Genomic DNA, 57,671 nt, shown 5'->3' on the forward strand with positions numbered 1-57,671 from the left:
ACGTGTCCAACAATTTTCAGGAACGATCGGTCTTGAAGGAAATCATCAAGCCGGTGCCCTATTAGAAAAGGTAATTTTAAACGCTTAAATTCAAGAAAAAAAGAGGTTTAACAAGAGGGGAGATGCACCTGGCAAAAACAGCTGCGGCATATTCTGTCCAATTGTTCGAAAGAAAGAGCTGCGACAAGACTTTTGTTACAGCTCCTTTTTTTTACCATCAGTGACGTTGAGTAATATAGGCAGCTATAGGTTTACTATATTTCTCAAAAAGTTTTTGCTTTTCAGAAGGGTTCTGACCTTGATTAAAATATTCAGCCAGTAAATAACCGATATAGGGACCTGTGGTTAATCCAGAAGACCCCAGTCCGCTGGCGACCACTAATCCTGGCTCACTGGGAAGCAGTCCAAAAAATGGCGCAAAGTCAGAAGTATAGGCCCGTGTTCCTACGCGAACTGTCATTGGCGCAGCAAACAATTTCTCGGGGGCTGCCAAAAATGAACCGATGCCAGTCAGCAATTGTTGCTTTGCTGCTTCAGTGGGAGTCAGATCCCAACCGCCATCATTTTCGTGAGTCGCTCCTAAAAGGATCTTCCCATTCGCAAAAGGAATCAAATCGCCTTCGCCCTCTAACATCGCCACTGGCCAATCTTTTGCTGACGCTGTCGTTTCGAAGGAGAGCAGCTGTCCTTTTTGGGGACGAACATCGACGTGGTAGTTCAAGTGTTCTAACAGTTGGCCTAATCCTGGTCCGGCGGTTAAACAAACATGATCCGCTGGGATTTCTGCGTATGTAGTAGAAACGACCCAATTTTTTTCTTTATAAAGTCTAGCCTTCCCTTGGACGAAAACGACCCCATTGGTACGGGCCCGTTCTTCTAGGAACGCTAGATAAGCAGCGCCATCTAGTCGACCTCCTCCGGAAATTTTCAAAGCCGGTAGTGGTTTGAGCAAAGGTAAAGCTTGCTGCGTTTCAGCAGGAGAAAGACAGGTGATTTGACCGATTTCCGGTGCCTCTTTGCGCCGTTCCTCCGCCAGTTCCGCTAATGCTGCCAACTGATTTTCTGGGCGAATGATCAATGTACCTGAGCGTTGATAAATATCTGTGGTCAGTGAGAAATCTTGTGCCAATTTTTCGAAAAAAGCAGCCCCATCTTTAGCTAATTGATACCATCGTTTGTTTCGCCGTTTCGAAAGCCAGGGGGAAATGATCCCGGCACTCGCTTTAGTAGCTTGTCCCGTAGGGTCGTCAACCACGGTCACTTGGTACTTCGTCGTATCTAGATAATTTGCTAAGGTCATCCCAATGATGCCGCCACCGATAATTACGATTTTTTCCATAAAACTGCAAACTCCTTTTTTGTTTCAATCATTGTTCCATATTCTTCTCAAAAAATCAAAGACTGAAAGTTTCTGTCGAAAGTGATTCCCAAACTGTTCCCATTTCAAATGACTGGATTTTCTCGTATAATGGACATGGAAAAGAGGATATTATGCAATCAATCAATCAAGTTTTAAGAGATAAATTCGGTTATACCAGCTTTCGGGAAGGTCAAGAATCAATCATCAATGCCATTCTTTCTCATCAAAATGTTTTAGGCATCATGCCGACTGGCGGAGGAAAATCTGTATGTTATCAGCTCCCAGCTTTATTGTTAGACGGTCTGACATTAGTTATTTCACCATTGATTTCATTGATGAAAGATCAAGTAGATGCATTGAATGACATGGGTATCCCGGCCGCTTATATCAATAGTACCTTATCAGCTCCGGAAATCAACCAACGGTTAAGGCAAGCATCGAAAGGAGAAATCAAACTCCTGTATGTTGCTCCAGAGCGTTTGGAATCAGATCATTTTCGCGAATTGCTGCGCTATGTTCCTATATCCCTACTCGCTGTTGATGAAGCCCACTGTATTTCACAATGGGGACATGATTTTCGTCCTAGCTATTTACGCTTAGCGGAAACGATCCATAGTTTTGATCAGCGGCCAACGGTGGTGGCATTGACAGCTACAGCAACGCCAAAAGTTGCCCAAGATATTGAACGACTGTTGCTGATTCCACCAGAGAACCAAGTGAAAACGGGTTTTGCTCGCGAAAATCTATCTTTTGAAGTTATCAAAGAGCAGAAAGATACTTATTTGCTGACCTATTTAAAGATGAACAAAGGACAATCAGGGATTATTTATGCCAGCACACGCAAAGAAGTCGAACGAATCTATCGTTTATTGAAACAACAATCTATCAATGCTGGACGCTATCATGGCGGATTAACTGAAGAAGAACGTACGCAAAACCAAGAAGATTTTCTTTTTGATCGTCTTCAAGTGATGGTAGCAACCAATGCTTTTGGTATGGGAATCAACAAAAGCAATGTGCGCTTTGTGATCCACGCCCAAATCCCCGGTAATTTAGAATCTTATTATCAAGAAGCCGGACGTGCCGGACGAGATGGTGAACCTAGCGAAGCCATTTTATTATACGCTCCGCAGGATTTGCAGATTCAGCAGTTTTTTATCGATCAATCTGAGTCCGATATTCAGTATCGTCAAAATGAATACCTCAAGTTGAGAGAAATGAGTCAATATGGGCATACACAAATGTGTCTTCAACGTTACATATTGCGGTATTTTGGGGAAGACGGTCCCGATTGTGGCCGCTGCAGCAATTGCTTAGATGAACGAGAACAGGTAGATATCACCGTTGAGACGCAAAAAGTGTTGTCCTGTGTGAAACGAATGGGTGAACGTTTTGGCAAAGCGTTAGTGGGGAAAGTGTTGACCGGATCAGCAGATCAGAAAGTCACCCAATGGGGATTTGAAAAATTGCCAACCTATGGTTTGTTGAAAGATTGGTCACAAAAAGAAGTCAATCAACTCATTGACTACTTAACCGCATCAGGCTATTTAGTCCCTTCGGAAGGACAATACCCCCTGCTCAGTGTGTCAGCTGCCGGTGTAGAGGTTCTTTTAGGCAAGGCAAAGGTTTACCGGAAACAAGCCAAAGTACGTCAATTGGTCGTCGATGACGAATTGTTTGACCAATTACGTTCCCTGCGATTGACGCTCGCACAAGAACAAAACTTGCCGCCGTATGTCGTCTTTTCGGACAAGACATTGCGGGAACTTGCGGAGCAGCAGCCTAAAACTCCTATCGAATTTCTACAGATCAAAGGTGTTGGTCAAAACAAGTTAGATAAATACGGTGATGCGTTTCTGGCTGTGTTGAAAGAATACCGAGAAACAACAGAAAAATAGTGCTGCTTTACGATTCAGGAAAAAACAAGGAGAAACCAAGATGCTGAAGATTCGTTATGCGCAAAAAAGGGATATGACATTCTGGTTAGAACTAGATAATCATTTGTCAAAAGCAGGATTAGCAAAAAAGTTCCAAGATCAACAGGCGTTGATCTTGACCGATGAGGAAGAACCTGTGGGGATTCTTCGCTACCAATTGTTTTGGGATACCATTCCCTTTTGTACCATGCTGGTGGTCAACGAATCCCAGCAGAGAAAAGGGAGAGGAAGGCACTTCCTCCGCCTTTGGGAAGCAGAAATGCGGAAACAAAGGTATGGGATGTGTATGGCCTCTACTCAGTCTGATGAGAGCAGTCAGCATTTCTATCGAAAATGTGGCTACAAAGATGCCGGTGGGTTGCTTATGGACGTACCAGGTTTTGAACAGCCGTTGGAATTGTTTTTTGTGAAGCCGTTGTCGATACAGCCTCAGTCTGTAGAATCAGAAGAATGAAAAAATAGGAGCGATAGGCATGTCTTTTTTTGGAAAAATAGATTTCAATGATTTATCAGAGACGGATCGAGCAATTTATCATTATATGTCCAGTCAAAGTGACAAGATTCCTTATATGCGGGTGAGAGAAATCGCCATCGAATCCCATACATCGGCCTCTTCTGTGATGCGCTTTATTCGTAAATTAGGCTATGAAAGTTTTACGGAGTTTCGGTCGCATGCTAAGATGCCTCAGGTTGAAAATGCTGATATACTTAGCGGAAGCACGTTATTAAGCGCTGATCATTTTCCTAAAAACATTGAGAGTAAATTGAGACGAGTGGCTGAGAAACTGATTGAGTGTGAGAATATTATTTTTTATGGTATTGGTGCTTCTGCATCAATGTGCGAGTATGCTGCGCGTCGATTTTCAACTTTAGGCTGTAATAGTTTTGCATTAGTCGATCATACATATCCGATTTTTGCAAAACTAAAAAATACATCTGATAATATGGTATTTGCGTTATCTATTACAGGAGGGACAACTGAAATCATAGAGTTGTTTAACGGATTTAAAAACAACCCGGACTTTACAACGGTCGTAATCACAAGCGATTCTGAAAGCACACTGGGTAGAATGAGCGATTTTGTATTAGATTATTCGGTTGATGTGAAGAGAATTAATAAGCACGAGGATTTAACAAGTCAAATTCCCTGTATGTTTTTGATTGAAGCCTTATCAGAGGCTGTGCGCCAACTCATTACATTTGATAGAGATTGAAATTATTCATGACCTTGGTACTTCGTGTACCAAGGTGCTTTTTTTTCTAATTTGCTTCTCGTGTACCGATTTATTAGTAAATGCACGATGAATATCGGACTTTTTGTATACTCAAGGAGAATAAAGAGAGGATGAAGAATCATGAATACATTTCCAGAAAATTTTTTATGGGGTGGAGCTGTTGCCGCACATCAGGTTGAAGTTGTGTGGAATGTTGAGGGTAAAGGTGTAAGTATTGCAGATGTGATGACCGCATGAGGAAATGGTATTTCCAGAGAAATTACAGATGGTGTTATAGAAAATAGGTATTATCCAAATCATGAAGCTATTGATTTTTATCATCTTTACAAAGAGGATATTCAATTGTTTAAGGAATTGGGTCTTAAAGTATTGCGCACATCTATCAATTGGACAAGAATTTTTCCAACTGGCGATGACAAAGAACCAAACGAAAAAGGGCTTAAATTCTAAGATGATCTATTTGATGAATTACTTGCAAATGGTATTGAGCCAGTCATCACCTTATCGCATTTCGAAATTTCCTTTCACCTATATAAAGCTTATGGTGGATTTAAGAATAAACAATTAATTCCTTTTTTTACTCGTTATGCGGAAAGTGTTATGACGAGATACAAAAACAAAGTCAAATATTGGATGACTTTCAATGAAATCAATAACCAAGCTGATGGATAACATAATTTACACACCTGGACTAATTCTGCTTTTTTATTTGATCAAAATAAGACCCAAGCGAATAAGGAAGAGATAATTTATCAAGGTGCTATAAATGAATTGATTGCGAGTGCACAAGTTGTTAAGTTAGGACACAAAATTAACCCCAAATTTCAAATTGGATGTATGGTGGCAAACGTTCCAGTGTATCCATATTCTAGTAAACCTGAAGATCAGATGTCGGCACAGAAAGAAATGAATAGACGTTTTTTTTATAGTGATGTCCATGCTAGAGGAGAGATACCCCAATATGTCCTAAAGAAATGGGATCGGAAAAACTATTCTATTGATATCTCAGATGAAGAAAAGAAGATATTAAAAGAAGGTAAAGTTGATTATATCGGCTTTAGTTATTATATGTCAGGCACTGCCACTACTCTGGATGAGAATGGCGAGTTGATCAATGATTTTTCAAAAGCCAAATGGTTAAGCAATCCACATGTGAAAGCAAGTGATTGGGGTTGGCAAATTGATCCTGTTGGGATGAGATACACTTTGAATATCCTTGACCAACGGTATCAGATACCTTTGTTTAGTGTTGAAAATGGGTTTGGGGCCTGTGATACAGTCGAAAATGATGAAATTCATGATCAATATCGTATTGATTATATCCATGCACATATAGCAGAAATGAAAAAAGCTGTCTTAGAGGATGGAGTTAATTTGTTAGGTTACACACCTTGGGGAATCATAGATATAGTGAGTTTTGGTTCAGGTGAAATGGAGAAGCGTTATGGCATGATTTATGTAGATAAAAACAATGACGGAAAAGGTACACTAAAGCGGTTAAAAAAAGATTCATTTAAATGGTACCAAAATTTATCGCATCAAATGGAGCAGACATCTGATGATTGGTACAAGGGGTTTCATTAAGGTACAGAAGCCATTAAGCTGGTACAGCAACCAACCTTGATGAAACACATTGAATGTGAAAACGTTTTTATTTATAGTTTGTTTATAATGTTGATAAAAAAAAAACGTTTTTATGTGGTGATGATAATGAATACACGAACAACAATCCGAGACGTTGCAAAAGAAGCAAATGTGTCAATCGCAACAGTTTCAAAAGCGTTAAATGGCGTTGATGTTGTTAAAGCATCGACGAAAGCAAAGGTCATAGCAGCTGCGAAGAACCTTCATTATGTGCCTAATCTTATGGGAAAGGAATTAAAGAAAAGTAGGACGAAAAGAATCGGATTTTATACCACAAGTATCACTGGTCCGTATTTTAGTGTTCTGATTGAATCCATAGCAAGAGAAGTTGAAAAACATGGTTACGCTTTAAATGTGTTTATTTCAATGGAAAAAGAAGTTGTCTTGACGAGTATTCTGGGAGGTGCTGTAGATGGATTTATTGGATTTGAAGATATGCTTGATGAAGAAGATCTTGAGATAATCAGAAATGAATCCGTCAATGCCGTTTTTATTGATCGTAATATTCAAGATCATACATTTGGTAGTATTGTTTTCAATTCCAATGAAAGCGCTGAATATGCAACATCTTATCTGATAGCGAAAGGCCATCGTAATATTGCATTCGTCAAAGGCTTTGATGGTGTTTATGATAGCGATGAACGATTCAAGGGATATCAGCAAGCACTAAGAAAAGCACACATTCCTCTAAAGCCGCATTATCTAATAGAAGGAAGATTTGAAGAAAATTTCGCATATCAATCGACAGAAAAATTTTTGCAAAAGCAAAAAGATTTACCGACAGCATTTCTAGCGGGAAATGATCTTAGTGTTGTTGGGTTTGATGGAATCGAGCTGTTGAAATATTTTCGACCGTTTTTAACAACAATTGTGAACCCAATCAAAGAACAAGGGGAGCTTGCAACGCAACATTTAGTAAAGCTGATCAATGGGGATGTTTCAGGAAAATCCTTTGTATTAAATGGAAGATTGGTTGAGGGCGAATCAGTATATCAGTTTAATAGAAATGAGTGATATAAATGTATTTGGGAATAGATATTGGTGGAACTACAATCAAATATGGATTTATTGATGATAAAGGACAAGTTTATTGTAAGCAGAGTATCAAAACGATCGATAATAGACATCAATTCTTGGTAAACCTACAAACAATTATTGAAGAGAGTCAGAGGCAAGAACCAATTGAAGGGATTGGAATCAGCGCACCAGGAATTATTGATCAACACGGCACAATGATTACAGCAGGAGCAATCAAGTCCATCTATGGTGTTCGTCTAAAGCAAGAATTACAGAAGATAACGAAAGTACCAATTGTTATCGAAAATGATGCCAATGCTGCTGCTATCGCAGAACAATGGATTGGCCATGCTCAAGGGATTCCCAATTACATATGTATGGTTCTAGGAACAGGCATAGGTGGCGGTATTATTTATCAAAATGAATTGATCAAAGGTGCCCATGGCATGGCAGGCGAATTTGGCTGGATGGTTATTAAGGAAATTAATGAAAGCGTTGACATAGAGGCGATGTCTTTGAATCAGCGTGCAGCAGTGATTGGTGGTTTATGTTCTCGTTATAATGAAATAATGTTAAAGAAAGATTCAAAGTTCGAACCAATTTGGGATGCAAAAGAAATTTTTGCTAAAGAAGAGGATGACGATATTGCCCACGACCTCATTCATAGTTTTTATGAAGATCTATCTGTCGGCATATTGAACTTGATCAGTTGTTTTGATCCCGAATTGGTATTGATTGGTGGTGGCATAAGTGCAAACACGTTATTTTTAGAGCGATTGAGCTCCACCATTTCAAAAATGACAGAAAGACATCAAAGTATTCATTATTTAGTGGGAAAAACGATCGCACCTATAAAAGCAGCTAAATTGATGAATGATGCTGGCATGGTTGGAGCAGTATATCAAGTAAAGAAACTGATTCTAAATGAGGCAACAATAAACTGAAAGTGAGGGGAACAGATGGAAACTTCCGTGCAAAATGCAAAACGCTCTACTAATAAGATAAAAAAGTGGTTCTCTGTTTTTTTTGAACAATGGGAATTGCAAAGTATGGTCTGGCCAGGAATTATCTTTATGATCATTTTTAACTTTATTCCTATCTATGGGCTGATCATTGCCTTCAAAAGATATACAGTCATCGACACACTTGAAACAGCACCTTGGGTCGGCTTTGAAAATTTTCAGATCATATTAAATGATAAATTTTTTTGGGGATCAGTTGTAAACACGCTTGGTATCAGCTTCTTGAAGCTACTGATAGGTTTTGTTTTACCGATTATCTTAGCAATCTTGATTTTTGAACTCAGACAAGGTGTATTTAAAAAATTGGTCCAAACAATCTCTTACATGCCTTATTTTCTATCATGGATTGTTCTAGGCGGTATGTTGATTAATTGGCTGTCAACAAATGGATTACTCAATACAATATTGAGTGGACTTGGTTTTTCAATCAAACATGAAAACTATCTTTTATCAACGAATAAATACTGGTGGATTGCGGTATTGTCAGATATATGGAAAAACACTGGTTGGGGTACGATTTTATACTTAGCTACGTTATCTAAAATTGATCCCTCATATTACGAAGCAGCAAAAATAGATGGGGCAACTAGGTTTCAACAAATTATGAAAATTACATTACCAATGCTAAAAGGAATCATTAGCTTAAATTTGATTCTGACTATAAGTGGATTACTGGGATCCAACTTAGATCAGACAATGGTTTTGATGAATAATCAAAATCAAGCGAAGGCGGAAGTGATTAATTCATATGTATTTAGAATGGGGATAGCGCAAGGCGATTTTTCTTATGCTACTGCAGTTGGATTAGGTGTGTCAATTGTATCAGTAATTTTATTGGTATGTTCAAATCAAATGACCAAACGACTAAATGACAATACGTCCGTATTGTAGAAAGGAGCGTTGTATGGAAAAAAAAGTGATGAAAAAGGATGTAGATAGTCGTTTATTCGACATTTTCAATATTTTGATCTTAACCATTTTCACCTTGATTATCGTTATTCCTTTATGGAATGTGGTGGTATCATCATTCGCCTCTGGAAGTGTTCTTGCTAAAGGTGACTTTGTATTCTGGCCTTCTGAACTGTCACTAGAGAATTATCGAGCAGTATTCAGAGATGGGAGTATGTTGCAAGCTTTCTTTATTTCAGTTTCTAAAACAATCTTTGGTGTTTTAACACATGTATTTTTCTGTGCCATGATGGCTTATGCTATGAGCAAAGCAAATCTGAAAGGCAGAAAATTATATTCTGCGATGGGTATCACTACGATGTTTTTTTCAGGTGGAATGATTCCTACGTACTTATTGTTTAGACAAATAGGTTTGTTAAATAGCTTCTGGGTTTATATTATACCAGCGCTGTTAAGTTATTATGACGTCATTATATTAATGAATTTTTTTAGAAATGGACCCGATTCATTAGAGGAATCGGCAATGATTGATGGTGCAGGTCATTGGCGCATTTTTTTGCAAATATTTTTACCTCTGTCCAAACCAGCTCTAGCAACAATTGCCTTGTTTAATGGGGTAAACCAATGGAATGACTTTATGACAGCTAGAATTTTTATTACTGATAAGGCTCTTTACCCATTACAAATGAAACTATATGAGATCATTGTTCAATCACAGACACAAGGGATGCAAAACATCGGAACGGCTGTGGCAGAAAGTACAACCAAAGGTGTCCAACTTGCTACAATCGTGGTCACAACGATTCCAATTCTGATTATTTATCCATTACTCCAAAAACATTTCATTGCTGGAATGATGGTCGGAGCTGTTAAAGAATAGAAAAGGGGAAAACAAAAAATGAAAAACTTGAGAAATTTAGTTTTGCTGTTTAGTTCGGTGTTGTTGCTAGGTGCATGTGGAGGGGGAGAAGATAACGCAAGTCAAGAAGCAAAGGATGTAGATATTAGTGAGCGTTATAATCTAGATAAAAATACGCCAGCATGGCAATTGGATAATAAGGAAGAAGTCACAGAACTGACATGGTATGTTAATGCTGATTGGTGGAATGATGAATGGGGAAATGATGTCGTTACAAAAAAAATGGAAGAAGATTTGAACATCAAAGTCAAATTTATCAAAGGTGATGATACTAACTTAAATACAATGTTTTCAAGCAATGATATGGCAGATATCGTCACAATTTTTGATTCAAACTCACAAGTTGCGCAAAAAGCTGATAGTTGGGCCTATTCATTAGATGAACTTGCAGATAAATATGATCCTTATTGGCAAACTGTAGCTGCAAAAGACACATTAAATTGGTTTCAATTAGATGATGGAAAAACGTATGGATATCCCAATTATTCTAATACAGCAGAAGATTATGATAGCGGTTTAATTCCTGCTAACACAAACTTTTTGATTCGAAAAGATGTATATAAGGCAATTGGTGAGAATAATTTTGAAACTGCGGATGATTTCATAGCGGGAATGAAATCTATCAAAGAGAAATATCCAGAACTTGTTCCCTTTGGTTTCAATGCGTTGGGTGATGGGGCTGGATCTTTAGGTGATGTTTTCCAAGACTATTTGGGTGTTGATCTAGAAACAAAAGAGGGTAATTTTTATAACCGTAATCTAGATCAAGAGTATTTAAACTGGTTAAAAGTGTTGCGTCAAATTCATGAGGATGGAAATTTGTCGGATGATAGTTTTTCTGATGATGGTACAGCTTTTGAAGAAAAAGTGAAATCCGGTCAATACGCCACAATTATGGCTAGTGGTACAGCACAAATGAGTGGTTTTTTACAAAGCTGGTTAGCTGAAAATCCTAATGGTGAGTACATTGCAATCAATGGACCACAAAATAGTGAAGGGAAAGAGCCTAAATTAAATCAAAGTGGTATTACTGGTTGGATGATCAATTATATTAGTAAAAGTGCTAAAGATCCAGCTAAGGCCATGCAAATCTTCACTTATTTACAAAGTGAATACGGCGGCATTCTAACTACTTTTGGTATTGAAGGAGAGACTTTCCAATATGACAATGATGGTAAAATTGAATTACTGCCAGAAGTGCAAGAGATGAAAGATAATGATTCAGATCGATTCAAAAAAGAGTATCGACTAAGTGAGTTTATTTTCTTTGGTCATGATAAATATCAATCAATGGCTAGTGAAAGTACTCAGACACCTGCCTTGATACAGCCAAGAGAATGGGGAGAAGGAAAATTATACCCTCATTTTATTCTAGAAAATATTGATCCTAGTTCAGGGACTCAAGAAGCACGTAATCTCTCTGCAATCAATACAAATTGGTATACAACATTAGTCTGTTTGATTCGCTCTTCTTCAGAAGAAGAATTTGATCAAGTAATCTCTTCATATTCAACATTTTTAGATCAAAATGGTTGGTCAGATATTGAGGCAATTAGAAACGAGAAAATTGCTGAGAATAAAGAGAAATTAGGCATCGAATAAAAAGGTGGTAGTCAGTAATGAAACAAATATTTAATATTGATGGTGAAGTATACAGTTTCCTACAAAAAATATATCAAATGATGCTATTAAATCTATTAATCATCTTTTCTAGTTTGCCAATCATCACAGTGCCTTGTGCATTGATTACTGGCTACCAGCTTTTAAAAGAATACAATCAGCAAGAAGTTACCCTAACAAAATACTTCATGCTGTTTAGAAAAAATCTGATTCTTTCATTCAGGTTAATCATCGCTTTCTGGGTGATCTTTTTCTTACTGTTTCTTTTACTAGCATTCACTAGAAGAACTATATTTCAATTTTTGATATTACTTTTTATTGCATTTTTTATTGTGTTTCTTTCGAATGTATTCATTGTTTGTACCAGCCAAATGTCCATTCGGTCCATAGTGGAGTTTTCATTAGGGATAACGTTAAAATACGTAGGTTGTAATATTATTGGCTTAGCGATAATGCTTAGTAGTTTTTTTTTACCTGTGTTTTTACCTAGATTAGCATTAGTATGGGCGTTATTTGGAATAAGTATTCCTATGGTTTTTCAAGTTATGATCCATAAGCAAATTATGAAGCATGTAACTACAAATCAAATAGAACAGGAGTGATCCATTGAGTTTTGAATATTACACGACAACAGATGAAATGAATATGTTTCAGCTTGAACAATCTCCGTTTACACAAAATAAAAATGAGTTTGAAATCAATGTCAATAGCCATCAAACTTTTCAGAAAATTGATGGATGGGGAACTTCTTTGACAGATTCTTCTGCATATTTAGTTGATAAATGCTTATCTGAAGAGCAACAAATCGCAGTCATGGAAGCGTTATTTGATTCAAAAAAAGGAATCGGTTTTTCAATTCTACGAAACCCAATGGGTGCATCTGACTATGCGAGGCATATTTATAGTTATGATGATATGGAAAAAGATCAAACAGATGAGAATCTGATTCATTTTTCTATCGCACAAGATGAAGAAAGTATCATTCCCCTAACAAAATATGCTAAGAAAATGAATCCTGAACTAAAATTATTTATGTCTCCTTGGAGTGCTCCTGGATGGATGAAAGATTCTCAACAAATGATTGGTGGAAAATTGTTGTTGAAGTATTATGATACATATGCTCATTACTTCAAAAAAGTGATTGACAGTTATCATATGCATGGATTAGATATATATGCGATTACACCACAAAATGAACCGTTGTTTGTGCCACCGAATTACCCAGGAATGGAGATGCTGGCGGATGAACAAGCAACTTTTGTTGCTAAATACTTAAAACCTTTGTTTAATGATAATAACATTCGGACAAAAATATTAGGCTATGATCATAACTGGGATAGAATTGATTATCCATTAGAAATTTTGGATAAGGCAGAAGCGGCCTTTGATGGCATAGCTTGGCACTGGTATGGTGGTAATGTAATTAATCAATCAAGAGTTGCTCTATTTTATCCAGATAAAGAAATCCATTTTACTGAGGGATCTGGAGGAGATTGGATACCAGCCTTTGAACCAGCTTTCAGTAATCTAATGAGAACAGGGATCAACATTTTTAGAAATGGTGCAAAATCTATGACGCTTTGGAATTTAGCGCTAGACGAAAATAATGGACCTACTGTTCCGGGATTTGGAAAAAGTACTTGTCGCGGCCTTGTAAAAGTGGATCAACAAACGAAAAACTATGAATTGACACTTGATTATTTTGGTCTGGCTCATTTCAGTAAATTTGTCCGCCCTGAATCTGTTCGAATTGAAAGCTCGAATGATCGGCATATCCAAAGTGTTGCCTTTCAGAATAATAATAAATCCATTGTTGTTATTTTGTTTAACGATAGTGAAAAGGATGCATCTGTTAAGATAACGATAGATACTTATTCAATGGATACAATCTATTTGTCAGCGAAAACTGCGATGACGATTAGAGAAATATCTAATAACGAGGAGTAGGCGGAAAATGATCTGTTTGAATCGTTATGTTTCTAAAAATCATGATGCGGAAAATGGGAAAATCGTCTTTGCTGGTTCTTCTTTAATGGAAGAATTTCCTTTGGAACAATTGTTTCTCGATAAAGAAATAATTGTTTATAACCGCGGAATTAGTGGAGCAACTTCTAAAGACTATCTTGAAATTTTTGATCGATTGATACTCTCTATACAACCTGTACATCTATTGATCAATATTGGGTCAAATGATCTAGCAGACGAGTGTTTTGAGGATAGTCACTTATTAGATAGCTACCGCCAAATTTTCAGTAAATTGAAGAAAAGTCTACCACAATGTGCAGTTACTTTTATTAAGTTTTATCCAGTAAATACCGGAATAATGCAAGACGTTTCAAAAAAACAAGGCGAGCAATGGCTACTGCAGGCTTCAAAGTATAGAATCAATAGCCGTGTGATTGAAGCAAGTGAGAAAATCAGCAAGCTTGCCGATTCAAATGGATATGAGACGATTGAAGTCAATAATTTGCTTATAGATGAAACTAAACAGCTTGATGCTTTGAATACCAAAGATGGCATACATTTAACAGAAGCTGCATATAGAAAAATTTTCCCTTTGATATATCAACATGTGGATTTAGTACGAAAGGTGAATAAAGAAGCATCGGATGGTAAGAAATGACCATTCGATGCTTCTTTTTATGAAACACGTTCCAATCTATGTAACAGGTTGATTTGAAAGCGATTTCTATAGGAATGTCCTTCAAACTTACCTATAATAAACCTACCGATAAAAAAGCAAAGGAGTATCATCAATGAAAGAAAAAATGATGGATGCGATGCAGAAGTTTTCAAAAGCCATGTTTGTACCGGTTCTGATTTTGCCAATTGCTGGGATCTTGATTGCCATTGGCAATGTTTTTACCAATGTTCGTTTGATCGAACGTTTTCCATTTTTGGATAACCCAATCACCACAGGTTTTGGCAGCATTCTCTCTGCCTCACTTTTACCGATCTTAACGAATCTCGGCATCATATTTTGTGTAGGGATCGCTCTTGGTCTGGCCAAAAAGAAAAAGGCGGAAGCGGCGTTTACTGCATTACTAGGCTATCTGGTGTTTTTATATGCCATGAACAAATTTATGGAACTTCGAGGGATGCTTGTAGCCGCCGATGCACTCCAAGGATCAGGACAAGCACTGGTTTTAGGGGTTCAAGTCTTAGATATGGGGGTATTTTTAGGGATCATCTTAGGGATCATCGTTGCATTGATCCACAACCGTTTCATCGACACTACCTTCAATAATGCTTTTCAAGTCTATGGCGGGGCTCGCTTTGTCTTCATTGTTTTGATTCCAGTTGTTGTATTGTTCGCCATCCTTTCTTCGATCGTATGGCCGGTGATTCAAACGGGGATTGATGGATTAGGCGGCATTATTCAAGAAACAGGAAACTTCGGTATCTTCTTATACGGGACGCTAGAAAGATTATTGATTCCAACTGGACTCCATCATTTGATCTATACACCATTTCTATATACTTCCCTTGGAGGCGTCGCTGAAGTTGGGGGCCAAGTCTTCGAAGGGGCTCGGAACATTTACTTTGCAGAAATTGCGGATCCGGCAGTAAAGGTTCTCTCGCAAAGTGTCATCTGGGATGCACGAGGAATTTCAAAAATGTTTGGCTTACTTGGTGCCTGTCTAGCTATGTATCAGACCGCAAAACCAGAGAATAGAGTCAAGGTCAAAGCTATTTTGATCCCAGAAGTGGTGACTTCCTTTATTGCTGGGGTAACGGAACCGATCGAATTTTCGTTTATGTTCGTTGCACCAGTTTTGTTCGTGATCCATTCCGCATTAAGTGGACTGAGTATGGTTGCATTGAATATTTTTGGCTCAAGAGCGATTGGTCCGAATGGCTTTATTGATTTCCTTTTGTATAACTTGCCGTTAGGGATTGAAAAGACTCGCTGGCCCATCTATATCGCCGTTGGCATAGTATTTTTCTTTCTCTATTATGCTCTTTTCCGCTTTTTGATTACCAAAATGAATTTGAAAACAGTCGGTCGGGAAGATGAAGGGAATGAAACAAAATTGTATTCAAAAAAAGAGTACAAAGAGAAACGGTTAGCAGGAGCTGGTGTTGGAGTGACGGCAGAAGTAATCCCTTCATCTGTACCAACGGACTCGATTTCAGCATTGATCACGAAAGGTTTAGGTGGAGACAGTAATATTAAAACGATTGACAACTGTTACACACGATTGCGTTTGAAACTAAAAAATCCAGAACTAGTGGATGAGACATTGCTAAAAGAAGAAACCCAAGCCAAAGGCGTTATCAAGAATGGTGAGAATGTCCATGTTGTTTATGGATTGACTGTACCAAAAGTACGAGAAGAATTAGAAAAGTTTCTTGGACGAGAAGGAGAGATTGAATGATGAAGAATTTTTCAGTAGTGATTGCCGGTGGAGGAAGTACCTTCACACCAGGGATCGTGATGATGCTGTTAGATAATCAAAACCGCTTCCCATTGAGAAAGCTGACACTTTATGATAATGATGAAGCGCGACAAAGAACTTTAGGTGAAGCATTGACGATCTTATTAAAAGAACAGGCACCACAGATCGAATTTTCTTATACGACGGATCCGCAAGCAGCTTTTACTGGTGCTGATTTTTGTATGGCTCATATTCGAGTAGGCAAATATGACATGCGGGAAAAAGACGAGAAGGTTCCTCTACGCCATGGTGTGTTCGGTCAAGAGACTTGCGGACCTGGCGGTATCGCTTATGGTATGCGCAGTATCACCGGAATGTTGGAAATCATTGATTATATGGAAACGTATTCGCCAGATTGCTGGATGTTAAATTATTCGAATCCGGCAGCGATTGTAGCAGAAGCCTGTCGTGTGTTGCGACCTGACGCAAAAGTGTTGAATATTTGCGATATGCCAGTGGGCACCTTGCGACGGATGTCGCAAATTATTGATAAAAATCCAGCAGACTTAGAAGTTCGTTATTTTGGCTTGAATCATTTTGGCTGGTGGACCAGCATCAAGGACAAAGAAGGCAACGAATACATCCAACAAATCAGGGAATATGTTGCACAGAATGGCTATCTCACTCAAGTTGAAGTGGACACCCAACATACAGATCCTAGTTGGCAAGAAACCCACAAAAAAGCCAAAGATCTTTTGGCTCTGACACCAGAGTATTTGCCAAATACGTATTTAAAATATTACTTATACCCAGATTACGTTTATGATCATATGAAAGAGCATCCCGAATATACGCGTTCGAATGAGGTCATGGAAGGGAGAGAAAAGCGAGTCTTCGACCATGCGAAAAAAATCATCGAACAAGGATCGGCAGAGGGTATCGCATTTGAAATCGATGCTCATGCAACCTTTATTGTGGATCTGGCACGAGCAATTGCGTTCAATACGCATGAACGAATGGTCATGATTGTTGAGAATAACGGGGCAATCGCTAACTTTCCTGATGATGCCATGGTGGAAGTTCCTTGTATTGTTGGCTCTGATGGACCAGAAGCTTTGGCACAAGGCAAGATACCATCTTTCCAACAAGCCTTGATGTTCCAACAAGTCACTGTGGAAAAATTAGTGGTGGAGGCATATGTGGAAAAGAGTTACCAAAAAATGTGGCAGGCGTTAACCCTTTCCAAAACCATTCCTAGCGCAAAAGTAGCCAAAGATCTCTTAGATGATCTGGTCTCAGAAAATGGTGATTATTGGCCGGGACTCCACTAAAATGTTTCACATGCTGAGAAACATTTCTGATCAAAAGATGTCACTTTGAAAAACCTTACAACAATTAGTGCTCATTAAAAAGTCTGAGGATGACAGAGGAGATAGAGGATCTGAATGATAAACGAGGGGAAGTGCATCTGTGGTGCAGTAGTTGATGGCTGCAAGCTGGATGTTTGCCAACCCTCTTGTCAATCATTCGGATTTTTTTGCTGGAATCACTGACATTCTAAATGTTTGTCAAGAATTCAAAGGGAGATGAGCAATGGTCTTTTTGTGGGGATCTTTTTTAAGTATGCTAAAATAGAAATGAATTAGCAGAGATAAGGGAGCGAGAGGAATGTTTTTAGGGATTGATATTGGAACGACGGCAATAAAAATCGGTTTGTTGGAAGAACGGAAAATCATTTATCAACGTTCTTTTCCTATTTATACCAAAACAGAAAAAGGTCGCACACAGTCTGCGTCAGAAATTATAGCTGTACTTTTGAAAGGGATCACGGCGATTCCCTCCTCTTTACGAGAGCAAATAACAGTGATTGGGTTCAGTACAGCGATGCATAGTCTAATGCCAGTGATAAATGAGAAATTTGAAGAAATCTATATTTGGTCAGATAATCAGGCTAGCCAAGTGATTGCAGAGTTTCGTCAATCCTCATTGTCAGAATCGTTTTATCGGCAGACTGGGACACCGATCCATGCGATGTCGCCATTTGCTAAGTTGCTTCACTTCAAATCCGCTGGCGGTTTTGATGGCAAGACGAAATGGTATGGGCTGAAAGAATTGGTGATGCTTTTATTTACCGGAGCTCCTTGGATTGACCGAAGTACTGCATCGGCAACAGGCCTCTACTCTCTTGAAGAAAAAAATTGGAGTCAAGAGATTCTTCACTATTTGGACCTTTCCATTGAACAGTTTGCGCCAATCTGTGACACGACCGATCGGTTTCCTATTGCTGCGTCCGCTGCCGCTCGCTATGGATTGAATGAAACAGTAGAGATCATGTGCGGCGCCAGTGATGGCTGTTTGGCGGCTTATGCAGGGTATGTATCGACTGGAATCAAAAATAGTTTGACGATCGGCACTAGTGCTGCTGTTCGAAAGGTGACGGATCAACCGGTGTTCGATCAGCGGCAAAATTTTTGTTATTACCTTAAAGAGGGTCAATATGTCATTGGTGCTCCGTCGAATAATGGGGGGTGCGTCCTTGCTTGGATCAAAGAAACATTGGCACAAGATCCTGACACTTTCTATGAGAGTCTCCCAAGAATCATTGAAGAAACCACAATCGGTAGCCATGGTCTGCGCTTTTTTCCGTTTATCAATGGGGAACGGGCTCCTTATTGGACATCTGATATCAAGGCGTCTTATCATGGTTTGACGATTCAACATACTCGGGCAGATATGATTCGTGGAGCAATTGAGGGGATGTTGTTGAATATTGGTGTTTTAAAAGAAATGGCAGCAATTACTGATGAAGTGACGATCAGCGGTGGCGTTTTCCAATCGAAAGCCATTGCACAATTAACAGCTGATATCTTGGGCGTGACATGTTATTTGTCACCGGCAAACGAACCAATTTTTGGTCTTTATGATCTTTATTTTGGTCATCGTTTGGCAGCAAGAGACCACTTGCAGACCATTACGCCGAATCAAAAAACGAGCGCAGCCTACGCGTCGCTCGCTGAACATTATTTTGACTAGCAGAAAAGGTTGCGGCTGAAGTATCAGCGAGATTGAACAACAAGATTGAACAACAAGATTGAACAACAAGATTGAACGACCTGAAAGCAACTGAATGGCTTCATTTATCGAGTAGATGCGAAGCGGGAAAGCCAGATAGCAGGGGTGATCCTAGAGTTTTTTGGCTATTCCATATGTTGAAGCCCTGGACTCTTTTAGTTGATTTCGGCAGTAAATGCCTCTACGAGGTACTCCATTAGCAGTAAAAGCTTTCCGTAAAAACTCGTATATTGGATGTTCTGCGTATCATATGGTCGTTCATCAGTGACACCAAAAGAAAAATTTGCTAGTTGATGGGCTCGGTGTTCACCATTGCCGCAAAAAAGGACAGTGGGGATTTGATGGTCATTCGCTAGTTGCATTTTTTCTAGCACTTTCTGTGTCTCCCCCGATTTAGAAATCGTAATCAGCATACTGATGTTGTCGATATTATTACTAATGATACCGCCGGAATCAGAAGCACTCACCAGTAAAGTTTTAATACCATTAACCAACATTTTTTTATGAAGGTATTCTGCTATGATACCAGAAAAGCCAGTGGCATAAATGGTAATGAATTTATCATTGTTTTGAGCATAAATTTCTTTGATCGCATCAATAGAGGCTGCAATGCCTTCTGTGTTGATCTGATAGTCAATGGCTGCTTCAGTGGTCATTTGACGATTCAGCCGATTTTTTAAGAAATAAAGTAATTCCAAATAGCCGGAAAAACCTAATTTTTGTGCTAATCGCACCAGTGTTGCTGGATAAGTATAAAGCTCTTGCGCGATTTTTCGCAAAGGGACGCCTTCGATTTTGTCCGTATGAGACACCAAATAAGTGAGGATGTGCTGCTCGCTTTCGGAAATTTTTTTTCCTTTGGTCAATACATTTAAGTCCATGCTATTGCTCCTTTTCGTGGTAATATCATCATACAATGAAGAGAAACAGAAAGTAAAACTTTTTTCTTTATCCTTTTTTTAAACAACCTTCTTATACCGTCTTCGCAAGAGAAGATGGATAAGTTTGGTTGTTTATTTCATTATAAGAGATTATAATTTCTTATATAGAAAAAACAAAGGTGGAATACAAATGACGAAACCCTATGGGACTGTTTTGATTAAAGCCGCGAAAATCATGGATTATCTTGCGGAAGAACCCAACAAATCGTTGCAAGAGATTGCAGCTGCTACAGACTTAACCAATTCAACCGCGTTAAAGATTCTCGAAACATTACAGCTGATCGGCTATGTTGCAAAGGACAAGCAAAAAGAATACCGCTTAGGATCTAAACTCGTCAAATATGCCAATAAAAATATTCAAGAACTTGACTTGGTAGAGATCAGTCTGCCATTTTTGGAAGAATTGCAGGAAAAAGCCGATGAGACCATCCATTTGGGGGTTTTGACAGCGAATGAAATCTTGTATGTCAATAAACTGGAACCTCAAAATCAAACTATTCGCATGTCGTCGAAGGTGGGAATTTCAAGACCTTTATATAGCTCAGCGATGGGGAAAGCTGTATTGGCAGAATTCGATGAGACAAGCTATGAAGCTTATTTAGATGAAACACCTTTACAACCTTATACTGAGAACACCATCACGAATGTTCTTAAATTAAATCAAGAGTTAAGAGAAGTGCGTCAGCTGAAGATCGCTTTTGATGATGAAGAAATGGAGAAAGAGATTTTTTGTATCGGCGCGGCTCTTTTGAAAGATGAGGAAATTGTCGGTGCTTTCTCAGTCAGTCTGCCAAAATACCGATTGACCGAGAGCTATAAACAAACATTGCTTCAAGAAATACGTGCCACAAAAGATAAAATCGAAGCAGCTATTTGAAATACTTTTGGAAACCCCTTGCAAAAGAAAAAAGACCAGGTATAATAAAGATAAGATTTCTTTATAATAAAACTTAATTTCCAAATAGGAAATTAAGAACGGAGGGGTTTATGAAAAAAGTAGAGCGATTATCAAAGTTAAAAGCCTGTGGAATCGTTGCAGTCGTTCGAGGCACTACAAGGCAAGAAGCGCTGGAAGCTAGTCGTGCCATCGTCCGAGGCGGTATTAAAGGAATTGAATTGACCTTCACGGTTCCGCAAGCTGCTGAAGTGATTGCAGAGTTAGTCAATGACTATCAAGAGGACCAAGAAGTGATCATAGGAGCTGGCACGGTACTTGACGCAGTGACTGCCCGCTTAGCGATTATGGCTGGCGCAGAGTATATCGTCAGTCCGACATTTGATCGCGATACAGCTGAGATTTGTAATTTGTATCAAGTACCTTATTTGCCAGGCTGTATGACGATCACTGAAATGAAAGAAGCCTTGAAATCAGGCGCAGACATCATCAAGCTGTTTCCAGGAAGTGCCTATGGTCCTAGTATCATTTCCGCTTTCAAAGCACCATTGCCCCAATTGAATATTATGCCTACTGGCGGAGTCAGCTTGGAAAATATGTCTGAGTGGTTCAATGCCGGAGTGGTCGCTGTTGGTGTCGGTGGTAATTTGTTAGCGCCAGCTGCTAGTGGTGATTTCGAGAAAGTGACAGCGGTTGCTTCACAATATGTGGCCAAGTTAAATGACATTCGAGGTAACTGAGATGACTAGAATTATTACCTTAGGCGAGATTATGTTGCGCTTATCGACTAGTTCTGGTGTACGCTTGGAGCAAAGCGGACATTTTGCTGCACACTATGGCGGTGGTGAAGCAAATGTTGCTATCTCTTTAGCTAACTATGGGCACGACGTCTCTTTTGCAAGTAAAGTCCCGGCAAATGATCTCGGAAAAGCTGTTACCCATCATTTACGCAATTACGGAGTGGATTGCAGTCTGCTTCTAAGCGGTGGTCCCCGGCTGGGTACTTACTATATGGAATCTGGTGTAGGAGAACGTGCAGCAAAAGTCATTTATGACCGTGCAGGGTCAAGTTTTGCGGAAATCAAGACCAATGAATGGTCAGAAGCGATCTTTAAAGATGTCGCACTTTTCCATGTATCCGGCATTACACCAGCGTTATCCGAGACGTGGCGGGATTTGACCCTTTCACTTGTTAAGCGTGCGAAAAAAGCAGGTTGCAAAATCAGTTTCGATATCAATTATCGTGGCAAACTGTGGACGACAAATGAAGCCGCCGCCTTTCTAAAGGAAATCCTTCCTTTGGTCGATTATTGTTCGGCGGGCAAGTTGGATGCACAAGTTTTTATGGAGATTCCAGCCTATACAGGGCAAGGAAATGAGTTGCTGTATTATTACCAACAAATGAACCAGCGTTATCCGAATATTGAACTGTTTTATTCGACAAAACGAGAAGTGCTTTCCGCCAGTGCTAATACATTGATGGGTACTCTTTGGCATAACGGCCAATATGCAGCTTCTCAAGAACACCGCATCGATCCTATTGTTGATCGAGTAGGCGGAGGGGATGCTTTTTGTGCAGGCGTCCTGCATGGCATTCTAAGTGGGTATTCCTCTCAGGAAACCATTGACTTTGCTACCGCAGCATCTGCATTAAAGCACACGATTCATGGAGATTGTAATCAATTTACAGAAGCGGAAGTAGCTGAATTTTTAGCAGCCGGATCTGGAAAAATCATTCGCTAGGAGGAACCAGCATGCAAGAAATGGAAACCCGTTATACACACAGCCCAGCAGATATTCGACACTATAGTACCGAACAATTACGCAATGAATTTTTGGTAGAGAAAATTTTTGTACCCGGAACGATCCAGTTGACTTATACCCATAATGATCGCATGATCTTTGGCGGAGTAACGCCTACGGATCAACCATTAGAGATTCAATTGAGCAAAGAGTTAGGCGTAGAATACTTTTTGGAACGCCGTGAACTAGGTGTGATCAATATTGGCGGTGCAGGAACCATTGAAATTGACGGCACCAAAGAAGACATGAAAAAGCAAGACGGATACTATATCGGAAAAGAAACGAAACATGTAGTCTTTTCTTCAAAAGATCCAAATGATCCGGCGAAATTCTATGTATCCAGTGTACCGGCACATCATAAATACCCGAATGTAAAAATCAGTATCGATCAGGTCAAACCAATGGAAACAGGTGAAGGCTTGACGCTGAATGAACGGAAGATTTATCAGTATATTCATCCGAATGTGTGTGAAAGTTGCCAGCTGCAAATGGGGTATACGATTTTAGAACCAGGTAGCGCTTGGAATACGATGCCTTGTCATACCCATGAACGCCGTATGGAAGCCTATGTTTATTTTGATTTTGCCAATGAGGACACAAAAGTTTTCCATATGATGGGTAAACCAGATGAAACCAAACATTTAGTAGTCGCAGAAGAGCAAGCAGTCATTTCCCCAAGTTGGTCGATCCATTCTGGAGTCGGAACAAGCAACTATTCCTTTATTTGGGCAATGTGCGGGGAGAACATCACATACACAGATATGGACATGGTTCCCATGGATGAGTTGAAATAATAAAAGAAAGAAGGATGAAGATGGATTTTTCAATGGATCACTTTCGTTTAGATGGCAAGATTGCATTAGTTACCGGCGCAGTTTATGGGATTGGCTTTACGATCGCCCAATCTTTGGCAGCAGCTGGTGCAACGATCGTCTTTAATAATTTAACACAAGAATCAGTCGATGAAGGCATAAAAAATTATCAAGCAGCCGGCATCAAAGCCCATGGCTATGTCTGTGATGTCACCGATGAAGCAGCAGTCAATGAAATGGTCAAAACCATAGAGGAAGAAGTAGGTGTCATTGATATCTTAGTCAACAATGCAGGGATCATCAAACGGATCCCAATGTTGGAGATGTCAGCCGCTAATTTCCGTCAGGTAGTTGATGTTGATTTGAATGCGCCATTCATCGTTTCTAAAGCCGTTTTGCCTTCCATGATCAAAAAAGGACATGGCAAAATTATCAATATTTGTTCTATGATGAGTGAACTTGGCCGCGAAACCGTTGCTGGTTATGCAGCTGCTAAAGGTGGGCTTAAAATGCTAACCAAAAACATTTGTTCTGAGTTTGGTGAAGCAAACATTCAGTGTAACGGCATTGGCCCTGGTTATATCGCGACACCGCAAACTGCACCATTAAGAGAGATCCAACCAGATGGATCTCGTCATCCCTTTGATCAGTTCATTGTGGCGAAAACGCCAGCAGCGCGTTGGGGAGAGCCCGTAGACTTAGCCGGTCCTGCTGTCTTCTTGGCTTCTGACGCTTCCAATTTTGTCAACGGACATGTTCTCTATGTGGACGGTGGTATTTTGGCTTATATTGGCAAACAGCCTGAGTAATCCTCCTAAGTTTCTGATTTCTAAAACAGGCGAACTTAGCAATCAAAAAAGCTCCTATTCTTCGCACATCCTCAATGGATTTTGCAAAGAGTAGGGGTTTTCTTTGTCGAATTTTCCGATAAAAAAATGAATGGGAGAACCTCTTCTCTGAGAAGGCGGATCGTGGTTCTAGCCAAGTTCGATCAAGAAGAAGGGGGGGAGCCGCTTACTAAAGAACCAACAGTTAGTTTTCTTGCAGCTTTGCTCTAGTTTTTTTCTTTATTTGATAAATTTTTTAGACTATTCAATTGTCAGTGGATATGAGTAAATAGATTAGGGGTTCTATCGATTTTCCACTAAATCAATTGATAGAAAGAACAAATTAAATTAGGAGGATTAAGATGAAAAAATGGTTTCTAGTAGCAATGCTATTTATTTGTAGTGTCTTTGTTAGTACGCAAAAGGCAGCTGCCCAAACGGAGGGCTCGATCACAGATTCCTCTTATTATCGCAACGCTTTAACCGAGAAGATTCCTGCAGATCATGCTTTTATTATGAGAAATGGTGAATCAACCACGATAGAAAAAGTGTCTGGAGTCGTGAATAGTGAAAGAATAGTTACTGGGATTAATTCTGTAAAAGAGAGCGCTGCTCTGATAAGAAATGTTGGGTATTATCAAGGGCAACCGGTCAATGTCAAGGTGACTGTCAAGATGTTGGAACCTTCAGGTGCGGATATGCTTATCACGAAAAACGAATTTCTAAGATTGAAAATATGGGCAAATGGTACATCAGAAATCACCTATGAATTTTTAGACGATAAGATGCAGCCAATTCAACTAAAGACGACTTTTAATGAAATGGGTTTGAACAAATGGAAAGACATACGAATTCCTCAGGCTGCTACTGCCATAGAACATATCTTTGCTGCTCCCGATTCCACGATCCAATACAGCGAAGACGAGCAAGGCACTTTGACGTTAAAAGGACAAGGAAACGCAGATAATTGGTCAGATGATGCTTGTAAACTGGCAATCACAACAAAATCTATCTCGAAGTTTCAGTTTATTGTCAAAAATAATGACACAAGATCTTCTATCGCTGGGATATCTGAATTAAAGTATTTATCCGTTTTTTTCCCAGCAGTTGAATTTCCTTATGCCTATCCACAAACACTAGCCACTCAGAACATCGAAAACAATGAAGTGATCACTCGTTTCCAACAAACAGTTCCTTACACTGAAACAAACAATTCTCGAACAACTTTATCTTACAGAATCGAAAATCCAGATCAAAATCAGTTTCAATTAAAAGGAGTCGAGATCAAAGATTTTTCTGGAACGGATCGAACAAATTGGTTTGACCAGACCATCGATGATGAGGGGAATTTGCTTGTTCATGCAAAAGCTTCTACACTAAAAAACCGGGCCTTTTATGACAATAGTTATCAGTTTATCATTCACCACACCTTCACTGGAAGTGCAGAACAGCCGGTCGATCCTGCACTGATCGAGAATGACTGTTTTCAACTTCAACCAATTCTTTATGAAGATATTGGTGATGGTGAACGGTTAATCGGAAAACTTTCTGCGTCCATTTACTACTATAACGAAGTGAAGATCAAATTTGTTGATGAAAAAAATCAACCGCTCTTAGATTCGGGGGAAATCAGAGGGCTGATCACCCATTCTGTTGATTTATCTTCGTTCTATCCCACCATTACTGGGTACTATCCGATCCGAGAAGAAAAAGACCACATCATTGTCATGCCAGGTTCTCAAGAAGTTTTCCATCGTTACAAAAAAGGTGTCCCACTACTCTTTACATTAAAAGACCGACAACAAAGAATCGTGATTCCACGCTTTTCTAAAGAAGTCAAGTTATCTTATGACCTTTCCCATGACAGCCATCAAAGCGTCCAAGTTGTTGCCCAATATGGGGAGAAAAAACAGGTGCTAAGAAACTATGATGTGGGAAATACACAAACGGAAGACTCGGTCGTTTTCGAAGTACCAGAAGAATGGCTTAATAAAGAGGTAAAATTATATCTAGAGAATAAAGAGGGGGATCAATCAGCAGCAGAAACTCGCGTGTTTGTTCCTGAGTCAGGACCAAGGCTGCAAGTGCCGGCAGTCTTATCTTTTGGAACACACCCTATTCCAGCTTTTAATCAGTATCTTTTTGCTGAAAGTCAACCAATCAAAGTGGAAGATAACAGTCGCTTAGAAAAAAGCAAATGGACAGTGAAAGTAAAAATCGATACGCCGCTTAAAAACAGTCAGCAACATGAGCTGCGAGATGCGCTGATTTTTGTTGATAAAACAGGGGATATTCTCTTGTCGGACAAAGCACAGCCGGTCTGGGAAGGCAGTGGATCCGCCACATTAGCTGAGAATCGATTGAAGCTGTTATTGCGACCAACGGATCATGTCGGGGAGTATCACGGCTCGCTGGTTTGGATGTTTGAAGATGCGCCTCAGTAAAAAAATTTTCTATCCGTAAAGTTCAACCTTTTTTCATAATAAAACAAAGTAAGAAACAAGCCCTTAATTCACTAAGGCTGCGACATTCACATAGCTGAAATAAACAAGCAACGTGTTTTTCTCACTTTGGAAACACGTTGCTTGTTGTTGATTGGTAAACAAAGAATTCTAACCGAATTACAGCAATATCTCACTGCTGAGAGAAAGATTCGCTTCTTTGATTGCTTGACAAATCAAGCGAGCAACGATTAAAGCTCCTTGATCATTCAAGTGAGTATTGTCACTGATACCTTCGGGATAATTCGGATATTCGTTTTTTGAAAGATGCAAAAAATACTGGCGAGCTTGCCTAGTTGCAAATGTGGAAAAATAGTTTTGCGTCATCGTGAATATATCCAGACAAGGAATCTCAAAGGCAGCAGCAAAATCTCTCATAGCTTCTGGATAAGGTCCCATGGCTAGGTGATTCAAGTCATTATGCTGATGGAACTTCAAGCGAGTGATAGAAGTCAGTAAAACTGGATTTGCTTGCTTTTTTGTGCAACAGCAATAAACTGTGCTAAATTTTCTTGATGTTCTTTTGGCGTCGTTACTCGTTCAGGATCTGTTTTCTGGTCGTTGTGGCCAAACCGAATCAAGAAATAGTCTCCGGGAGCAAGTAGTTGCTCTGCGTGCAAGAGGCGTTTTTCTTGAATGAAGCTTTTGGTTGAACGTCCATTCATAGCTAAATTAATGACCGTAACCTCTGGGGAGAGGAAGGTTGGTATTTTTCACCCCAGCCAGTTTCCGGACGCTTGTCAGTCATTTTAGTTGCAGCAGTTGAATCACCGGCAATAATTAGTTTAACCATCATCCACCTCTAAAAATCAAAATAATCCGCTGCATTTTGGTAACAGATACCTTCAACAAATTCTTTTAACTGTCTGGTATCACTTGGTGCTTCGCCGCGAAGAATGAGTTCTCCCAACCATTCACAAAAAACTCTTCGGAAATATTCATGTCTGGTATACGAAAGAAAACTACGGGAATCAGTCAGCATACCAACAAAATTTGCTAACACGCTACCATCTGCAAACTTCGTCAATTGCCGACGCATGCCGGCACGGGTATCGTTGTACCACCAGCCAGAACCGAGTTGAAGTTTGTTGTTGCCTTCTTTTTGATAACAGCCCATCAGCGCTACCAGCACATCATAATCATTTGGATTCAATGAATACAAAATCGTTTGCGGAAGAGCCTCTTTCCTCTCCGCAGCATCCAGTAATGCTTGAAGTGGGCCAGTGATCGGCTGATCGTTGATGCCGTCATAACCTGTGTCAGGTCCCAATTGATTGAGCATATTCGTGTTGCAGTTTCTATAAGCATGAAGATGCAGTTGCATTGTCCAGCCATGGTTGTGATATTGTTCAAATAAATGAAGCAAGAGGGCAGAGCGATAGACTGCTGCTTCTGCTTCTGTAATGATTTCCTGATTTCTCGCTTTTTCAAAGATAGCTTGAGGAGTCACGCTGTTTTCTAGGAAATGGAAGTGATCCAATGCGTGATCGGATAAGCGACAATTCATTTGGTGAAAAAAAGTAATTCGGCAGTCAAGTGCTGTTAACAAGTCTTCATAGCTATCGATCCTGTGGCCAACAACTGTTGCTAATTGATCGATATAGTGGTTAAACCCACTTTGTTGGATATTTAAGGCTTTATCAGGACGAAAGGTTGGTAATACCCGAAAGCGGCTTTCTTCATTAGCCAATTTGCGATGAAATGCTAGTGAATCTGTCGGATCATCGGTAGTACAAATGAGTTGCACATTGCTGTTGGCGATGATTTCTCTTCTGCTAAAGGTCTTTGATTGCAATTTTTGGTTGACGATTTGCCAGATTTCTGGCGCGTTTTCTTCATTAATCATAAGATCGACACCAAAGAAACGTTTTAACTCCAAGTGGGTCCAGACGTAAAGGGGGTTGCCGATAATTTTAGGAACTGTCTGGCACCAAGCAATAAATTTGTCATAATCCGCTGCTTCGCCAGTAATCAACGATTCATCTACTCCACATGCCCGCATCAACCGCCATTTGTAGTGGTCACCGGCCAACCAAGCTTCGGTGATATTTCGGAAAGGATGATCATCATAAATCTCTTGGGGATCTAAATGGCAGTGGTAGTCAATGATCGGCATTTTCTTGGCGTATTGATGATACAAATCTTTGGCAAAGTCATTCGTTAGTAAAAAATCATCATTTAAAAACATTGGCTTCCTCTTTTCTTCGTTTATAAAGTGACACCATTCTTGAAGATGGCGATTTCTCGAACATTGTTTGCTTCATTACGGGTTTTGGTCCCACTAGCGACCGCAATGATCGCTTGAATAAAATCAGCGAGAACGTCTTCCATTGGTTCATATAATAACCGACCTGCATTGAAATCCATCCAATGGGGTTTCTTCTCGAATAATTCTTGGTTGGTGGCAACTTTCATCGTAGGGACAAAGGCACCAAAGGGGGTTCCTCGTCCTGTCGTAAATAAGACCAACTGACAATCAGCCGAAGCGAGAGCAGAAGCAGCCACTAGGTCATTACCAGGTCCTTCAAGAAGACTGAGACCGCTTTCGCGGATTTTATCTCCGTATTTCAAGACGTCGACGACCGCAGAGGTGCCGGATTTTTGCGTGCAGCCTAAAGACTTATCTTCCAATGTGGTGATTCCACCCGCTTTATTGCCTGGAGAAGGATTCTCATAAACAGGTTCGCCATACGAAAGAAAATAATCTTTAAAGTCATTGATCAGATGAAGAATCTTTTCAAAAGTTGCTTGGTCTTTGGCACGAGACATCAATACTTGCTCGGCACCAAACATTTCCGGTACTTCCGTCAACACAGTGCTGCCACCTTGAGAAACCAAGAAATCTGAAAATGCTCCTAATAACGGGTTGGCAGTGATACCAGAAAATCCATCTGAGCCGCCGCATTTTAAGCCAACTTTTAATTCACTTAAAGGCACATCTTCCCGCCGGTCGTCTTTGGTAGCTTGCAGCAATTCGTGCAATAATGCTTCACCCGCTTCGATTTCATCTTGGATTTTTTGAGCGACTAAGAATTTGACACGATCTGTGTCATAATCACCTAGCTTTTCTTTAAATTCAGCGACCGTATTGTTCTCACATCCGAGTCCGAAAACGAGCACCCCACCAGCATTTGGGTGTTGCACAGCATCAATCAAAATTTTCCGGGTGTTTTGGTGATCTTGCCCTAATTGAGAACACCCATAAGGATGTTTGAGAATCGTGACCGAGTCAAAGGTTCCTAAGTTGGGATGACTTTGTTTGAAATTTTCGACGATGATCTCAGCGATTCCATTGATACAGCCCACTGTGGGTATGACATACAAATCATTACGAATCCCGACTTTGCCATTTTTTCTCCGGTAGCCTTTAAAAGTCAATTGGCTTTTTGGATACACTACTGGTTGTAGGTTCGACTCATAGGTATAAGCCAGCGTTCCTGAAAGATTGGTCTTGACATTGTGGGTATGTAGCCACTGTCCAGCTTTTACATCGGACAAAAGATGACCAATAGGGTAACCATACTTGATGACGTGATCGCCTTTATTCAAATCAATAAGTGCGATCTTGTGACCTTGAGGAATCTCCTCTGTAAAACTATAGGATCGCCCTTCAAATGTAAGCTGTGTCTCTTTCGTGATTGCATGCAGAGCAACCGCAACATTGTCTTTTAGATGCAATTTGAGAAAATCGCTTTTGTTTTTTATTTCTGTCATAATCATTCCGCCTTTTTTTGAGTCGGCTCATTTTTTAATGAGTCAACGAGGTGTCGAGAACCCTTGTTTGAAAGTAGCACTACCATTTGTGAAACTTCTTTGTTGAACACGCTCAAGTCCACTCCCCATAACTTTTCTTGTCCTAGAATAAAACTGACTTGTTCAGAAGAGTCGAGGGCCCGTGCCTTTTCAAAGAGAGCTAGCACAGCTTCATCGTCTTGACAATCGGTCGTTAAATACAAGTAAATCAGTCCGGCTAATGATGCAATGATTCTTGGCGGCAGTAACTGTTGCTGATGATGACGGAGCAACAACGGCAAGAGACGTGCTTTAAATTTTGAGACGCTATTCAAGGCGATCGACTGCAGTTGATGATGAACATAAGGATTTTTAAACCGTTCTTTGATCTGTTCCGCATACTGGATCAATTCTTCTTGCGGCAGGTCTAGCATAGGAATCAGTTCTTCATTGAATAGCTCATCAATGAAGCATGTAAAATCAGGATCAAGCATCACCTCTTCAACCGTTGCCAAACCAGCTAGAAGGGCCAGAGGGACCATGGCTGTATGAGGGCCATTCAAAAGATGCACCTTCCGTTCACGATAGGGGGTCAGGTCTTCAGTAAAGATTACATTCAAACTCGCAGCTGGCAATGGAAGTTTCTGAGATACAGTATGCGATGGGTTTTCGATCACCCACAACATGAATGGTTCGGCAGTGACCATCAAACGGTCCTCATACCCGTGTAATTGATTCAACTCCTCTGCTTTTGATTGGGGGTAGCCAGGAACGATTCGGTCGACTAAACTACAGCAGAAAGTGTTTTCATTTTCTAACCAAGTATGAAAGCTGTCCTCTAGTTGCCACAGTGAGCAATATTGTTGGATACACGCTTTTAATTTTTCTCCATTTCGATCGATCAACTCACAGGGAATGATCGTGTAACCTGATTTATTCGCTTGGTACCGTTGATAGAGCAGCACAGTTAACTTAGCCGGAAAACTTTTTGGCGGCATATCTGTCCGTTTGTCTTGAGGATCAAAGGCAATTCCTGCTTCAGTTGTATTGGAAACAATGATGTCCAAGTCATCAATTTCAGCTAGAGCTAAATAATCCTGCCATTGTTCATAGGGATTCAATACGCGGCTAATCGTCGTGATGATCTCAGAGGTTTGGACAGGACGGCCGTCTGCTAATCCTTCTAAAATTACCGTATACAAATGATTCTGCTGCGCCAATAGAGATCCTAGACCTTGTTGAATTGGTTGGACTACTACAGCGCTACCATTGAAGAGACCTTGCTTATTCATCTGCTGTAGCTGCCAGTTAAAAAAGCCTCGCATAAAGTTTCCTTCGCCGAATTGAATCACTTTTTCCGACTTGCGAGTAGGATGAGTCATTTCAGTTATTTTTTTCATTGTAACCTCCAATATTCATTGATTTATAATGAACGTCTGCCGTTTTGCACACGTTAACATTTTTGGCAACAGCCAAAAGCATTCAAGAAGCGAATGCTAGAGGGAATCTCTGATTGTTAGTTCTGTATCTAAAAGGTATTGTTTTTGTGAAACAGAGCCGTTGATTGAATCTAGAAGCAGTTGTGCCCCAAGCTGACTCATTTCAAAAACGGGCTTGCTAATGGTTGTCAACGGGGGATTCGTATATTTTGAAAACGGGACATTGTCAAATCCAATAATGGCGATATCGGCAGGGATTGCAAGGCCATATTCAAGACAAGTGTTGATTGCGCCAATGGCCATGTCATCGTTGGAACAGAAAATCACTTCTGGCGGCTCTGCAAGTTCCAGTAATTGTTTGGCACATTTTCGACCGCTCTCGATAGAATAGTCTCCAGTGACAGCGTATTCTGTTGGAAACGCTAGCCCGTGCTCAGTAAGAGCCCGCATGAAACCTGTCTTACGCTCTATACTGGAACGAAAAGTTGGCTTGCCTTCAATGATCGCAACTTTCTTATAGCCTAACTGAATCGCGTAGTCAATGGCTTGATAAACGCCTTGCGCATCATTGCTTGTGACATTTAAAAATGATGGTCTATCCATTTGTCGATTGAGAACGACCACTGGCAAATCTAAGTGACTGATTTCTTCGATGAAAGTGTCATCTTGATCACTTTGACTCATAACGATGATGCCATCCATCCTTGGCAAGTCCTCAACTGGACTGGTAAGGGTCGTCATATCGTGGACCGCTAAGCGATACTCTGGCGGTAGGGTGGTATTGATTCCCTTGATCACTTCAACCAAAAAGCGATCCGATGTACCTGCCGACAAATTAGAAAAGTAAAGGCCAATAATATACGACTTCTGATTGACTAGACTTTTGGCATTGACATTCGGCGTATAATTTAAAGAACGCGCAATGTCACCAATTTTCTTTTTTGTGGCTGGCTTGATTAGTGGACTGTCATTTAACGCTCTTGAAACCGTGGTATGGGAGACGCCTGCGATTTTTGCAATATCTTTGATAGTGACCATATGTATCCCTCGACTTTCTCATTGGTTTTAGCATATATCCTAAAGAGAGGAATGTCAATATATCAATAATGCACACGTTAACTTTTTTCTTTGAACCTGTATTCACAAGAAATTTTTTATGCTAGAATGGACATATCTTAAGAAATGATTCTGTCAGTAATTACAGGAGAAATCTCATGAAAAGGGTAGGGCTAATCAGAAACATTCAACCTTTTTTTATAACATTTTCCTTCCAGTTTCTATAATTAGAAGCGTTTTAATAATAGCGTTTGGAAGTTTCATTTATCATCGCACGTATAAGGATATTCAGAAAACATTGGTCCAAAATCAGCAAAATTTCGTTCAGCAAGTCAAAGGAAATCTCGATCAAAAAATTCAGATCGCTTTAAAGGATTTGCACAGCTGTGCAAACCAGCCTTTTAATAGAACCTTTAAAGAAGGAAGGGGAAAAGAATGGAATTAGTATTGACATCAACGATTATTTAAATGAAAAGTCAGTGACAGCAACAATCCAAGGGTATATCGATCAGCTTCATCAGGCAGGAGGAGGGAGGCTGATGTTTGCCTCGGGGGTGTATCCAACAGGTTCACTGATGTTAAAAAGTAATGTTGAACTCCATCTACAACCGGGAGCTGTTCTTCGATTCTCGGATGATCCCAAAGAGTATCCAGTGGTGGTTTCGCGTTGGGAAGGGGTGAAACGGGAAGTCTATGCTTCTTGTATCTATGCCGACGGTGCCGAAAATATTGCAATCACAGGTTTTGGCACGATAGATGGTCAAGGTCAGAAATGGTGGGATGTCTTTCGCAATCATCCAGAGCAGTTAGAATATCCGCGACCAAAACTTATCAGTTTTGATTCCTGTCAGCAAATCACATTGCGAGATGTTAGTTTGGTTAATTCTCCTAGCTGGACAGTCAATCCAATCTTATGCCAAGACATCACTGTGGATAATATTAAGATCAAAAATCCTGCAGACTCGCCAAATACTGATGGCATTGATCCGGAGTCTTGCAAAAATGTTCGTATCAGCAATTGTTTGATCGATGTAGGGGATGATTGTATTGCCATTAAATCAGGAACAGAAGAGACAAAAGAACGCGTTTCCTGTGAAAATATCACGATCAGCAACTGTCAAATGCTCCATGGTCATGGTGGGGTCGTTTTAGGAAGCGAAATGAGCGGAGATATTCGCAATGTGACCATCTCAAATTGTATATTCCAAGACACCGATCGCGGCATTCGTTTGAAATCTCGTAGAGGACGCGGCGGGGTTATTGAGGATATTCGAGTGAACAACCTAATTATGGACAATGTGATTTGCCCATTTACGCTGAATTTGTATTATTTTTGTGGTCCCAAAGGAAAAGAAAAGTATGTTTGGGATAAAAATCCTTACCCAATCTCTGAGGAGACTCCTCAGTTTAGGAGAATTCATTTTGTCAATATCTCCGCGCGAAATGTTCATGCTGCTGCTGGTTTTATTTATGGTTTATCTGAACAATTCATTTCAGATATCTCGTTTCATGAAGTAGCAATTTCCATGGCAAAAGAGCCCATACCCGGAAAACCAGCTATGATGACTGGAATGGAAGAGATGACCAGTCAAGGATTCTATATTGGCTGTGCTAAAAATATTCATTTTGACCGTTTAGAATTAGTCGATGTTGAACATGCCTTCCATATCGAGAATAGCCAGGGGATTGAAGTTGACCGTTCCCAAGAAAATGGTAAGCCTCTCGTGCTTCATGGTGATTTTTCGTGAAACAGCGGCAAACGTTGCAAAGGTTTGGATCATTTCATAGAAAGGAACCAATAGTTCTTGTAAGAAAGTTCTTTTATGAGAAAACGATTGTCTCGAAAAGTTTTTGTTAGAACTCAATTAACAAGAACCAGTGTCGGCTTATTTTTGCCTATCCTTATGAGAAAAAGCTAGTGCTGTTTGTTCTTTTCAACCACTCTCATGGAGGCAGTTTTTCTATTGGCAAAGAAGAATTACGCAGTAGCAGTCACTATTTGCAGCCAGAAAGTTTTCTAGAAACATTGATCGCTGAGGGCTATGCAGGTGGAGCAATCGATATTTGGGAATTTGGTGAGAGAAAACATGGTGAAAGTACGGTGTTTTAAAATTTTCGTTCATAGGACAAACCACTCTGGACCACCATACTCAATAACAATCAACAGTTCTGAATCTACAATAATGCGTATTGATGGATCAGAAAGTAAATCAGATATAAAAACGGCTGGCAGCCTAGAGGGGCTTGCCAGCCGTTTTATATCGTCTGTGCTTTATAAGAACTTATTATATTAGAGAAGCCAACTACGCCAAAAGGGTTTCCGAAAAAACAATTATCAAGCCGAAAGTGGTAAAATAATGCGAATGCTGCTTAATTTCAATAAGGAAGGATTTTTGAAATGGAAATTAAATTTTTGCAAAAAGATCAACCAAACTGGTTGGCTTATGCGGGTCAAATTGCCAGCGTCGATTGGAAAGCTGCTGCATTTGTAGCAAATAAGATGCGTCAGAGAAGCTATAACGACTGGGAAGGCGTTTTTGTGGCTGTTGCCCACAATCAATTAGCTGGATTTTGTACGATCGTCAAAGAGGATATTGTCCCTCTTCAAGTCGCCCCTTTTATTGCGACCGTGTATGTTGCTCCCAGCTATCGCGGCAATCATCTTAGTCAGCAATTGGTATCTGCTGCAGAACGGCGCTTGCATCAGATCGGTTTTGATACGATCTATATTGTCACTCAGCTGTCAGGTTTGTATGAAAAATTGGGCTATCAACAAATTGAGACAGCCACCGATCGCTTTGGGAGAAGGATGCGTGTTTTGGCAAAAAATGAAGAATTCTGCTAGTCAAGCAAATCTCTTTACTTACTTTAAGTTAGTGTTATTATTAAAGTAACAAGTCATCCATTCGAGATGAGAAAAGGAGCAGAAACAATGACGGTGATTATTCCAGAATTTCAACTTCATGAACAGACTCAAATTGGGAAAGTTGTCTTAAAAGTAGCCAACTTAGAAAAAATGATTGCTTTTTATACTCAAGTGATCGGACTATCATTGATCGAAAAAAATCAGCAGACAGCTCGCTTAGGTACGGCAGAGAAAATACTGCTTGAATTGATCAAAGTCGAAAATCCATTGCCTCTCACAAGGAAAACAGGACTGTTTCATGTCGCTTTCCTTTTGCCGACTCGCAAAGATTTAGGCAATACATTGATCCATTATTTGCAAAGCAATGCACCGATCGATGGCGCCAGTGATCATGGCTACAGCGAAGCATTGTACTTAACAGATCCCGAGGGGAATGGGATTGAAGTGTATCGTGATAAACCAAAATCTGAATGGGATATTCGAGAAGATGGCGAAATTGTTGGAATTACAAAAGAAATGGATGCAGAGGGGGTTGTCGCAGCAGCAGACAGCCAACAATCAAGTTTCCCCACAGGTACTATTGTGGGACATGTTCATTTAAAAGTTGCTGATTTAGCCCAGACAGAAACTTTTTATACCCAAGTCGTAGGACTGAGCTTAAAAAATAATTTTGGGAACCAAGCAAAATTTTTTGCGGCAGGAGATTATCATCACCATATTGGCTCGAATACTTGGATGGGCAAAGGTGTGACTCCTATGGCAGACAATGACCTAGGATTGGCTTATTATACCTTTGTGCTCCCAGACAAAGAAGCCTTTGAGTCATTGCTCACGCATCTTGAGAAGGAAAATGTATCCCTTACTCTTGAATCAAGTAGGCGTTTGGCTTTATTGGATCCAAATGGCATCCAAGTCAAAATGGAATACTAGGTAAAAATGATAGCTTTTGATGTTTTTGAATCCTTGATAGCAGTTTCAGTCTAAAGACGGATGGGGAAAGATCGGCTTTATGAGATACTTGGCATATCAAAAAAGGAGTGCAGGAACATGAAATGGTGGCATCTGATGAATACGCTATGGGTTTCATTGATTTTAACTAGTTTGTTGGTACTATTTGTTCAAGACCCATTTATGACTAATTATGGCATCGATCCAATGGCGAAATTTGCTTACTTGGCATTGATTGGTATTCTTGCGATTGGATTATATGGCGTCCAATCCGTCTGGAAACATCAATTAATGAAAGTATCAATGACAAAAAAATAAGCGGGGACCCGTCAGTGGGTCCTTTTTTGTTTTTGAAAGTCAGTAGCGGATGTGAAGCAAAAAATACCTTTTAGATGATAGTTTGCCGGGCAGCAAGTTTTGTGCACATTGATGAGGGGTGACTGGCGGGTTTGACAAAATAGATGCCAGTAAAAAGTATCAGGGCTGTGCGGATTGATTCCAGCACAACCCCATGAAAATCAGGAGATATCTATGATCTGATAAGAAAAGCCATTGACCGTTAAAAAGTTGAATACATCCTTGGTAGCAAGGAAGATCGTCTTGGTATTTGTATTAGGATGGAAACTCATTCGTGGTTCTTTAGTGATTTCGCGCTCAAAGAAAATCTGAATATCTCGCTCCGAATTGCTTAAGAGCCCAAATATGGAGACAACGCCAGGTGGCAAGTGCATTTTTTTCCTCAAAAGATCAGGAGAAGCTAATTTGACTCGTGATTCACCAGTGATTTCTTTGAGCAGATTTAGATCAAGCCGTTTTTGATCGTCCATTATTAGGAGATAATAGGCGGTCTTTTTTTATTGGTTAAAAACATCGATTTTGTTCGAACCCCATCAATTCCAGCAATAAAGCTATCTGCTTCCGCAGTTGTACTTGCAGGCGGGTGTTCGATCACTTCAAAGGAAATGTTCAAGTCGGTCAGTCTTGCAGCAACAGATTCAAAAGGATCCAATATGATCAACCCCTAGTCTCTTTTTTATTACTATATCATAGGTATAAGTTTTAAAATGCCTATTCAATCGCATGAAAGATAGAGAGAGTAACAAAAAAGCAGCTTAGCTGCTAGTGTAGGTCGTTAACTTTAGTGATCGAAATCTGAAAACAGATCTGAAAAACTTTCTCATAAAGAATTGAGGAGCAAAGAGATTTCGTCATGCGCATGGATCGAGCGTCTGTCAGTGAGCAGAAGCTGCTTTTTACAGGCTGATTCTGCCATTAGTTGTCAAAATAACCCCATTTGCTTGATAAAGAGCAAGTAAGCGTCTCGTTACCAAATTATTTTTCCAAAGATTCATAAGCAGAAAGTTACTGAGATTCTTCGGCTGCAAGTTTGAGACCAAATTTAGAGATCACCCACAGTAGAACAGCAGCAATCAGGGTACCAACAAATCCAAAAAACATGTCTAGGGGATCGGGGGTATTCATAACGCCTAATACCGTTTCGCTTAATAAATTGGCAATCAGCAAGAAAATAGTCAATCCGAGAGTATAGGTGAATTTGACGCCCATCAATAACCAAAAATACCCTAGCAGACCAATGATCAAGCTAATAGAGAAATTGGAAATGTGTAAATAAAAGTCGGGGTAAATCGCTGTAAAAAAGGTTATATCTAGATATTTTGATAAATAGGCAAATAGTGCCAAAAAAATCAGTAGTAAATAGAGTAAAGATGCCCAAACTTTTGGGTAATAATGTAGCTTTATTTGATTTTTCAATATGAACTCCTGTAATCGATTGATTGGCTCAAAGCCGTAGCTATTGTACTGGGATAGTTAGGGATTGTTAATAAAAAACGCAGCTAGTGTGTTTTTTATTTGTTTATAGTCTTTTGTAACAAAATAGTTGGCTGGGACATTGATGATCGGCAGATCATTTTCGTTGTCAAACGGGACAAATGGATCAGGTACAACCAAATAATCCACTTGGTCTTTATCGCGGAAATAATTGATTGAGACATCATAATCATTGGCGAAATAATTCTTAAGCTCAGAATAATCTGCAAAAAAGAACGCTGGTGACAATGTGGTATAACTGAGCCCATTACTTGCAGTCAAAACGAAACAGATTTTTTTCATCTTATTTCTCCTTTTTTATGATTTTATTCGTACGTATATGTTAAGGGGGTGATCGATGAGAATGGTGTAAAAATACTAAAGGATCAAGAAAGTGTCCTGCACGTATTTACCAAACAATGTTTAAACCAAAACAGCTCGGTTGTCTGTGTCTTTTTATAGACAAGTTCATTCTTTTTTACTGGTCAATCGAGTGCTGTTAATTAGTGAGACCTGACTAACGACGGTCTAAATGAAAAGCAATTATTTGCTGACTCTAGTTTCTTTTTTTTGGTTTCTTTTATCATAGAGAAGTTTGAGCAACTCATAGAGAGCCGTGAGTACTGCAATGCAAAAAAGTAAAGTCGTATATCTGATAAGAAAAATTAGATTGAACCATAATCCGTAGACCATCGGCATAACCACGATCAAGCAAAGATACAATTCGATTTTTCGGCGTCTCCTCAATTGCAGCCATCGTTCATCAGACATGTTCTCGCTCCTTTGATCAAGATAGAATTTCCATGCAATCTTCTATGTGTTTGACTCAACGTATAGACAAATAGAAGAAATACTTAGAAACAGTATAACCGAAAATGACAAAACCACATAACTAGGACGGCAATTTCGTCCTAGTTGTGTCTTTGTCATAGATTTATAAATAACAATTGCATAAAACTAATTGAACTGGAAATACAAAAAAAGCAAATTACCGAAGTAATTTGCCGGTACGATGCAGACGATGGGATTTGAACCCACACGAGCTAAGCTCACACGCCCCTCAAGCGTGCGTGTCTGCCGTTCCACCACGTCTGCTTATTGTTTTTGTATACTGACAGCTGATTGCAGCCATCACGTCTAAAAAACATGTTACCGATTATCTTCACGTTTGTCAATGCTATTTTAGGGATTTATAAAAGGACATTTTTCTTGCTTTTTGTTGAAAAAAAATATTTAAGTGGCAGAATCTGGTATAATGAGAAAATAACTTTGGAGCTTTAAGGAGATTGATAAATGAACTACTTTAAAAATCTGCTGGCTAAATCGATTCGGCAGCGCCTTTTTTTGTTTACGATGATAGCAGCGTTCTTGATTGGTGTGGGGCTCGCTTTTTATCTTACATTCATGGAACCAGTGAATGTACAGGCAGAAATCACTATGCAAAAAGCGCAAGCATTACGGCTTGTAGACAATTATCAGAATTATCCAAATGAATCTCAGGACAAGCAAGAAACCTATCAACTGCTGCTGGCAAACAACACATTATCTAATCGGCAAGCCTCGAATCTAATCATGGAAGAATTTCCTCGTTTCAATCGGACCAGTGAAGAGATTGCAAAAATTCAGCTGCAATTATGGGAAACCGCTTTACCAGATAAAGCCTTTTTACCATCTATCTGGCAATTGCAGCAAAATAAAGTGGTAGCAGCGCAATTAGAAGAACAGGAAAAAGCTCCTTTTCTTACTGTTGACAATGCGCAGACTGCTGTTGCGTTGACTATTCAAGTGTTATTGGGATTTGGCTTTTTATTCCTGGCATTTTTTGCTAGCGATAATTTGCTGGAAGAAAAGCGCCATTTTTCTCTGATCCATTCCTATCCACAAGTCTTCCCTATAAGGATGATCAGTAAAGTCGGGGTAAAGATGATTGGTCATCTGGCAACGATCAGCCTGTTGCTTCTAGGAATCACTGCGGCCATGTCGGTGATCGGACGATGGGGGGATTGGCACTATCCAACGGCTATCTATTATCATCATACTTGGCATGCCGTACCTTTCTGGCAATACTTTCTATTGGTACTCGTGCTTTTGACAAGTTTGATTATTGTGACAGAATTACTGGGCTTTGTGGCCAATGTTTTGATTCCAAATCGCTATGTTTCTTTTTTTCTCCTTTGTCTTTGCTATGGTCTCGGTACAATAGCTAGTACACCATTCAGTAAATATTCCCCTTTTGCTGTTTTTGATTTGCAAAAGATCCTCACAGGTGAGTTTGCAGTCAGATCGCAATCGACAGTCGGGTTAGGGACAGCTTTCATCCTTCTTTTCTTATGGGGGGTGGGAGCGGTCACCTTCTTGCTGATCGCAGATAAGAAAAACTGGCTAGCGAAAGGAGTCATATAATGAAAAATTATTTTCTCTTTGAACTACAGCAATTAATCAAAAGTAAAAAAACGATCGGGCTATGGTGCTTGTTAGTAATCGTTGCTGGCGTATACAGTTTTTGTGATCGCACCTATCGGCCAATTGAGCGAATAGACAAAAATGAAATTGAACAGCGGTATTTGACTAGACAATCCTTTTTGGATGAACAAGCAGAAAATCCCTCAGATCATTGGTCCGCCGCCATGGCAGTAGCGATGTTCGAGCCATGGAATCAAGCAGATAGCTTACGATTAACTTCCCTAGCTGCCAATGATTGGCAAAAGTATGCCAAAGCAACGAGCCAATGGTATCAGCTGAGTCTCCAATATACCGATGATGAAACAATTTTCTTCACGCCTGACTATTATACTTATCAGAACTATTATGCGGCTTATGATGGGAAATACGGCTATGCCTCCACTGCAAAATGGATGGAAAGTACCAGCCAATTACCAAACAAAAAGCTTTCCAAGTATGTGTTGGAACAAAAAACGGGTATCCAATCTGTTCAGCGGGCATTTACGAATTACTTGCCGTTTCTCTTTCTTGGCGTGACGATCTTTTTGGCAATCGATAGTCTGACCAAAGATCGTCGACACAAAAGCTTATTCTTATCTTTGCCGGTGACGGTAGATGAGATTCTTTGGGCGAAGACAGCGGCACTGTTTATTGTGTCAACACTGATGATGATCAGTACACTCGTTTTGATTTGGATCGGTGTCGGCTGCCAATTCGGCTTTGGCTCATTGGACCTACCCGTCAGTATCTTGTCTTCATCCTTTGATGCCCGTTATCCTATTTCTTCTGCCGATGTTTTTTATACACGCCCTGTTGGAGTTTTCTTACTTCAGTGTATGGGGGTAGGAATCGTGCTGCAATTGATCTATATCCGAGGCATTCTTTTGCTGAGCACACTTTGGCGTTCAGAATTAGCCAATCTCTTTCTTGCTGGTTTTGGCTTGATTAGTCCACTTATTTTTCAGAGACGCTGGTTTAGTACATTCTTGGATAAATCAAATGATGCCTATTTGTATCAAAATTATGGTCAGATCCTTTCAGGATTCAGCCGTTTTTATTTTGGGTCCTCTGAGTTTGTCCTTGCGAAAGGACTGCTGCTCTTTGGTGTAGTGTGGCTGCTGATCGAGATCGGTCTTTTTGTTCGTGTACAGCAGAAGCAATTTAAGCTTGTTTAGGAGGTTTGGAAATGTTAGCAATGAAAAACGTAACTGTGACATTTAAACGAAATGTTTTGGATGATTTAACGTTGGCCTTTCATCCTGGAGAAATCGTCGGCTTAGTGGCGCCGAACGGTACTGGAAAATCAACACTACTCAATGTATTGATGAATTTTGTTCAGCCGACTAGTGGGGAGATCTTTCTCGATCAAACACAGCTTTACACGTCCAAGAAGTCAGAAATGGCAGCTCACCAGAAAATCTCTTTTTTCCCTGATCAGAACGATCTATATAATGATCTCAGCGGATTAGAACATTTAAAACTTTATCAACGAATGTGGCGATCAGAGGAAGCGCTGATTGATCAAACCGTGAATCAATTAAGAATGACTGACTATATCAAGCGGCCGGTTGGAACCTATTCGTTGGGGATGCGTCAAAGACTGTGTTTTGCGATGCAGATCGTGACAGACACGCCCTATATGTTGATGGACGAAGTCATGAATGGGTTGGATCCGACCAATGTGGAATTGATTTCTAACGTTTTAAAAGGGTTGCGGGAGAAAAAGAAATCGATCCTGATTGCTTCCCATATTTTGACCAATTTGGATAGTTATGCAGATCGCGTTTTGTTTTTGAAAGATGGCAAGATTATCCATGAATACCTGGGAAAGAATTCTTTAGTAGATGAACCAATTTATTTAAAAGCAAAAGATCCAGAGTTTTTGGTTTCATTTCCCGAATTAACAACATTGACAATCGATCTTCAAGAACAGGTCTATTTAATCGAAATCAGTGATCCTCAGCTGCCGCAACGCTTTATTGAAGCTGGTTTTACAGAATTTTCAATTGGCCATCTCGCATTAGCTGAACGCTATTTAAAATTCTTTCCAGAGAATGACTGAACAAAAACGAATGAACGCCTAGGCAATAAAAGAGCGTTCATTCGTTTCTTTTAGAAAAAAATTTATTTAAAAGTCGTAAAGTTCTGTCAATTTGACCGTTTTTTTTCTAAACTTTTTGCTATAATAAATGCAATCTTTTAAAAAAGAATATCACTAGAACCAAGGTAATTTGCATTGATTCTACTGTCAAAGGAGAATTCGAATGAGAAAATTTGAAAAGTCATCAAAACTAGAAGGCGTAAGTTATGATGTCCGGGGACCAGTCCTAGAAGAAGCAGAACGGATGCAAGAAGAAGGCATCAGCATCTTGAAATTGAATACAGGTAATCCGGCACCATTTGGTTTTGAAGCGCCAAATGAGATCGTCCGTGACTTGATTATGAATGTGCGGGAGTCTGAAGGCTACTCTGATTCTAAAGGAATTTTTTCAGCCCGCAAAGCCATCGAGCAATATTATCAATTACAAAAGTTTCCAAATGTGACGATCAATGATATTTATACCGGAAATGGTGTATCAGAACTGATCACCATGTGTATGCAAGGGCTATGTAATAATGGCGATGAAGTGTTGGTGCCGATGCCTGATTATCCTTTATGGACGGCATCGATCTCTTTAGCTGGTGGAAAACCTGTACACTACATTTGCGATGAACAATCTGACTGGAACCCAGATATTGAAGATATTCGTTCAAAAATCACAAGTAAAACGAAAGCCATCGTGATCATCAACCCTAATAATCCTACAGGTGCTGTCTATCCAAAAGAAGTATTGCAGCAAATTGTTGATGTGGCTCGCGACCATGACTTGATTATTTTTTCTGACGAAATTTATGATCGGTTAGTGATGGATGATTATGTTCACGTCCCAATCGCTACATTAGCTCCGGATCGCTTTGTTGTGACTCTTGGTGGATTGTCTAAATCACATCGTGTAGCCGGATTCCGGGTTGGCTGGATGGTCCTTAGCGGGGATAAGAGAAACGTTAAAGATTATATTGAGGGCTTGAATATGCTTTCCTCTATGAGGCTTTGTTCAAATGTTCTTTCTCAGCAGATCATTCAGACGGCGTTAGGTGGCTATCAAAGTTCGGATGAACTGCTGCTTCCAGGAGGAAGGATCTATGAGCAAAGAGAGTATATTTATCAAGCATTGAATGACATTCCTGGTTTATCAGCTGTTAAACCTAAAGCGGCATTTTATATTTTCCCTAAGATCGATGTCAAACGCTTCAATATTAAGAATGATGAACAGTTTGTGTTGGATTTTCTGCATGAGCACCATGTGCTATTAGTGCACGGGGGCGGATTTAATTGGCAAGAACCAGATCATTTCCGAATCGTTTATTTACCGAATATGGATGATTTGAAAGCAACGACCGAAAAGATGCGGGAGTTTTTAGCCACTTATCAGCAAAAATAAGTAAGCAATAGTAGGAATGAACAATAGTAAAAAAAACGAACAGTTGGCTCCTTATCCTGTACCTTGTAGCAAGGCATCGGACCAGATCCAACTGCTCGTTTTTTTGATTGATCGAATATCTTAAAATCATAGCGCTTATTGCATATGCTTAGTCAGCAGTCTGCTGACATTTTTTTTTACTGATGATCATTCGATCATTGAATTTTTCCAGCATTTCTTCGCTAGGGTCTGTCACTTGGACAAGAACCGAATTTTCATATTCTCTTTCGACTTTTCCTGCATAGACCTTGCCTTCCCAAGTGAAGGTAATGGTGCTGTTAATCGTCATAGAAACACCTCGTTTTAAATTGTTAAAAAATACCAAGATATTGTTGGAATTGCTTTCCTTTTTGCTATTATGTGCTAAAATGAAGAAAATTAAAAATGCGAATTCGCATTTTTTTAATGTTGAAAAAGTTGGAGGAGAGTCATGGCAAATTCACAAGAATCCTTTGGCCAAATCATTCGCACGTTCCGCAAAAAGCGCAAGATGACACAAAAGATGTTGGCAGAAGATATCTGTTCACAAAGTGTTTTGAGCCGGATCGAAAATAATGAAGAATTACCGAATGTATTGGTCATGCATCAAATCTGTCAACGATTAGGCGTTACCTTAGATCAAGTAATGATGCTCCATGCTGAAGAGATCAATCGAACGAATCAAGTGTTCGCTCAAATGGAAAGCCATTTTGTTCATAAAGAGTACCAAGAGTTATTGACCAAACTGCAGGATAAAACGATCATGGACTATCTATATTTGGACGCAGACATGCAAATGTACTATTACTTTTTAGGGAGTTGCGAATATTTCTTGTTCCAAGATTATGAAGCAGCGATTGAAAGCCTTAAAAAAGGCTTATCCTACTCTTATCAGCAAGATAAAATCAATATCTCTGTGATGGAGATTCGGCTCTTAAGTTGTATGGGGCGAGTGTATAATGATATGCAGCAATTAGAAGAAGCACGTTTTCATCTAGAAAAAAGTTACCATGGGGTGCAAGTGCTGCCGGCAGAACGGATGACCACAACCTTGACCAAAGTATTCTACAACTATGCAGTTTTTTTAGCGAAACAAGAAGAATTCACCACTGCTTTACAAATTCTAGAAGAAGGTATCGATCTTGCCAGAGAAAAGAACAGTTTCTATTTTTTAGAAGAATTATTTGAACTGAAAGGCCATGTCTTTGTCGCTCTTGACAATCAGCAAGCAGCCGATGAAAGTTTTGCTCTTTATCAAGCGGTCGTCGATATTCGAAATTCATCGAGAAATGGTGTAGACCTTTCTTGACTTCTTACTCAAATAAGAGTAATTTTAAGGAAGAAAAGAAATAAGGAGCGATCAAGATGAAAACATATATTTATGCGGACAAATTCTTTTTGAAGTCAGCTGTTCATGGGGCAGGTTATCTGGAGATCATTGACGGCAAATTTGGCGATATCGTCAATGAAGTACCGGAAGATGCGGAAGTAACTGATTATTCTGGGCAATGGATAGCTCCAGGACTCGTAGATACCCATATCCATGGGTTCATGAACCACGATGTCATGGACAACGATGCAGAAGGGATCAAAGCTATGTCAGAAGGCTTATTGTCTTGTGGTGTAACTTCTTTCTTGCCGACGACATTGACTTCCAGCAAAGAACGTCTAAGAGATGTAGCAGAAACTATCGGACAAGTGAAAGATTCTGTTACCGGTGCGAAAATCCAAGGGATTTATTTTGAAGGACCTTTCTTTACTGAAGAACACAAAGGCGCTCAAAATCCAATCTATTTTGGTGATCCAGACATCGATACATTCCACGAATGGCAGGAAGCTTCTGGTGGGATTATCAAAAAAATTGCCTTAGCTCCTGAACGTAAAGGCGTTACCGATTTTGTGTCTCAAGTGACAGAAGAAGGTGTTGTGGTTGCCTTAGGTCATAGTAATGGGACTTTACAGGAAGCTGAAGCTGCTGTTGAAGCAGGAGCCAGTGTTTTTGTTCATGCCTATAACGGAATGAGAGGACTAAATCACCGAGAACCAGGGATGGTAGGAGCATTGCTATCATTAAAAGAAGTATTCTCTGAATTGATCTGTGATGGACATCATGTTCATCCGCAAGCAGCTGAGATCTTGATGGAAAAAGCCGGGCATGACCATGTTGCTTTGATCACCGACTGTATGATGGCAGGAGGTATGCCGGATGGAGATTATATTCTTGGAGAATTCCCTGTTGTCGTAAAAGATGGAACAGCTCGTCTAAAAGAAGGAAATTTGGCCGGAAGTATTTTGAAATTAAAAGAAGCCATCAAAAATGTTGTTGAGTGGGAGATTGCTACCCCGCAAGAAGCAATCATGATGGCAAGTCTAGTGCCAGCAATCAGTTGTAAAATCGATGACAAATGCGGCATGATCAAGAAAGGTCGAGCAGCTGACTTTATCGTGTTGGACCCTCAAATGAATCTGCAAGCGACATTTTTAGATGGTGTTTGCCGGTACGAAGCTTAAGCAGAAAAAAGACACAGATCGCCAATTGGTGATCTGTGCTTTTTTGTAAAAACGTTTAATTGTTTTATCGATTTTCATCAATAGCTGGAAGGTAGATCAAATTTTTCTTGCCAAACAAAAGAAAACAGCAAAAACGCCTTCCTCACAAGCTGTCTTGATACGTAAAAAGCTAAGTAGTGAGAGGGCGTTTATTTTTGTTCTTGCTGCTTGGAGATTTCTTCTTGAACATCTTCCAGCATAGTTTTCAATTCCGTTTCTCTTTCCTTCAATACAACCAAGTCTTCTTTGATTTCTGCTTGTTTTTCTTTTTCGGGAGGCCTCAAGACAAAATTGATGAAGATCGCAATCAGCGTACCAATAAAAGTGTCTAACACGCGATCTAATGCAAAAATAAAAGACTCTCCTTGTGGAACACTAAGAGTGATCAATAACATCGTAGCAATCCCAGAAATAATACCGGAATTATTATTGATCCCATCCGAAAGAACGATAATGAAGGCCACTAAAGCAGGGAGCACCAATAACTCGATCAAAAAATCATTGTGGAAATATTGTTTCATGAAGAAGTAGATGATGGCAGTAGCCCCACCAATCGAATTTCCTAAAACTCGTGATTTCCCAAAAGAAAGGGTCGTTGTTAAATCTTGACGTAGTGAGAAGACAGCGGAAAGGGCAGCGATCAAAGGCTGTCCGCGATTCAAAAATCGAAACAGCAAGATACACAACATGACAGCAATTGCGGTTTTTATCGTTCGCATCCCTAGACGAAAGCGGCCAAATTGCATGATCGATTTCCTCCTTTTCTTTAATCATAACCAAAATAACCGATAAATTCTAGTGAAATCCTTTTTTGTTTAGTATACTTTGAAAGGAGGTGCAGAATGAAAATTGGAATGAGAACAGTCAAGACAGCGATTGCTTCGGGTTTATCGATGGCAGTGGCTCAAGCAATTGGGTTATTATATGCGCCAGCCGCAGGGATCATTGCGATTTTGAGCGTAGGCAACACAAAGAAAACATCGCTTTATACGGGCATTGGACGCTTGATCTCACTGGCACTGGCGACAATTCTGGCATTTTGCAGTTTTTCGCTTCTCGGATATAATCCATTAGGGTTTGTGCTCTTTTTGTTTTTGTTCATCCCAATGGCTGTCCGTTTTTCATTGACAGATGGCATCGTGGTCAATTCAGTCTTAGTAACGCACTATTTACTGGAAGAATCCTTTGCTTGGCGCTTGATCGTCAATGAATTCTTGCTCATGATTCTCGGAGTTGGCTTTGCATTAGTATTTAATCTTTATATGCCAGATGGAGAAAAAGAACTGAAAGAATTGCAGCAAGAAACAGAAAAGACGTTTAAAAGACTTTTAAAAGATATGTCTGAACACTTAAATCAACCTTCTCGATTGACCTTGCAAGGGCAATGTCAATCATTATTGGCAAAGATTCGACAAGGACAAGAAAAAGCACAGGTCCATCAAGAAAACCAATGGAGCCAAAAGAATAGTTACTATGAAGCGTATTTTGCGATGCGGCGTGCGCAAGTTCGTTTGTTGACAGAAATGATTGGTCTCTTGCGATCCATTTGGGTAGAAGAAGTTTATACAGAGAAATTTCGTGCCTTGCTGCTGTATACCGCAGAAACATTTGATGAAGCTAACGACGGCGAAGACCTTTTGCTAAGGATCGAAGAGTTGTATCAAGATTATCGACAAAAACCGCTGCCTAGAAATCGCGAGGAGTTTGAAAATCGCGCGCAATTGTTTCAATTTTTGCAGTCGTTTAAACGTTTTATTGAAATCAAAGCCGAATTTGCTGAACGGGATCATTAAGAAAAGGAAAGAATACGACTGCCCAGCGAATCAAATCGCTGGGCAGTCAATTGTTTTATTTTGTTTGCTTCCAAAATTGTTGCATCTGGTCTAAGACGGCAATGACGTCACTTGTTAGATGGATCGATCCTTTAGAAGTCCCTTCAATAGTTTTAATCATATTGGCGATTTCGTAATTTAGTGCTTGGGTCGTATCGCCTGTTTCAATAAACTCATTGGAGCCATCAAGATAGTGAATGGTTGCTTTATCAGCCCGCGGATATTCTTCGACTGTGATATAGCCTTCTTCAAAAGCAACGATTCCTGTTTTTGGCATTTTAGCTTGGAAAGTTAGGATCACACTGGCCATTTCATCAGCTGGGTTACGCAAAATCGTCACGGATTGTTCGTCAACGCCGGTTTCAAAAGGCTTCATGCTGCTGAATTCTACCTTTGGTGACTCACTCATGAAAAAGCGGGCAAAAGAGACGGCATAAGTACCAATGTCAAGCAGTGCACCGCCGCCTAAATCAGGATTGAAAAAACGATTTTGAGGATCAGGATCCTTGTAACTGCCAAAAGGTGCTTGAATCATTTTTAATTTTCCTAGTTTGCCAGAGGCTACGATTTCTTTTAGACGGTGATAAAGCGGCATGTTGTAGATGGTCATCGCCTCTTCTAAAACCAATCCTTTTTCTTTGGCTAAGGCCAGTTCTTCAGCAAGTTCATCGCCACTTGTAGTGATCGCTTTTTCGCAAAGAACGTGTTTCCCTGCTGCCAGTGCTGCCATGATGTAGTGATGGTGGATATCATTTGGTACCGCAATATAGACGATATCGATCGATGGATCAGCCAACATTGCTTCAGCAGATTCATAAGCCTGAGGAATCGAGAAACGTTCCGCAAATGCTTGGACTTTTGAGTAACGGCGGGCACAGACACCGTACAAATCGCTAGCATCGCTTGCAAATCCAGCGGCAAATTGTGTGGCGATGTCTCCAAGGCCAATTATGCCCCAACGATATTTTTTCATTTTCTATCAGCTCCTTCGTTTTTAGTATAACAAAACTTAGTGAATCTTAAAAATATTGCAAAGCCAAAGTTAAAAGTTCCATTTATGTCCAGCTTTCAGTAAAATAGATACAGGAGGGATGTATGATGCATAACGTGTCTATTGCAATTATTTTAAGTACAGTTATTGAACAATATTCTACGGAAGCTCGTTTCTATGAAACGCAGCTTGGAATCGATCGAGAACAATGGGAGGCCTGGAAAAATGGGACAGCGAGTTTGACACCTGCTGAAAATCAGAAAATCAAATTGCTGTTCTCTGATTATGAATGGATGCTGATTCAAAAAATTGTTCGTCAAACGGTGATCTATCCCGAAAAGAGAACAAGTGCGGTAGCTGAATTCAAGAAAATGAAGACACAGATTGCACGCACGTGGCTTTCAAATGATTTGGCAAAAGTGGAATTATTAACACAATCTGAAGAAAGTACTCAATACCTTGATTTAAGAGTCAGTATTACGTATGATGAATGGGGCTATGACGACATTTTGAACTTCCGTCTGCCTGCTTTTGTCCAACAACAAATCAAGAATGAGAAAATTGAGTTGTTGGCATGGGTCAAAGAGAATTTAGAAGAGACATATAATTAAAGGTAGGGTTTTTTTGAAAAAATATTTAGGTATCTTAGCTGCTGCTGGCTTTCTATTAATTAGTTTGGTAGCTAGTCTGCAGCAGGAACATTCAGCGAGCAGCGAAACAATCGCAAGTAGTCAGACAGTGGCGTCTAGCAGTGAAAAAGAACAAACAAGAGTCTCTCAGAAGAGTAAAGATTTTCCTAAAGTATCTTTAAATGATTGGGCGCTTGTTTTAGTGGGCCCCCTGAATAAAGGAACTGAAATCGATACGGGGGGATTAGCAAAATTAACCAATGGCTATCTCGTGGACAAACGAATCGTTTCTGACTATGAAAAATTAAAAGCTGCCGCAGAAAAAGCTGGTCATCCTTTAGTGATGATCTCCGCCTTTCGCTCCATCGCCTCGCAAAAGGCTGTTTTTGATCAGAATGTCACGATGCTGATGAGTCAAGGACAAAACAAAGAGAAGGCAATCGAAACAACCAAACGAACGATGACAGAACCAGGTTACAGTGAACACCATACGGGTTTAGCCGTAGACGTAGTTGATCGACAATGGTATGATTCTTATCCAGAAACCGTATTGGACCACCGATTTGGTGAGACAGATGGCGGCAAGTGGCTGCAAGAGCATGCCCGGGAATACGGCTTTATCATTCGGTACCCAGAAGGAAAGCAGGCCATTACTCAGATCGATTATGAACCTTGGCATTTACGCTATGTTGGTGTAGAAACTGCTACATATATTGAAAAACATCAACTGACTCTGGAAGAATTTCTAGAGCAAGTAAAAGAAAAGGAGGAAGAAAATGAGTAAACGACGCAAAACAACGAAGACTCGACTGCCGTTTGTCTTTTTAGGTATCCTCCTGATTGGGCTTGCTTTTATTTTTTCAATGAACAGTTTAGCCGATCCCTTGCCGAAACAAGAGGATAGTGAAGAAATGACTCAGCAAGAATTTATTGATCGCATTGCACCTCATGCACAGGAATTGCAAAAGGGGTACGGTATTTTACCGAGCATTATTTTAGGGCAAGCCATCTTGGAGTCTGATTGGGGCAAAAGTACACTAGCTAGTGAATACAATAATCTTTTTGGAATCAAAGCATTTGGACATAGTAAAAAAGTGACATTAGATACCCAAGAGTTTTATAATGAGCAGTGGGTAACGATCCAAGGCGATTTTCGAGTCTATGATTCGTGGGAAGAGTCCATGGATGACCACACGATGCTCTTTGTCAATGGCGTAGACTGGAATCCAGCGCTCTATGTAAATGTTTTGTCGGCAACAGACTACAAAACAGCTGCCAAAGCATTGCAAGAAGCTGGTTATGCCACAGATCCGGATTATGCAGAGAAAATCATTCGTGTAATTGAAACCTATCATTTAAATCAATACGACCAATAGACGGAAAGAAGTGGGTGCCCATGGAAGAAAAATACATGCCAAAGATCACAACGGAACTGCGAAAAGATATCGTGAAAGTTCCTAAAGTTATCAGACAAGCAAGCGGGATTCAAATTTTTGGCAAACAGATCCGCTCGATCATTTTTACTACAGATATTGCAATCATCCGCAATACCAATGCAGATGCGGTGATTGCCGTCTATCCCTTTACCCCGCACCCTGCGATTACCAAAGCGATTATCGAGGCAGCTGATATTCCCGTATTTTCGGGGGTCGGAGGAGGTTTGACTCAAGGATTTCGTTCTTCTTATATGAGCATGTTTGCAGAAGCGCAAGGTTCCATTGGTGTGGTGCTAAATGGTCCGACACCACTGAAAACTGTGGAGCAGGTCTGTAAGGTCATTGATATTCCTGTGATCAGTACCGTAACTAGTAAATATACCAAAATTGATGAAAAATTGAAGTTAGGTGTCAAAGTGATCAATATCAGTGCTGGAAAAAAAACCGCTGAGACTGTTCGTTATTTTCGCGAGCGGTATCCTGAATTGCCAATCATCGCTACTGGAGGCCCTACAGATGAAAGTATTTTAGAAACGATCGAAGCAGGCGCCAATGCAATCACCTATACACCACCTTCCAATGGAGAGTTATTCAGCAAAAAAATGCAGCACTATCGGGAAATGGAAAAACCTGATTAGTGAGCGTTGAGAAATAAAATGAGAACATTCTTATTTTGGAAGAGTTTTCTAAACTTGCCTTTTTAATCAATCTTCGGCATAATCGAACCTATTATTCATAAAATTTAACTTGTATATCGTCGTAATAAGGTCGACAGTCTCTACCCGATACCGTAAATATCGGACTATAAGTAAAAAAAGTGCCATTGATGCACCTTTTTTGCTTTAGCAAAAAAGGTGTTTTTTTGTTGATAGGCCTAAATGGAAAGGAAAGAGGTATAGGATGAAAAAGTTGATCGAACGGATCGAAAAAGACGGAAATGTTTTAGGTGATGGCGTTCTGAAAGTTGATAGTTTTTTAACGCACCAAGTGGATCCGGAATTAATGCAGGAAATCGGCACGACATTTGCCAAACGATTTCAAGCAGAGCAGATTACTAAAGTAGTGACTATCGAAGCTTCAGGGATTGCACCAGCTTTATTTACGGCACAAACATTAGGTGTGCCAATGATTTTTGCCCGTAAAGCCAAAAGTCTGACAATGGACGAAGAATTATTGACAGCCTCGGTTTATTCCTTTACCAAGCAAGTCACGAGTCAAGTATCGATTTCTCGGAAATTTTTGTCTGCGGAAGACAATGTATTGATCATCGATGACTTTTTAGCAAATGGCCAAGCAGCAAAAGGATTGATCGAATTGTGCCAGCAAGCCGGTGCAACGGTTGCTGGTATCGGAATCGTCATTGAAAAATCCTTCCAATCTGGACGAGCATTGCTTGAAGAAATGTCGATTCCTGTTGTTTCTCTCGCGCGGATCGCTTCCTTATCCGAGGGTAAAGCAACTTTCTTGGAGGGTGACGCTTAATGAACGAACAAAATGGACGCTCTGCTGTCTTAGGGTTGCAGCACTTGCTCGCGATGTATGCGGGTGCTGTCGCAGTACCACTATTGATTGGAACCGGGTTAGGATTTAATGAAGCCCAAATGACTTATTTGATTTCCATTGATATTTTTATGTGCGGGGTAGCAACATTGCTGCAATTGACCGTCACCCGTTTCTTCGGGATCGGATTGCCGGTTGTCTTGGGCTGTGCCATCCAAGCTGTTTCACCATTGATTTTGATCGGAACTAAGTCAGGGATCGGTGCCATTTATGGAGCCATTATTGCTTCTGGTATTTTTGTTGTTTTGATCTCCGGTGTCTTCTCAAAAATCAAAGTCTTGTTTCCGCCATTGGTTACGGGAACTGTCATTACAGTGATTGGTTTGACGTTGATCCCCGTTGCCATTACCAAAATCGGTGGTGGGGATGCTGCCGCAGCTTCCTTTGGCGCACCAGACAATTTACTCTTAGGTTTTGTCACGATTGCATTAATTATTGGTATTCAGATTTTTGCCAAAGGATTTCTTCGTTCGATTGCTGTTTTGATCGGTTTGATCGGCGGAACTTTGCTAGCAGCTGTCTTAGGGTTAGTTGATTTATCCGCGATTTCTCACGCGCCTGTCTTTCATTTGCCGCAGCCGTTTTACTTTGGGTTACCAACGTTTGATATTTGGTCGATTTTATTGATGATCATTATTTCAATCGTTAGTATGGTGGAGTCTACGGGGGTCTATTTTGCACTGGGAGATATTACAGGACAACCTGTTTCATCAGAATCATTGAAAAAAGGTTATCGGGCTGAAGGGTTAGCAGTGATTCTGGGCGGAATCTTCAACACATTCCCTTATACGGGCTTCTCACAAAATGTAGGGCTCGTACAGTTATCTGGTATCAAAACCCGTAAACCGATTTATTTCTCTGCGGTCTTTTTGATTATATTAGGTTTGTTTCCGAAAGTTGGTGCTTTGGCGCAAATCATTCCTGAAGCTGTATTGGGTGGCGGGATGTTAGTCATGTTCGGCATGGTGGCTGTCCAAGGGATGAGAATGTTGTCGAAAGTCGACTATTCAAATGACAAAAATTTGCTGATTATCGCTGTTTCACTGGGATTCGGCTTAGGGTTCAACATTATGCCAACTTTATTTAGCCGCTTACCTGAAACCTTGCAAATGTTTACTGGTAACGGAATTGTTATGAGCAGCATGACTGCGATTATCTTGAATCTTTTATTCAATGGCTTACCAAAAAAAGAAGCGGTCGAATCAGGAGAATTTAACGAAGTTTGATTTACGAAAGCATTCTGGTCAACAGGATGCTTTTTTTGTTTTAGAGAGAAGAAATAATCTTTTGTTAAAAGACGAACAATATATCTCGTATTTTTTCTATAGTTCGATTTTCTTTTGACTTTATGGATGTCACTTGCTAGTATTTAAGTGAATAATCGAAGGGAGTTGTCTTATGGAACAAGTAGCAGTCATTATGGGCAGTACGTCGGATTGGGAGACGATGAAACACAGTTGTGAGATTTTAGAGGAGCTTGGGATTCCCTATATCAAAAAGGTTGTTTCGGCTCATCGGACACCGGACTTGATGTTTTCCTTTGCCGAAAATGCAAGAGAAAAAGGGCTGAAAGTAATCATTGCTGGTGCTGGCGGTGCCGCTCATCTGCCAGGTATGGTCGCTGCAAAAACAACGTTACCCGTGATTGGCGTACCCGTTCAATCACGAACATTAAATGGATTGGATTCGTTACTTTCCATCGTACAGATGCCGAGAGGCGTTCCTGTGGCAACGACAGCGATTGGAAAAGCTGGTGCAATCAATGCGGGACTACTTGCAGCTCAGATGCTTTCCATGTATGATTTAGGAATAGCGGAAAAGTTGGATCAACGAAGAAAGACGTTGAAAGAAAAAGTAGTGGAAAGTAGTGATCAACTTGATTAAACCTTTGATGCCCAATGCGACGATCGGAATCGTTGGCGGCGGACAATTGGGGCGTATGATGGCAATGAGTGCCAAAAAAATGGGTTTCCGTGTCGGCGTGCTGGATCCAACAGCCAATTGTCCGACAGCACAAGTAGCTGACTGGCATATTGTTGCTGCTTATGACGATGTCTTTGCACTGGAAGAAATGGCGAGGCGTTCTGATGTGATTACTTATGAATTTGAGAATGTCAGCGTAGAGGCTTTGAATTCGATTTTGCCCTATGCAAATATTCCTCAGGGAACTGATCTATTGGCAATCACCCAAGATCGCTTGTTAGAAAAATCTTTTTTAGAAGCCAATAATATTGTTATTGCACCTTATGCGACAATCATCAGTCCTACCGATATTCAAGATGCCATCGAGAGTATCGGCTATCCTTGTGTATTGAAAACGACTCGAGGAGGCTATGATGGCAAAGGGCAATATGTTTTATACAGCACAGCTGATTTAGCGCCTTCGATGAATCTTTTGCGAGAAGGAACTTGTGAATTAGAAGCATGGATCCCTTACGAAAAAGAACTCTCGATCATGGTGGCAGGGAATGGTCGTGAAATCACCACTTTCCCAGTGGTTGAAAATATCCACCGCAACAATATCTTGCATCAAACGATTGCACCTGCTCGAATCGATTCTGAGGTAGCGGAGGAAGCAGAACGGATCGCGCGTGTGATTGCGCAAGCCCTTGATTTACGCGGTGTTTTAGCGATCGAGCTGTTCTTAACGAAAAGCGGCGGACTATATGTGAATGAGTTGGCACCACGCCCACATAATTCAGGTCATTACTCGATTGAAGCTTGTTCTATGAGCCAGTTTGATGCCCATGTACGTGGGATCTGCGGTTGGCCGCTTGCAGAGGTTAAACTGTTGAGTGATGCGGTCATGGTGAACATCTTAGGTGATGAACTCATTGAAACATATGACCTGATTGCTCATAAGCCAGATTGGCAATTCCATTATTATGGCAAAGAAGAAGCAAAGAGCGGTCGGAAAATGGGACACATTACGTTGTTGACCGAAGACATTACTGCTTCATTGGAAGAAATCTATCAGACGAATATTTGGGATTAAAGGAGAGTAACGCATGTTAGAACGTTATACAAGACCTGAGATGGGCAAAATTTGGACAGATCAAAATCGATACCAAGCATGGCTAGAAGTCGAAATCTTAGCTGATGAGGCGTGGGCCGAGCTTGGTGAGATTCCCAAAGAAGATGTGGAAAAAATTAGAGAGAAGGCAACTTTCGATATCGACCGTATCTTAGAGATCGAAGCACAGACGCGTCATGATGTGGTCGCATTCACCCGGGCTGTCTCTGAATCGCTTGGTGACGAAAGTAAGTGGGTCCACTATGGGCTGACTTCTACTGATGTGGTAGATACGGCTTATGGTTACTTGATGAAGCAAGCGAATGACTTAATCCGTAAAGATCTAGAAACATTCACAGCTATCATTGGTGAAAAAGCAAAAGAACACAAATATACTGTCATGATGGGACGGACCCATGGGGTGCATGCCGAACCGACGACATTTGGGTTGAAGCTTGCCTTGTGGTATTCTGAAATGAAACGCAATATTGAACGTTTCGAACGAGCGGCGGCTGGAGTTGAAGCTGGGAAAATCAGCGGCGCAGTAGGAACATTTGCCAACATTCCGCCATTTGTTGAAGAATATGTATGTAACAAGTTGGGGATTCGTCCTCAAGAAATCTCTACGCAAGTGTTGCCGCGAGATCTCCATGCAGAATATTTTGCTTCCATGGCACTGATTGCAACAAGCATTGAAAAATTTGCGACAGAAATCCGTGGATTGCAAAAATCAGAAACAAGAGAAGTTGAAGAGTTTTTTGCTAAAGGGCAAAAAGGGTCTTCCGCAATGCCGCACAAACGCAATCCTATTGGTTCAGAAAATATGGCGGGATTAGCACGAGTGATCCGCGGTCATATGGTGACGGCGTATGAAAATGTTTCTCTTTGGCATGAACGTGATATCTCTCACTCTTCTGCAGAACGGATTATTATCCCGGATACAACGATTTTGAT

55 protein-coding genes, 1 tRNA gene, 2 pseudogenes and 1 riboswitch (2 of these 59 running past the window's edge) are annotated in these 57,671 nt (G+C 40.2%); of the genes and pseudogenes, 43 read left to right on the forward strand and 15 right to left on the reverse strand.

Annotated features, from left to right (window positions below; translation table 11 throughout):
- Positions 1-88 carry the final stretch of a glucose PTS transporter subunit IIA gene (locus tag DVW06_RS09570; protein ID WP_137264600.1) on the forward strand. It extends 1,736 nt beyond the left edge of the window, so only the last 88 of its 1,824 coding nucleotides appear in the window; its start codon lies beyond the left edge, outside the window; it ends in the stop codon at positions 86-88.
- Positions 89-217: 129 nt separating this feature from the next.
- Here DVW06_RS09570 and DVW06_RS09575 read toward each other — a convergent pair whose 3' ends face one another.
- Positions 218-1,339: an NAD(P)/FAD-dependent oxidoreductase gene (locus DVW06_RS09575; protein WP_005472432.1), complete on the reverse strand. Its 1,122-nt coding sequence runs from the start codon at positions 1,337-1,339 to the stop codon at positions 218-220.
- Positions 1,340-1,491: 152 nt separating this feature from the next.
- Between DVW06_RS09575 and recQ the strand changes: the two genes are divergently transcribed.
- The 15 genes and pseudogenes from recQ (at position 1,492) to DVW06_RS09650 (ending at position 19,075) form a co-directional block, all read left to right on the forward strand.
- Positions 1,492-3,258, forward strand: coding sequence for a DNA helicase RecQ (gene recQ / locus DVW06_RS09580; protein ID WP_003127130.1), 1,767 nt, complete (start codon positions 1,492-1,494; stop codon positions 3,256-3,258).
- 40 nt (positions 3,259-3,298) lie between these two features.
- The gene (locus DVW06_RS09585; RefSeq protein WP_005472434.1) at positions 3,299-3,751 is read left to right on the forward strand and encodes a GNAT family N-acetyltransferase; all 453 of its coding nucleotides are present in this window, start codon (positions 3,299-3,301) and stop codon (positions 3,749-3,751) included.
- A 19-nt stretch (positions 3,752-3,770) separates the two neighbouring features.
- Entirely contained in the window at positions 3,771-4,511 is a 741-nt protein-coding gene (locus DVW06_RS09590; RefSeq protein WP_137264585.1) for a MurR/RpiR family transcriptional regulator, read from the forward strand.
- A 141-nt stretch (positions 4,512-4,652) separates the two neighbouring features.
- Positions 4,653-6,091: pseudogene (locus tag DVW06_RS09595) on the forward strand (6-phospho-beta-glucosidase).
- A gap of 151 nt (positions 6,092-6,242) precedes the next feature.
- On the forward strand, positions 6,243-7,190 hold the full coding sequence (locus DVW06_RS09600; RefSeq protein WP_137264601.1) for a LacI family DNA-binding transcriptional regulator: 948 nt from the start codon (positions 6,243-6,245) through the stop codon (positions 7,188-7,190).
- A gap of 5 nt (positions 7,191-7,195) precedes the next feature.
- Positions 7,196-8,137, forward strand: coding sequence for an ROK family protein (locus DVW06_RS09605; RefSeq protein ID WP_005472441.1), 942 nt, complete (start codon positions 7,196-7,198; stop codon positions 8,135-8,137).
- Positions 8,138-8,152: 15 nt separating this feature from the next.
- Complete coding sequence (locus DVW06_RS09610) at positions 8,153-9,106, forward strand: ABC transporter permease (RefSeq protein WP_003127138.1); 954 nt, start codon at positions 8,153-8,155, stop codon at positions 9,104-9,106.
- Positions 9,107-9,119: 13 nt separating this feature from the next.
- Positions 9,120-10,004 (forward strand): carbohydrate ABC transporter permease, encoded by an 885-nt coding sequence (locus DVW06_RS09615; protein WP_137264586.1) that lies wholly within the window; start codon positions 9,120-9,122, stop codon positions 10,002-10,004.
- Positions 10,005-10,022: 18 nt separating this feature from the next.
- Positions 10,023-11,645 (forward strand): hypothetical protein, encoded by a 1,623-nt coding sequence (locus DVW06_RS09620; RefSeq protein ID WP_003127140.1) that lies wholly within the window; start codon positions 10,023-10,025, stop codon positions 11,643-11,645.
- A 17-nt stretch (positions 11,646-11,662) separates the two neighbouring features.
- Positions 11,663-12,265, forward strand: a complete 603-nt coding sequence (locus DVW06_RS09625; RefSeq protein WP_137264587.1) for a hypothetical protein — start codon at positions 11,663-11,665, stop codon at positions 12,263-12,265.
- A 4-nt stretch (positions 12,266-12,269) separates the two neighbouring features.
- On the forward strand, positions 12,270-13,610 hold the full coding sequence (locus tag DVW06_RS09630) for a glycoside hydrolase family 30 protein (protein ID WP_137264588.1): 1,341 nt from the start codon (positions 12,270-12,272) through the stop codon (positions 13,608-13,610).
- Between the two features lie 7 nt (positions 13,611-13,617).
- Positions 13,618-14,286 (forward strand): SGNH/GDSL hydrolase family protein, encoded by a 669-nt coding sequence (locus tag DVW06_RS09635; protein WP_003127144.1) that lies wholly within the window; start codon positions 13,618-13,620, stop codon positions 14,284-14,286.
- A gap of 133 nt (positions 14,287-14,419) precedes the next feature.
- On the forward strand, positions 14,420-16,042 hold the full coding sequence (locus tag DVW06_RS09640) for a PTS transporter subunit EIIC (RefSeq protein WP_137264589.1): 1,623 nt from the start codon (positions 14,420-14,422) through the stop codon (positions 16,040-16,042).
- Positions 16,042-17,373, forward strand: coding sequence for a 6-phospho-alpha-glucosidase (locus DVW06_RS09645; protein WP_003127146.1), 1,332 nt, complete (start codon positions 16,042-16,044; stop codon positions 17,371-17,373). The genes DVW06_RS09640 and DVW06_RS09645 overlap by 1 nt, the downstream gene beginning before the upstream one ends.
- 337 nt (positions 17,374-17,710) lie before the next feature.
- Positions 17,711-19,075: a gluconokinase gene (locus DVW06_RS09650; RefSeq protein ID WP_117474580.1), complete on the forward strand. Its 1,365-nt coding sequence runs from the start codon at positions 17,711-17,713 to the stop codon at positions 19,073-19,075.
- A gap of 194 nt (positions 19,076-19,269) precedes the next feature.
- Here DVW06_RS09650 and DVW06_RS09655 read toward each other — a convergent pair whose 3' ends face one another.
- Complete coding sequence (locus tag DVW06_RS09655) at positions 19,270-19,995, reverse strand: MurR/RpiR family transcriptional regulator (protein WP_137264590.1); 726 nt, start codon at positions 19,993-19,995, stop codon at positions 19,270-19,272.
- A 184-nt stretch (positions 19,996-20,179) separates the two neighbouring features.
- Between DVW06_RS09655 and DVW06_RS09660 the strand changes: the two genes are divergently transcribed.
- From DVW06_RS09660 to DVW06_RS09685, 6 genes are all read left to right on the forward strand, one after another.
- The gene (locus DVW06_RS09660) at positions 20,180-20,932 is read left to right on the forward strand and encodes an IclR family transcriptional regulator (RefSeq protein WP_029486913.1); all 753 of its coding nucleotides are present in this window, start codon (positions 20,180-20,182) and stop codon (positions 20,930-20,932) included.
- A 110-nt stretch (positions 20,933-21,042) separates the two neighbouring features.
- Entirely contained in the window at positions 21,043-21,690 is a 648-nt protein-coding gene (locus DVW06_RS09665) for a bifunctional 4-hydroxy-2-oxoglutarate aldolase/2-dehydro-3-deoxy-phosphogluconate aldolase (protein WP_003127150.1), read from the forward strand.
- Between the two features lies 1 nt (position 21,691).
- Positions 21,692-22,693, forward strand: coding sequence for a sugar kinase (locus tag DVW06_RS09670; RefSeq protein WP_103300039.1), 1,002 nt, complete (start codon positions 21,692-21,694; stop codon positions 22,691-22,693).
- A gap of 11 nt (positions 22,694-22,704) precedes the next feature.
- The gene (gene kduI / locus DVW06_RS09675; protein WP_003127152.1) at positions 22,705-23,547 is read left to right on the forward strand and encodes a 5-dehydro-4-deoxy-D-glucuronate isomerase; all 843 of its coding nucleotides are present in this window, start codon (positions 22,705-22,707) and stop codon (positions 23,545-23,547) included.
- 20 nt (positions 23,548-23,567) lie between these two features.
- The gene (locus tag DVW06_RS09680) at positions 23,568-24,374 is read left to right on the forward strand and encodes a gluconate 5-dehydrogenase (RefSeq protein WP_137264591.1); all 807 of its coding nucleotides are present in this window, start codon (positions 23,568-23,570) and stop codon (positions 24,372-24,374) included.
- Positions 24,375-24,754: 380 nt separating this feature from the next.
- Positions 24,755-26,836, forward strand: a complete 2,082-nt coding sequence (locus DVW06_RS09685) for a hypothetical protein (RefSeq protein ID WP_137264592.1) — start codon at positions 24,755-24,757, stop codon at positions 26,834-26,836.
- Positions 26,837-27,013: 177 nt separating this feature from the next.
- On the opposite strand, the gene DVW06_RS17490 is transcribed toward DVW06_RS09685, so the two are convergent.
- The 6 genes from DVW06_RS17490 to DVW06_RS09710 all read right to left on the reverse strand — a co-directional run bounded on the left by DVW06_RS17490 (position 27,014) and on the right by DVW06_RS09710 (position 33,102).
- Positions 27,014-27,292, reverse strand: a complete 279-nt coding sequence (locus DVW06_RS17490) for a rhamnogalacturonan acetylesterase (protein WP_021151001.1) — start codon at positions 27,290-27,292, stop codon at positions 27,014-27,016.
- Positions 27,293-27,345: 53 nt separating this feature from the next.
- A complete protein-coding gene (locus DVW06_RS17495) occupies positions 27,346-27,558 on the reverse strand; it encodes a hypothetical protein (protein WP_021151000.1) in 213 nt (70 codons plus the stop codon).
- 137 nt (positions 27,559-27,695) lie between these two features.
- Positions 27,696-29,081: a glucuronate isomerase gene (gene uxaC / locus DVW06_RS09695; protein WP_021150999.1), complete on the reverse strand. Its 1,386-nt coding sequence runs from the start codon at positions 29,079-29,081 to the stop codon at positions 27,696-27,698.
- Between the two features lie 20 nt (positions 29,082-29,101).
- Positions 29,102-30,607 carry a UxaA family hydrolase gene (locus DVW06_RS09700; RefSeq protein WP_137264593.1) on the reverse strand — a complete coding sequence of 502 codons (1,506 nt, stop codon included), beginning with the start codon at positions 30,605-30,607 and terminating at the stop codon, positions 29,102-29,104.
- A gap of 2 nt (positions 30,608-30,609) precedes the next feature.
- Positions 30,610-32,025 (reverse strand): tagaturonate reductase, encoded by a 1,416-nt coding sequence (locus DVW06_RS09705; RefSeq protein ID WP_137264594.1) that lies wholly within the window; start codon positions 32,023-32,025, stop codon positions 30,610-30,612.
- A gap of 96 nt (positions 32,026-32,121) precedes the next feature.
- Positions 32,122-33,102 (reverse strand): LacI family DNA-binding transcriptional regulator, encoded by a 981-nt coding sequence (locus DVW06_RS09710; RefSeq protein ID WP_003127161.1) that lies wholly within the window; start codon positions 33,100-33,102, stop codon positions 32,122-32,124.
- Between the two features lie 458 nt (positions 33,103-33,560).
- On the opposite strand from DVW06_RS09710, the gene DVW06_RS09715 reads away from it, so the two are divergent.
- The 5 genes from DVW06_RS09715 to DVW06_RS09735 all read left to right on the forward strand — a co-directional run bounded on the left by DVW06_RS09715 (position 33,561) and on the right by DVW06_RS09735 (position 37,252).
- Positions 33,561-34,868: a glycoside hydrolase family 28 protein gene (locus DVW06_RS09715; protein ID WP_137264602.1), complete on the forward strand. Its 1,308-nt coding sequence runs from the start codon at positions 33,561-33,563 to the stop codon at positions 34,866-34,868.
- A 170-nt stretch (positions 34,869-35,038) separates the two neighbouring features.
- Complete coding sequence (locus DVW06_RS09720) at positions 35,039-35,230, forward strand: hypothetical protein (protein WP_137264595.1); 192 nt, start codon at positions 35,039-35,041, stop codon at positions 35,228-35,230.
- Positions 35,231-35,518: 288 nt separating this feature from the next.
- Positions 35,519-35,965, forward strand: a complete 447-nt coding sequence (locus tag DVW06_RS09725; protein WP_003127167.1) for a GNAT family N-acetyltransferase — start codon at positions 35,519-35,521, stop codon at positions 35,963-35,965.
- An 87-nt stretch (positions 35,966-36,052) separates the two neighbouring features.
- Complete coding sequence (locus DVW06_RS09730) at positions 36,053-36,916, forward strand: VOC family protein (RefSeq protein WP_034704718.1); 864 nt, start codon at positions 36,053-36,055, stop codon at positions 36,914-36,916.
- Between the two features lie 117 nt (positions 36,917-37,033).
- A complete protein-coding gene (locus tag DVW06_RS09735) occupies positions 37,034-37,252 on the forward strand; it encodes a hypothetical protein (RefSeq protein ID WP_005472469.1) in 219 nt (72 codons plus the stop codon).
- Positions 37,253-37,452: 200 nt separating this feature from the next.
- Here DVW06_RS09735 and DVW06_RS09740 read toward each other — a convergent pair.
- The 4 genes and pseudogenes from DVW06_RS09740 to DVW06_RS09760 form a co-directional block, all read right to left on the reverse strand.
- A pseudogene (locus DVW06_RS09740) lies at positions 37,453-37,943 on the reverse strand (prolyl-tRNA synthetase associated domain-containing protein).
- 353 nt (positions 37,944-38,296) lie between these two features.
- On the reverse strand, positions 38,297-38,707 hold the full coding sequence (locus DVW06_RS09745) for a hypothetical protein (RefSeq protein ID WP_003127172.1): 411 nt from the start codon (positions 38,705-38,707) through the stop codon (positions 38,297-38,299).
- Between the two features lie 57 nt (positions 38,708-38,764).
- Positions 38,765-39,067: a hypothetical protein gene (locus DVW06_RS09750; protein WP_003127173.1), complete on the reverse strand. Its 303-nt coding sequence runs from the start codon at positions 39,065-39,067 to the stop codon at positions 38,765-38,767.
- 710 nt (positions 39,068-39,777) lie between these two features.
- A tRNA-Leu gene (locus DVW06_RS09760) sits at positions 39,778-39,859 on the reverse strand.
- Between the two features lie 198 nt (positions 39,860-40,057).
- Here DVW06_RS09760 and DVW06_RS09765 point away from each other — a divergent pair.
- From DVW06_RS09765 to DVW06_RS09780, 4 genes are all read left to right on the forward strand, one after another.
- Positions 40,058-41,167, forward strand: coding sequence for a hypothetical protein (locus tag DVW06_RS09765; RefSeq protein ID WP_137264596.1), 1,110 nt, complete (start codon positions 40,058-40,060; stop codon positions 41,165-41,167).
- Entirely contained in the window at positions 41,167-42,381 is a 1,215-nt protein-coding gene (locus DVW06_RS09770) for an ABC transporter permease (RefSeq protein WP_137264597.1), read from the forward strand. Before DVW06_RS09765 ends, DVW06_RS09770 begins: the two co-directional genes overlap by 1 nt.
- An 11-nt stretch (positions 42,382-42,392) precedes the next feature.
- Entirely contained in the window at positions 42,393-43,268 is an 876-nt protein-coding gene (locus tag DVW06_RS09775; protein WP_005472477.1) for an ABC transporter ATP-binding protein, read from the forward strand.
- 202 nt (positions 43,269-43,470) lie between these two features.
- A complete protein-coding gene (locus DVW06_RS09780) occupies positions 43,471-44,688 on the forward strand; it encodes a pyridoxal phosphate-dependent aminotransferase (protein ID WP_003127177.1) in 1,218 nt (405 codons plus the stop codon).
- Between the two features lie 148 nt (positions 44,689-44,836).
- Here DVW06_RS09780 and DVW06_RS09785 read toward each other — a convergent pair whose 3' ends face one another.
- Positions 44,837-45,016 carry a DUF2187 domain-containing protein gene (locus DVW06_RS09785; protein ID WP_003127178.1) on the reverse strand — a complete coding sequence of 60 codons (180 nt, stop codon included), beginning with the start codon at positions 45,014-45,016 and terminating at the stop codon, positions 44,837-44,839.
- A 141-nt stretch (positions 45,017-45,157) separates the two neighbouring features.
- Here DVW06_RS09785 and DVW06_RS09790 point away from each other — a divergent pair, with 141 nt between their 5' ends.
- Together DVW06_RS09790 and nagA are read left to right on the forward strand one after the other, a co-directional pair.
- Positions 45,158-46,015, forward strand: coding sequence for a helix-turn-helix domain-containing protein (locus DVW06_RS09790; protein WP_003127180.1), 858 nt, complete (start codon positions 45,158-45,160; stop codon positions 46,013-46,015).
- 56 nt (positions 46,016-46,071) lie between these two features.
- Entirely contained in the window at positions 46,072-47,217 is a 1,146-nt protein-coding gene (gene nagA, locus DVW06_RS09795) for an N-acetylglucosamine-6-phosphate deacetylase (protein ID WP_005472479.1), read from the forward strand.
- A gap of 188 nt (positions 47,218-47,405) precedes the next feature.
- Here the strand turns inward: nagA and DVW06_RS09800 are convergent, their stop codons facing one another.
- Entirely contained in the window at positions 47,406-48,002 is a 597-nt protein-coding gene (locus DVW06_RS09800; RefSeq protein WP_003127183.1) for an FUSC family protein, read from the reverse strand.
- Between the two features lie 96 nt (positions 48,003-48,098).
- Between DVW06_RS09800 and DVW06_RS09805 the strand changes: the two genes are divergently transcribed.
- Positions 48,099-49,049, forward strand: a complete 951-nt coding sequence (locus DVW06_RS09805) for an aromatic acid exporter family protein (protein ID WP_005472481.1) — start codon at positions 48,099-48,101, stop codon at positions 49,047-49,049.
- A 55-nt stretch (positions 49,050-49,104) separates the two neighbouring features.
- On the opposite strand, the gene DVW06_RS09810 is transcribed toward DVW06_RS09805, so the two are convergent.
- A complete protein-coding gene (locus tag DVW06_RS09810; protein ID WP_086269229.1) occupies positions 49,105-50,061 on the reverse strand; it encodes a Gfo/Idh/MocA family protein in 957 nt (318 codons plus the stop codon).
- Positions 50,062-50,186: 125 nt separating this feature from the next.
- Between DVW06_RS09810 and DVW06_RS09815 the strand changes: the two genes are divergently transcribed.
- The 9 genes from DVW06_RS09815 to purB form a co-directional block, all read left to right on the forward strand.
- Positions 50,187-50,690, forward strand: a complete 504-nt coding sequence (locus tag DVW06_RS09815; RefSeq protein WP_034704725.1) for a hypothetical protein — start codon at positions 50,187-50,189, stop codon at positions 50,688-50,690.
- A gap of 13 nt (positions 50,691-50,703) precedes the next feature.
- The gene (locus DVW06_RS09820) at positions 50,704-51,492 is read left to right on the forward strand and encodes a M15 family metallopeptidase (protein ID WP_137264598.1); all 789 of its coding nucleotides are present in this window, start codon (positions 50,704-50,706) and stop codon (positions 51,490-51,492) included.
- Positions 51,485-52,084 (forward strand): glycoside hydrolase family 73 protein, encoded by a 600-nt coding sequence (locus DVW06_RS09825; RefSeq protein WP_003127188.1) that lies wholly within the window; start codon positions 51,485-51,487, stop codon positions 52,082-52,084. Before DVW06_RS09820 ends, DVW06_RS09825 begins: the two co-directional genes overlap by 8 nt.
- Before the next feature lie 20 nt (positions 52,085-52,104).
- Positions 52,105-52,782, forward strand: a complete 678-nt coding sequence (locus tag DVW06_RS09830; protein WP_029486902.1) for a hydrolase — start codon at positions 52,105-52,107, stop codon at positions 52,780-52,782.
- Positions 52,783-52,871: 89 nt separating this feature from the next.
- Positions 52,872-52,969, forward strand: a riboswitch (purine riboswitch).
- 75 nt (positions 52,970-53,044) lie between these two features.
- Complete coding sequence (locus tag DVW06_RS09835; protein WP_003127190.1) at positions 53,045-53,626, forward strand: xanthine phosphoribosyltransferase; 582 nt, start codon at positions 53,045-53,047, stop codon at positions 53,624-53,626.
- A complete protein-coding gene (locus DVW06_RS09840) occupies positions 53,626-54,930 on the forward strand; it encodes a nucleobase:cation symporter-2 family protein (RefSeq protein ID WP_060814165.1) in 1,305 nt (434 codons plus the stop codon). The genes DVW06_RS09835 and DVW06_RS09840 overlap by 1 nt, the downstream gene beginning before the upstream one ends.
- A 172-nt stretch (positions 54,931-55,102) precedes the next feature.
- Positions 55,103-55,588 carry a 5-(carboxyamino)imidazole ribonucleotide mutase gene (gene purE, locus DVW06_RS09845; protein ID WP_137264599.1) on the forward strand — a complete coding sequence of 162 codons (486 nt, stop codon included), beginning with the start codon at positions 55,103-55,105 and terminating at the stop codon, positions 55,586-55,588.
- Positions 55,581-56,699, forward strand: coding sequence for a 5-(carboxyamino)imidazole ribonucleotide synthase (gene purK, locus DVW06_RS09850; RefSeq protein WP_171917740.1), 1,119 nt, complete (start codon positions 55,581-55,583; stop codon positions 56,697-56,699). Before purE ends, purK begins: the two co-directional genes overlap by 8 nt.
- Positions 56,700-56,712: 13 nt before the next feature.
- Positions 56,713-57,671, forward strand: the 5' portion of a protein-coding gene (gene purB / locus DVW06_RS09855) for an adenylosuccinate lyase (RefSeq protein WP_041119285.1). It continues 340 nt past the right edge of the window; only the first 959 of its 1,299 coding nucleotides appear in the window; its start codon is at positions 56,713-56,715; the stop codon falls past the right edge of the window.

The organism is Enterococcus sp. ARL09-542 (genome assembly GCF_005234805.1).
Taxonomy (GTDB): domain Bacteria; phylum Bacillota; class Bacilli; order Lactobacillales; family Enterococcaceae; genus Enterococcus_D; species Enterococcus_D gallinarum.

Excerpts from the sequence above, each read along its gene's own strand:
- uxaC (WP_021150999.1), bottom strand. The coding sequence starts at position 29,081 with ATGTTTTTAAATGATGATTTTTTACTAACGAATGACTTTGCCAAAGAT.
- DVW06_RS09600 (WP_137264601.1), top strand. The coding sequence starts at position 6,243 with ATGAATACACGAACAACAATCCGAGACGTTGCAAAAGAAGCAAATGTG.
- DVW06_RS09800 (WP_003127183.1), bottom strand. The coding sequence starts at position 48,002 with ATGCAATTTGGCCGCTTTCGTCTAGGGATGCGAACGATAAAAACCGCA.
- DVW06_RS09640 (WP_137264589.1), top strand. The coding sequence starts at position 14,420 with ATGAAAGAAAAAATGATGGATGCGATGCAGAAGTTTTCAAAAGCCATG.
- DVW06_RS09785 (WP_003127178.1), bottom strand. The coding sequence starts at position 45,016 with ATGACGATTAACAGCACCATTACCTTCACTTGGGAAGGCAAGGTCTAT.
- recQ (WP_003127130.1), top strand. The coding sequence starts at position 1,492 with ATGCAATCAATCAATCAAGTTTTAAGAGATAAATTCGGTTATACCAGC.
- DVW06_RS09840 (WP_060814165.1), top strand. The coding sequence starts at position 53,626 with ATGAACGAACAAAATGGACGCTCTGCTGTCTTAGGGTTGCAGCACTTG.
- DVW06_RS09830 (WP_029486902.1), top strand. The coding sequence starts at position 52,105 with ATGGAAGAAAAATACATGCCAAAGATCACAACGGAACTGCGAAAAGAT.
- DVW06_RS09615 (WP_137264586.1), top strand. The coding sequence starts at position 9,120 with ATGGAAAAAAAAGTGATGAAAAAGGATGTAGATAGTCGTTTATTCGAC.
- DVW06_RS09805 (WP_005472481.1), top strand. The coding sequence starts at position 48,099 with ATGAAAATTGGAATGAGAACAGTCAAGACAGCGATTGCTTCGGGTTTA.
- DVW06_RS09685 (WP_137264592.1), top strand. The coding sequence starts at position 24,755 with ATGAAAAAATGGTTTCTAGTAGCAATGCTATTTATTTGTAGTGTCTTT.
- kduI (WP_003127152.1), top strand. The coding sequence starts at position 22,705 with ATGCAAGAAATGGAAACCCGTTATACACACAGCCCAGCAGATATTCGA.
- DVW06_RS09725 (WP_003127167.1), top strand. The coding sequence starts at position 35,519 with ATGGAAATTAAATTTTTGCAAAAAGATCAACCAAACTGGTTGGCTTAT.
- DVW06_RS09655 (WP_137264590.1), bottom strand. The coding sequence starts at position 19,995 with ATGGACTTAAATGTATTGACCAAAGGAAAAAAAATTTCCGAAAGCGAG.
- DVW06_RS09610 (WP_003127138.1), top strand. The coding sequence starts at position 8,153 with ATGGAAACTTCCGTGCAAAATGCAAAACGCTCTACTAATAAGATAAAA.
- DVW06_RS09645 (WP_003127146.1), top strand. The coding sequence starts at position 16,042 with ATGAAGAATTTTTCAGTAGTGATTGCCGGTGGAGGAAGTACCTTCACA.
- DVW06_RS17490 (WP_021151001.1), bottom strand. The coding sequence starts at position 27,292 with ATGGGACCTTATCCAGAAGCTATGAGAGATTTTGCTGCTGCCTTTGAG.
- DVW06_RS09835 (WP_003127190.1), top strand. The coding sequence starts at position 53,045 with ATGAAAAAGTTGATCGAACGGATCGAAAAAGACGGAAATGTTTTAGGT.
- DVW06_RS09670 (WP_103300039.1), top strand. The coding sequence starts at position 21,692 with ATGACTAGAATTATTACCTTAGGCGAGATTATGTTGCGCTTATCGACT.
- DVW06_RS09790 (WP_003127180.1), top strand. The coding sequence starts at position 45,158 with ATGGCAAATTCACAAGAATCCTTTGGCCAAATCATTCGCACGTTCCGC.
- DVW06_RS09735 (WP_005472469.1), top strand. The coding sequence starts at position 37,034 with ATGAAATGGTGGCATCTGATGAATACGCTATGGGTTTCATTGATTTTA.
- DVW06_RS09750 (WP_003127173.1), bottom strand. The coding sequence starts at position 39,067 with ATGAAAAAAATCTGTTTCGTTTTGACTGCAAGTAATGGGCTCAGTTAT.
- DVW06_RS17495 (WP_021151000.1), bottom strand. The coding sequence starts at position 27,558 with ATGAATGGACGTTCAACCAAAAGCTTCATTCAAGAAAAACGCCTCTTG.
- DVW06_RS09730 (WP_034704718.1), top strand. The coding sequence starts at position 36,053 with ATGACGGTGATTATTCCAGAATTTCAACTTCATGAACAGACTCAAATT.
- DVW06_RS09575 (WP_005472432.1), bottom strand. The coding sequence starts at position 1,339 with ATGGAAAAAATCGTAATTATCGGTGGCGGCATCATTGGGATGACCTTA.
- DVW06_RS09585 (WP_005472434.1), top strand. The coding sequence starts at position 3,299 with ATGCTGAAGATTCGTTATGCGCAAAAAAGGGATATGACATTCTGGTTA.
- DVW06_RS09780 (WP_003127177.1), top strand. The coding sequence starts at position 43,471 with ATGAGAAAATTTGAAAAGTCATCAAAACTAGAAGGCGTAAGTTATGAT.
- DVW06_RS09590 (WP_137264585.1), top strand. The coding sequence starts at position 3,771 with ATGTCTTTTTTTGGAAAAATAGATTTCAATGATTTATCAGAGACGGAT.
- DVW06_RS09700 (WP_137264593.1), bottom strand. The coding sequence starts at position 30,607 with ATGACAGAAATAAAAAACAAAAGCGATTTTCTCAAATTGCATCTAAAA.
- DVW06_RS09810 (WP_086269229.1), bottom strand. The coding sequence starts at position 50,061 with ATGAAAAAATATCGTTGGGGCATAATTGGCCTTGGAGACATCGCCACA.
- DVW06_RS09765 (WP_137264596.1), top strand. The coding sequence starts at position 40,058 with ATGAACTACTTTAAAAATCTGCTGGCTAAATCGATTCGGCAGCGCCTT.
- DVW06_RS09825 (WP_003127188.1), top strand. The coding sequence starts at position 51,485 with ATGAGTAAACGACGCAAAACAACGAAGACTCGACTGCCGTTTGTCTTT.
- DVW06_RS09635 (WP_003127144.1), top strand. The coding sequence starts at position 13,618 with ATGATCTGTTTGAATCGTTATGTTTCTAAAAATCATGATGCGGAAAAT.
- DVW06_RS09625 (WP_137264587.1), top strand. The coding sequence starts at position 11,663 with ATGAAACAAATATTTAATATTGATGGTGAAGTATACAGTTTCCTACAA.
- DVW06_RS09605 (WP_005472441.1), top strand. The coding sequence starts at position 7,196 with ATGTATTTGGGAATAGATATTGGTGGAACTACAATCAAATATGGATTT.
- DVW06_RS09775 (WP_005472477.1), top strand. The coding sequence starts at position 42,393 with ATGTTAGCAATGAAAAACGTAACTGTGACATTTAAACGAAATGTTTTG.
- DVW06_RS09620 (WP_003127140.1), top strand. The coding sequence starts at position 10,023 with ATGAAAAACTTGAGAAATTTAGTTTTGCTGTTTAGTTCGGTGTTGTTG.
- DVW06_RS09665 (WP_003127150.1), top strand. The coding sequence starts at position 21,043 with ATGAAAAAAGTAGAGCGATTATCAAAGTTAAAAGCCTGTGGAATCGTT.
- DVW06_RS09705 (WP_137264594.1), bottom strand. The coding sequence starts at position 32,025 with ATGAAAAAAATAACTGAAATGACTCATCCTACTCGCAAGTCGGAAAAA.
- nagA (WP_005472479.1), top strand. The coding sequence starts at position 46,072 with ATGAAAACATATATTTATGCGGACAAATTCTTTTTGAAGTCAGCTGTT.
- DVW06_RS09680 (WP_137264591.1), top strand. The coding sequence starts at position 23,568 with ATGGATTTTTCAATGGATCACTTTCGTTTAGATGGCAAGATTGCATTA.
- DVW06_RS09770 (WP_137264597.1), top strand. The coding sequence starts at position 41,167 with ATGAAAAATTATTTTCTCTTTGAACTACAGCAATTAATCAAAAGTAAA.
- DVW06_RS09710 (WP_003127161.1), bottom strand. The coding sequence starts at position 33,102 with ATGGTCACTATCAAAGATATTGCAAAAATCGCAGGCGTCTCCCATACC.
- DVW06_RS09815 (WP_034704725.1), top strand. The coding sequence starts at position 50,187 with ATGCATAACGTGTCTATTGCAATTATTTTAAGTACAGTTATTGAACAA.
- purE (WP_137264599.1), top strand. The coding sequence starts at position 55,103 with ATGGAACAAGTAGCAGTCATTATGGGCAGTACGTCGGATTGGGAGACG.
- DVW06_RS09650 (WP_117474580.1), top strand. The coding sequence starts at position 17,711 with ATGTTTTTAGGGATTGATATTGGAACGACGGCAATAAAAATCGGTTTG.